This window comes from Pseudomonas taiwanensis DSM 21245, assembly GCF_000425785.1.
Taxonomy (GTDB): Bacteria; Pseudomonadota; Gammaproteobacteria; order Pseudomonadales; family Pseudomonadaceae; genus Aquipseudomonas; species Aquipseudomonas taiwanensis.
Genome location: NZ_AUEC01000021.1, coordinates 1 through 54403 on the forward strand (window position 1 = coordinate 1; position 54403 = coordinate 54403).

Annotated in this window: 60 protein-coding genes, 1 tRNA gene and 1 pseudogene (1 of these 62 cut by a window edge); 34 read left to right on the forward strand and 28 right to left on the reverse strand. The window is 62.1% G+C overall.

The annotated features are described in order from the left end of the window. From tnpB to H620_RS0109595, 6 genes are all read left to right on the forward strand, one after another. Positions 1–269 (forward strand): IS66 family insertion sequence element accessory protein TnpB (gene tnpB / locus H620_RS0109570; protein ID WP_027907233.1); only part of this gene is annotated, 269 nt, incomplete at its 5' end. Between the two features lie 466 nt (positions 270–735). After that, positions 736–1806 (forward strand): dTDP-glucose 4,6-dehydratase, encoded by a 1071-nt coding sequence (gene rfbB, locus H620_RS0109575; RefSeq protein ID WP_027907234.1) that lies wholly within the window; start codon positions 736–738, stop codon positions 1804–1806. Further along, entirely contained in the window at positions 1803–2705 is a 903-nt protein-coding gene (rfbD, locus tag H620_RS0109580; RefSeq protein WP_027907235.1) for a dTDP-4-dehydrorhamnose reductase, read from the forward strand. The genes rfbB and rfbD overlap by 4 nt, the downstream gene beginning before the upstream one ends. An 11-nt stretch (positions 2706–2716) precedes the next feature. Further along, on the forward strand, positions 2717–3598 hold the full coding sequence (gene rfbA, locus H620_RS0109585) for a glucose-1-phosphate thymidylyltransferase RfbA (RefSeq protein ID WP_027907236.1): 882 nt from the start codon (positions 2717–2719) through the stop codon (positions 3596–3598). Continuing rightward, a complete protein-coding gene (rfbC, locus tag H620_RS0109590) occupies positions 3598–4146 on the forward strand; it encodes a dTDP-4-dehydrorhamnose 3,5-epimerase (protein ID WP_027907237.1) in 549 nt (182 codons plus the stop codon). Before rfbA ends, rfbC begins: the two co-directional genes overlap by 1 nt. A 231-nt stretch (positions 4147–4377) precedes the next feature. After that, entirely contained in the window at positions 4378–4710 is a 333-nt protein-coding gene (locus H620_RS0109595) for a ComEA family DNA-binding protein (RefSeq protein ID WP_023379298.1), read from the forward strand. Positions 4711–4855: 145 nt separating this feature from the next. Here H620_RS0109595 and H620_RS26365 read toward each other — a convergent pair whose 3' ends face one another. Continuing rightward, complete coding sequence (locus tag H620_RS26365) at positions 4856–5023, reverse strand: DUF2897 family protein (RefSeq protein WP_010952850.1); 168 nt, start codon at positions 5021–5023, stop codon at positions 4856–4858. Between the two features lie 183 nt (positions 5024–5206). Here H620_RS26365 and pyrF point away from each other — a divergent pair, with 183 nt between their 5' ends. Together pyrF and H620_RS0109610 are read left to right on the forward strand one after the other, a co-directional pair. Beyond that, on the forward strand, positions 5207–5908 hold the full coding sequence (pyrF, locus tag H620_RS0109605) for an orotidine-5'-phosphate decarboxylase (protein ID WP_023379299.1): 702 nt from the start codon (positions 5207–5209) through the stop codon (positions 5906–5908). 82 nt (positions 5909–5990) lie between these two features. Then, on the forward strand, positions 5991–7187 hold the full coding sequence (locus H620_RS0109610) for an O-antigen ligase family protein (protein ID WP_027907238.1): 1197 nt from the start codon (positions 5991–5993) through the stop codon (positions 7185–7187). Here H620_RS0109610 and H620_RS0109615 read toward each other — a convergent pair. Then, the gene (locus H620_RS0109615) at positions 7184–8074 is read right to left on the reverse strand and encodes a glycosyltransferase family 2 protein (RefSeq protein ID WP_027907239.1); all 891 of its coding nucleotides are present in this window, start codon (positions 8072–8074) and stop codon (positions 7184–7186) included. The genes H620_RS0109610 and H620_RS0109615 overlap by 4 nt on opposite strands. Before the next feature lie 530 nt (positions 8075–8604). Here H620_RS0109615 and H620_RS0109625 point away from each other — a divergent pair. Beyond that, positions 8605–9159 (forward strand): serine acetyltransferase, encoded by a 555-nt coding sequence (locus H620_RS0109625; protein ID WP_027907240.1) that lies wholly within the window; start codon positions 8605–8607, stop codon positions 9157–9159. A gap of 97 nt (positions 9160–9256) precedes the next feature. After that, a complete protein-coding gene (locus tag H620_RS0109630) occupies positions 9257–10060 on the forward strand; it encodes an LPS biosynthesis protein (RefSeq protein ID WP_027907241.1) in 804 nt (267 codons plus the stop codon). A 74-nt stretch (positions 10061–10134) separates the two neighbouring features. Here H620_RS0109630 and H620_RS0109635 read toward each other — a convergent pair whose 3' ends face one another. Then, positions 10135–11136, reverse strand: coding sequence for an NADP-dependent oxidoreductase (locus tag H620_RS0109635; RefSeq protein WP_023379307.1), 1002 nt, complete (start codon positions 11134–11136; stop codon positions 10135–10137). Positions 11137–11379: 243 nt separating this feature from the next. Between H620_RS0109635 and H620_RS0109640 the strand changes: the two genes are divergently transcribed. Next, positions 11380–12141 (forward strand): SDR family oxidoreductase, encoded by a 762-nt coding sequence (locus tag H620_RS0109640; protein WP_023379308.1) that lies wholly within the window; start codon positions 11380–11382, stop codon positions 12139–12141. On the opposite strand, the gene H620_RS0109645 is transcribed toward H620_RS0109640, so the two are convergent. Continuing rightward, positions 12138–13304: an MFS transporter gene (locus tag H620_RS0109645; protein ID WP_023379310.1), complete on the reverse strand. Its 1167-nt coding sequence runs from the start codon at positions 13302–13304 to the stop codon at positions 12138–12140. The two genes, H620_RS0109640 and H620_RS0109645, sit on opposite strands and share 4 nt — an antisense overlap. A gap of 413 nt (positions 13305–13717) precedes the next feature. On the opposite strand from H620_RS0109645, the gene H620_RS0109650 reads away from it, so the two are divergent. From H620_RS0109650 to H620_RS27750, 3 genes and pseudogenes are all read left to right on the forward strand, one after another. Next, positions 13718–15115, forward strand: coding sequence for an aminotransferase-like domain-containing protein (locus H620_RS0109650; protein ID WP_027907242.1), 1398 nt, complete (start codon positions 13718–13720; stop codon positions 15113–15115). A gap of 972 nt (positions 15116–16087) precedes the next feature. Then, positions 16088–16312: pseudogene (locus H620_RS27745) on the forward strand (HAMP domain-containing protein); the annotation flags it as partial. Further along, positions 16310–17173, forward strand: a complete 864-nt coding sequence (locus tag H620_RS27750) for a methyl-accepting chemotaxis protein (RefSeq protein WP_420876031.1) — start codon at positions 16310–16312, stop codon at positions 17171–17173. The pseudogene H620_RS27745 and the gene H620_RS27750, both read left to right, overlap by 3 nt. 323 nt (positions 17174–17496) lie before the next feature. On the opposite strand, the gene H620_RS0109660 is transcribed toward H620_RS27750, so the two are convergent. Next, positions 17497–18693, reverse strand: coding sequence for a benzoate/H(+) symporter BenE family transporter (locus H620_RS0109660; protein ID WP_027907244.1), 1197 nt, complete (start codon positions 18691–18693; stop codon positions 17497–17499). A gap of 144 nt (positions 18694–18837) precedes the next feature. Here H620_RS0109660 and H620_RS0109665 point away from each other — a divergent pair, with 144 nt between their 5' ends. After that, a complete protein-coding gene (locus H620_RS0109665) occupies positions 18838–19440 on the forward strand; it encodes a glutathione S-transferase family protein (protein WP_023379317.1) in 603 nt (200 codons plus the stop codon). 60 nt (positions 19441–19500) lie between these two features. Here H620_RS0109665 and H620_RS0109670 read toward each other — a convergent pair whose 3' ends face one another. From H620_RS0109670 to H620_RS0109690, 5 genes are all read right to left on the reverse strand, one after another. After that, positions 19501–19866, reverse strand: coding sequence for a glutaredoxin family protein (locus tag H620_RS0109670; protein ID WP_023379319.1), 366 nt, complete (start codon positions 19864–19866; stop codon positions 19501–19503). Between the two features lie 59 nt (positions 19867–19925). Continuing rightward, a complete protein-coding gene (gene folE / locus H620_RS0109675; protein ID WP_023379320.1) occupies positions 19926–20471 on the reverse strand; it encodes a GTP cyclohydrolase I FolE in 546 nt (181 codons plus the stop codon). A gap of 71 nt (positions 20472–20542) precedes the next feature. Then, positions 20543–21103 carry a Smr/MutS family protein gene (locus H620_RS0109680; RefSeq protein ID WP_027907245.1) on the reverse strand — a complete coding sequence of 187 codons (561 nt, stop codon included), beginning with the start codon at positions 21101–21103 and terminating at the stop codon, positions 20543–20545. Between the two features lie 92 nt (positions 21104–21195). After that, positions 21196–21516: a hypothetical protein gene (locus H620_RS0109685; RefSeq protein WP_023379323.1), complete on the reverse strand. Its 321-nt coding sequence runs from the start codon at positions 21514–21516 to the stop codon at positions 21196–21198. A gap of 87 nt (positions 21517–21603) precedes the next feature. Then, positions 21604–22194, reverse strand: a complete 591-nt coding sequence (locus tag H620_RS0109690; protein WP_023379325.1) for a cysteine hydrolase family protein — start codon at positions 22192–22194, stop codon at positions 21604–21606. A gap of 179 nt (positions 22195–22373) precedes the next feature. On the opposite strand from H620_RS0109690, the gene prmB reads away from it, so the two are divergent. Then, positions 22374–23282, forward strand: a complete 909-nt coding sequence (prmB, locus tag H620_RS0109695; RefSeq protein ID WP_023379327.1) for a 50S ribosomal protein L3 N(5)-glutamine methyltransferase — start codon at positions 22374–22376, stop codon at positions 23280–23282. A 125-nt stretch (positions 23283–23407) separates the two neighbouring features. Here the strand turns inward: prmB and H620_RS0109700 are convergent, their stop codons facing one another. Continuing rightward, positions 23408–24196, reverse strand: coding sequence for a hypothetical protein (locus tag H620_RS0109700; protein ID WP_023379329.1), 789 nt, complete (start codon positions 24194–24196; stop codon positions 23408–23410). Between the two features lie 105 nt (positions 24197–24301). Continuing rightward, entirely contained in the window at positions 24302–25264 is a 963-nt protein-coding gene (locus tag H620_RS0109705) for an alpha/beta hydrolase (RefSeq protein ID WP_023379330.1), read from the reverse strand. Positions 25265–25404: 140 nt separating this feature from the next. Between H620_RS0109705 and aroC the strand changes: the two genes are divergently transcribed. From aroC to H620_RS0109720, 3 genes are all read left to right on the forward strand, one after another. Beyond that, entirely contained in the window at positions 25405–26496 is a 1092-nt protein-coding gene (gene aroC, locus H620_RS0109710) for a chorismate synthase (protein ID WP_023379332.1), read from the forward strand. Positions 26497–26613: 117 nt separating this feature from the next. Next, complete coding sequence (locus tag H620_RS0109715; protein WP_023379334.1) at positions 26614–27768, forward strand: MFS transporter; 1155 nt, start codon at positions 26614–26616, stop codon at positions 27766–27768. Next, positions 27768–28304 carry an oxidase gene (locus H620_RS0109720; protein WP_027907246.1) on the forward strand — a complete coding sequence of 179 codons (537 nt, stop codon included), beginning with the start codon at positions 27768–27770 and terminating at the stop codon, positions 28302–28304. The genes H620_RS0109715 and H620_RS0109720 overlap by 1 nt, the downstream gene beginning before the upstream one ends. A 75-nt stretch (positions 28305–28379) precedes the next feature. On the opposite strand, the gene H620_RS0109725 is transcribed toward H620_RS0109720, so the two are convergent. Continuing rightward, positions 28380–28652, reverse strand: coding sequence for a DUF3509 domain-containing protein (locus H620_RS0109725; RefSeq protein ID WP_023379336.1), 273 nt, complete (start codon positions 28650–28652; stop codon positions 28380–28382). Between the two features lie 247 nt (positions 28653–28899). Between H620_RS0109725 and H620_RS0109730 the strand changes: the two genes are divergently transcribed. Next, a complete protein-coding gene (locus H620_RS0109730) occupies positions 28900–29430 on the forward strand; it encodes a hypothetical protein (RefSeq protein WP_023379337.1) in 531 nt (176 codons plus the stop codon). 116 nt (positions 29431–29546) lie between these two features. Here the strand turns inward: H620_RS0109730 and H620_RS0109735 are convergent, their stop codons facing one another. Further along, positions 29547–30485, reverse strand: a complete 939-nt coding sequence (locus H620_RS0109735; RefSeq protein WP_027907247.1) for a ZIP family metal transporter — start codon at positions 30483–30485, stop codon at positions 29547–29549. 127 nt (positions 30486–30612) lie between these two features. Here H620_RS0109735 and H620_RS0109740 point away from each other — a divergent pair, with 127 nt between their 5' ends. The 4 genes from H620_RS0109740 (at position 30613) to H620_RS0109755 (ending at position 33939) form a co-directional block, all read left to right on the forward strand. Further along, positions 30613–30804, forward strand: coding sequence for a PLDc N-terminal domain-containing protein (locus tag H620_RS0109740; protein WP_023379339.1), 192 nt, complete (start codon positions 30613–30615; stop codon positions 30802–30804). A gap of 167 nt (positions 30805–30971) precedes the next feature. Further along, on the forward strand, positions 30972–33047 hold the full coding sequence (locus tag H620_RS0109745; protein WP_023379340.1) for an LTA synthase family protein: 2076 nt from the start codon (positions 30972–30974) through the stop codon (positions 33045–33047). A gap of 148 nt (positions 33048–33195) precedes the next feature. Next, entirely contained in the window at positions 33196–33432 is a 237-nt protein-coding gene (locus H620_RS0109750; RefSeq protein WP_023379341.1) for a hypothetical protein, read from the forward strand. A gap of 174 nt (positions 33433–33606) precedes the next feature. After that, positions 33607–33939 carry a ribonuclease E inhibitor RraB gene (locus tag H620_RS0109755; RefSeq protein WP_023379342.1) on the forward strand — a complete coding sequence of 111 codons (333 nt, stop codon included), beginning with the start codon at positions 33607–33609 and terminating at the stop codon, positions 33937–33939. A gap of 27 nt (positions 33940–33966) precedes the next feature. Here the strand turns inward: H620_RS0109755 and H620_RS0109760 are convergent, their stop codons facing one another. Next, entirely contained in the window at positions 33967–34767 is an 801-nt protein-coding gene (locus H620_RS0109760; RefSeq protein ID WP_023379343.1) for a cytochrome c, read from the reverse strand. Between the two features lie 527 nt (positions 34768–35294). On the opposite strand from H620_RS0109760, the gene H620_RS0109770 reads away from it, so the two are divergent. Next, complete coding sequence (locus H620_RS0109770; RefSeq protein ID WP_023379344.1) at positions 35295–36029, forward strand: amidotransferase; 735 nt, start codon at positions 35295–35297, stop codon at positions 36027–36029. 64 nt (positions 36030–36093) lie between these two features. Here the strand turns inward: H620_RS0109770 and H620_RS0109775 are convergent, their stop codons facing one another. From H620_RS0109775 to H620_RS0109785, 3 genes are all read right to left on the reverse strand, one after another. Then, positions 36094–37065 (reverse strand): magnesium and cobalt transport protein CorA, encoded by a 972-nt coding sequence (locus H620_RS0109775; protein ID WP_023379345.1) that lies wholly within the window; start codon positions 37063–37065, stop codon positions 36094–36096. Between the two features lie 81 nt (positions 37066–37146). Then, positions 37147–37866, reverse strand: a complete 720-nt coding sequence (locus H620_RS0109780) for a lysophospholipid acyltransferase family protein (RefSeq protein WP_023379346.1) — start codon at positions 37864–37866, stop codon at positions 37147–37149. A 153-nt stretch (positions 37867–38019) separates the two neighbouring features. Beyond that, positions 38020–38709, reverse strand: a complete 690-nt coding sequence (locus tag H620_RS0109785) for a crotonase/enoyl-CoA hydratase family protein (RefSeq protein ID WP_027907248.1) — start codon at positions 38707–38709, stop codon at positions 38020–38022. A gap of 290 nt (positions 38710–38999) precedes the next feature. Here H620_RS0109785 and H620_RS0109790 point away from each other — a divergent pair. Beyond that, positions 39000–39089: transfer RNA gene (locus H620_RS0109790), tRNA-Ser, on the forward strand. A gap of 241 nt (positions 39090–39330) precedes the next feature. On the opposite strand, the gene H620_RS0109795 is transcribed toward H620_RS0109790, so the two are convergent. Next, entirely contained in the window at positions 39331–39711 is a 381-nt protein-coding gene (locus H620_RS0109795; protein WP_023379348.1) for a hypothetical protein, read from the reverse strand. A gap of 123 nt (positions 39712–39834) precedes the next feature. Then, on the reverse strand, positions 39835–41022 hold the full coding sequence (locus tag H620_RS0109800) for an MFS transporter (protein WP_023379349.1): 1188 nt from the start codon (positions 41020–41022) through the stop codon (positions 39835–39837). Positions 41023–41130: 108 nt separating this feature from the next. Here H620_RS0109800 and H620_RS0109805 point away from each other — a divergent pair, with 108 nt between their 5' ends. Then, positions 41131–42015 carry a LysR family transcriptional regulator gene (locus tag H620_RS0109805; RefSeq protein WP_023379350.1) on the forward strand — a complete coding sequence of 295 codons (885 nt, stop codon included), beginning with the start codon at positions 41131–41133 and terminating at the stop codon, positions 42013–42015. A gap of 75 nt (positions 42016–42090) precedes the next feature. Here H620_RS0109805 and H620_RS0109810 read toward each other — a convergent pair whose 3' ends face one another. Continuing rightward, positions 42091–42840, reverse strand: coding sequence for a 3-oxoacyl-ACP reductase family protein (locus H620_RS0109810; protein ID WP_023379351.1), 750 nt, complete (start codon positions 42838–42840; stop codon positions 42091–42093). Between the two features lie 117 nt (positions 42841–42957). On the opposite strand from H620_RS0109810, the gene H620_RS0109815 reads away from it, so the two are divergent. Beyond that, a complete protein-coding gene (locus H620_RS0109815) occupies positions 42958–43896 on the forward strand; it encodes a LysR family transcriptional regulator (protein WP_027907249.1) in 939 nt (312 codons plus the stop codon). Positions 43897–43928: 32 nt separating this feature from the next. Here H620_RS0109815 and H620_RS0109820 read toward each other — a convergent pair whose 3' ends face one another. Together H620_RS0109820 and H620_RS0109825 are read right to left on the reverse strand one after the other, a co-directional pair. Beyond that, positions 43929–44399, reverse strand: coding sequence for a GreA/GreB family elongation factor (locus H620_RS0109820; RefSeq protein ID WP_023379353.1), 471 nt, complete (start codon positions 44397–44399; stop codon positions 43929–43931). A gap of 2 nt (positions 44400–44401) precedes the next feature. Next, positions 44402–44794, reverse strand: coding sequence for a hypothetical protein (locus H620_RS0109825; protein WP_023379354.1), 393 nt, complete (start codon positions 44792–44794; stop codon positions 44402–44404). Between the two features lie 133 nt (positions 44795–44927). Here H620_RS0109825 and earP point away from each other — a divergent pair, with 133 nt between their 5' ends. Next, on the forward strand, positions 44928–46055 hold the full coding sequence (gene earP, locus H620_RS0109830) for an elongation factor P maturation arginine rhamnosyltransferase EarP (protein ID WP_023379355.1): 1128 nt from the start codon (positions 44928–44930) through the stop codon (positions 46053–46055). A gap of 48 nt (positions 46056–46103) precedes the next feature. Then, positions 46104–46673, forward strand: a complete 570-nt coding sequence (gene efp / locus H620_RS0109835; RefSeq protein ID WP_023379356.1) for an elongation factor P — start codon at positions 46104–46106, stop codon at positions 46671–46673. Positions 46674–46806: 133 nt separating this feature from the next. Here the strand turns inward: efp and H620_RS0109840 are convergent, their stop codons facing one another. From H620_RS0109840 to H620_RS0109850, 3 genes are all read right to left on the reverse strand, one after another. Then, entirely contained in the window at positions 46807–47235 is a 429-nt protein-coding gene (locus H620_RS0109840; protein ID WP_023379357.1) for an organic hydroperoxide resistance protein, read from the reverse strand. 130 nt (positions 47236–47365) lie between these two features. After that, on the reverse strand, positions 47366–47821 hold the full coding sequence (locus tag H620_RS0109845; RefSeq protein WP_023379358.1) for a MarR family winged helix-turn-helix transcriptional regulator: 456 nt from the start codon (positions 47819–47821) through the stop codon (positions 47366–47368). A 58-nt stretch (positions 47822–47879) separates the two neighbouring features. Further along, positions 47880–48833, reverse strand: a complete 954-nt coding sequence (locus H620_RS0109850; RefSeq protein WP_027907250.1) for a LysR family transcriptional regulator — start codon at positions 48831–48833, stop codon at positions 47880–47882. A 112-nt stretch (positions 48834–48945) separates the two neighbouring features. Between H620_RS0109850 and H620_RS0109855 the strand changes: the two genes are divergently transcribed. After that, complete coding sequence (locus H620_RS0109855; RefSeq protein ID WP_027907251.1) at positions 48946–49695, forward strand: sulfite exporter TauE/SafE family protein; 750 nt, start codon at positions 48946–48948, stop codon at positions 49693–49695. Positions 49696–49715: 20 nt separating this feature from the next. Here H620_RS0109855 and H620_RS0109860 read toward each other — a convergent pair whose 3' ends face one another. Further along, positions 49716–50567, reverse strand: a complete 852-nt coding sequence (locus H620_RS0109860) for a LysR substrate-binding domain-containing protein (RefSeq protein ID WP_023379361.1) — start codon at positions 50565–50567, stop codon at positions 49716–49718. A 96-nt stretch (positions 50568–50663) separates the two neighbouring features. Here H620_RS0109860 and H620_RS0109865 point away from each other — a divergent pair, with 96 nt between their 5' ends. Beyond that, entirely contained in the window at positions 50664–50882 is a 219-nt protein-coding gene (locus tag H620_RS0109865; protein ID WP_023379362.1) for a DUF1127 domain-containing protein, read from the forward strand. Positions 50883–50997: 115 nt separating this feature from the next. Here the strand turns inward: H620_RS0109865 and H620_RS0109870 are convergent, their stop codons facing one another. Continuing rightward, positions 50998–52344 carry a class II 3-deoxy-7-phosphoheptulonate synthase gene (locus H620_RS0109870; RefSeq protein WP_023379363.1) on the reverse strand — a complete coding sequence of 449 codons (1347 nt, stop codon included), beginning with the start codon at positions 52342–52344 and terminating at the stop codon, positions 50998–51000. A gap of 116 nt (positions 52345–52460) precedes the next feature. Between H620_RS0109870 and H620_RS0109875 the strand changes: the two genes are divergently transcribed. Beyond that, positions 52461–53216, forward strand: coding sequence for a spermidine synthase (locus tag H620_RS0109875; RefSeq protein ID WP_027907252.1), 756 nt, complete (start codon positions 52461–52463; stop codon positions 53214–53216). A gap of 411 nt (positions 53217–53627) precedes the next feature. Next, a protein-coding gene (locus tag H620_RS0109880; RefSeq protein WP_023379365.1) for a DEAD/DEAH box helicase crosses the window boundary here: on the forward strand, positions 53628–54403 show its start. Its footprint extends 904 nt past the window's final position; the window shows 776 of its 1680 coding nt (coding positions 1–776); it begins with the start codon at positions 53628–53630; its stop codon lies off the right edge, out of view.

Below are 54403 nucleotides of genomic sequence, written 5' to 3' on the forward strand. Positions count from 1 at the left end.
TCGAACTCGATATCAAGGTGGCGGTGTTCGACCCAGTGCTTTTCGTCTTCCTCAACAAGCCGCGCAACCGCGTGAAGATCCTGTATTGGGAACGCAACGGCTTCTGCCTCTGGCTCAAACGCCTAGAGTCCGAACGTTTCAAAACTTCACCCGATCCGACTGACGTCGCCATTGTCCTGACCGTTCAGGAACTGAACTGGCTACTCGATGGCTTCGACCTCTGGCGCAACCGTCCGCATCAGGTTTTGACGCCTCGATTCGTGGCCTGATTCGGTATAATCCAGGGCATGAATTTCGTGCCCGACAACCTCCCTGATGATCCTTAACTTCTCAAGCAGATGCTTGCAAAGGTGCAATCCAGGATGGGTGTGCTCGAAGAAAAAGTTGCACTGCTATGGATTCTCCGAACAAGTCAGCACAGGTCGGGTGTCCTGTACTGACTTGTCCGGAGAATCCTTAGGCGTCATAACCCGGTCAGCAAGCTGCGTGGACTGTGCCCAGACAGGCGCGATAGTAAATAATGCTGCAACAGCGACCGAAGGGAAAATAGAATGCATGGACAATCCCTGTGAGCCCGGATGGTTTCCTGACAAGGGGCGAATTTTGTCCCGCAGGCAATGAGAGAACAACAGCCAAAAGCGTGAGCAGTGTCTTACTGCAACAATCCTGCAGCTTTCCGTCTAGAATTGCGCTTAGTTACCTCTACCCGACACTTACTCGAGAAGCGTTCACCCTATGACAATACTGGTAACCGGCGGCGCCGGCTTCATCGGTGCGAATTTCGTGTTGGATTGGTTAAGCCAATCAGGCGAAACCATCGTCAACCTGGACAAATTGACCTACGCCGGCAACCTGCGCAGCCTGGCTAGCCTGCAAGGTAATCCGCAACATGTCTTCGTGCACGGCGATATCGGCGATGGGCCGCTGGTGCAACGGCTGTTGGCAGAGCACCGCCCGCGCGCGGTGCTCAATTTTGCCGCCGAGTCGCACGTCGACCGCTCCATCCACGGGCCCCAGGCATTCGTTGAAACCAATGTGGTTGGTACCTTCCAGTTACTGGAAGCAGTGCGGGGCTACTGGCAAGGCCTGGACCAGGTGCAGCGGTCGGCGTTCCGCTTCCTGCATGTTTCCACCGATGAGGTTTATGGCTCGCTGAAAGCCGGTGAGCCTGCGTTCACGGAGACCCATCAATACCAGCCAAACAGCCCGTACTCGGCCAGCAAGGCGGCCAGTGACCACTTGGTGCGTTCCTATTACCACACCTATGGCCTGCCGGTGCTTACCACCAACTGTTCGAACAACTACGGGCCGCTGCATTTCCCCGAGAAGCTGATCCCGCTGATGATCGTCAATGCCTTGGCTGGCAAGCCGCTACCGGTGTATGGCGATGGGCAACAGATTCGTGACTGGCTCTACGTCAAAGACCACTGCAGCGCCATCCGCTGTGTGTTGGAAGCCGGGCAGGTGGGTGAGGTGTACAACGTCGGCGGCTGGAACGAGATGCCCAACCTGGACATCGTCCATCGCGTCTGTGCGCTGCTCGATGAACTTCGCCCGCGGGCTGACGGGCAACCTTATGCTAGCCAGATCAGCTTCGTCACCGACCGCCCCGGCCACGACCGCCGCTATGCAATCGACGCCCGTAAGATCGAGCGAGAGCTTGGCTGGAAGCCTGCCGAAACCTTCGAATCCGGTATTCGTAAAACGGTTGCCTGGTACTTGGCCAATCAGGACTGGGTGAAGGGCGTCATGGATGGCAGCTACCGTGATTGGGTTGCACAGCAATACGGGGCGAGCAAAGCGTGAAGATCCTATTGCTAGGGAAGAACGGACAAGTTGGCTGGGAGTTGCAGCGGTCACTTGCGCCTCTGGGTAATCTGATCGCGCTGGACCGTCAAGGCAGTGGTTGCCTGTGCGGGAATTTGGCCGACCTTGACGGCCTGGCGGCAACGGTACGCTCGTTGGCTCCGGATGTTATCGTCAACGCGGCTGCGTACACCGCAGTTGACAAGGCCGAAAGCGAGCAGGCGCTGGCCGCCCGGATCAACGCCGAAGCGCCAGGTGTGCTCGCGCACGAGGCGGCAAAACTGGGCGCATGGCTCATTCACTACTCGACAGACTACGTCTTTGATGGCAGCGGCCAGGCTCAATGGCAGGAAGACGCCCCCACCGGACCATTGTCCGTGTACGGTCGTACCAAGCTTGACGGTGAGCGGGCCATTCAAGGCAGCGGCGCCAGCGCCGTGGTCTTGCGCACCAGTTGGGTATATGCTGCGCGCGGTCATAACTTCGCCAAGACAATGCTGCGTCTGGCGGCTGAGCGAGATTCGCTGAACGTGGTCGCGGACCAGTTCGGCGCTCCGACTGGTGCTGAGCTGATCGCCGATGTCACCGCCCATATACTGCGACAGATTTTTCGCGAGCAGAATGCAAACCATTTGGCCGGCACATACCATCTTGCCGCCGCTGGTGAAACCAACTGGCATGCCTATGCTCAGTTCGTATTGGCACATGCCAGCCGCAACGGCGCTGTCTTGAAGGTTTGCGCCGAGCAAATTGGTGCAATCAGTACCGAGGCGTATCCGGTTCCAGCCCCGCGCCCGCGAAATTCTCGGCTGGCATTGGCTAAACTCGAAGAGACCTTCAATCTCAAAATGCCTCCTTGGCAACAAGGTGTGCAACGGATGCTGGACGAGATCCAGTAACAGGAATTCCTATGGCACGCAAAGGACTCATTCTGGCGGGTGGCTCGGGCACTCGCCTGCACCCCGCGACACTGTCGGTATCCAAGCAGTTGTTGCCTGTGTACGACAAGCCGATGATCTATTACCCGCTGAGCACGCTGTTGCTGGCGGGCATTCGTGACATCCTGATCATTTCAACACCGCAGGACACTCCGCGCTTTGAGCAGTTGCTCGGCGATGGTAGTCAGTGGGGTATCAACCTCACTTACGCCGTGCAGCCTAGTCCAGATGGTTTGGCACAGGCCTTCACCATTGGGGCTGACTTCATCGGCAACGCTTCGTCGGCTCTCGTACTAGGCGACAACATTTTCTACGGCCATGACTTCCAGTCGCTGTTACTCAGTGCCGATAAGCAAGAGAGCGGCGCATCGGTCTTTGCGTATCACGTTCAGGATCCCGAACGTTACGGTGTCGCGGAGTTCGACGAAACAGGGCGCGTATTGTCGATTGAAGAGAAGCCGAAAGTCCCGAAATCCAACTACGCCGTAACCGGGCTCTATTTCTACGATAACCAGGTGGTAGACCTGGCCAAGCAACTGAAACCGTCTGCACGGGGTGAGCTTGAGATCACGGACCTGAACAACCTGTACCTGCAACAGCAGCAACTGCAAGTCGAGATCATGGGCCGTGGTTATGCCTGGCTGGATACCGGTACCCACGACAGCCTGCTAGACGCGAGCCAATTCATCGCCACCATGGAGCGCCGCCAAGGCCTCAAGGTGGCCTGCCCGGAAGAAATTTGCTACCGCGCTGGATGGATCGACGCCGAACAGCTGACGCGCCTGGCACAGCCGCTGCTGAAGAACGGCTACGGGAAGTACTTGCAAAACCTGCTTGAAGTGAAGGTATTTTGATGCACGCTATTCCAATGGCCATCCCTGAAGTCATCCTGTTCACTCCCAAGGTATTCGGCGATGAGCGTGGCTTTTTCTACGAGAGTTTCAATGCTCGAGTGTTCAACGAAGTCACTGGCCTGCAGCCGGACTTCGTTCAAGACAACCATTCCCGCTCTGTGAAGGGCGTGCTGCGCGGCTTGCATTATCAGTTGCCGCCTCACGCCCAGGGTAAGCTGGTTCGTGTGGTTCAGGGCGAGGTGTTCGATGTGGCGGTGGATATCCGTCGCGGTTCGCCCACCTTCGGCAAGTGGGTAGGTGCCGTGCTGTCATCGCAGAATCATCACCAGCTGTGGATTCCCCCTGGGTTTGCCCATGGTTTCGTGACCTTGAGCGAGACCGCTGAGTTTGTTTACAAGACCACGGACTTCTATTCGGCCAAGAGCGAACGTTGCATTGCCTGGGATGACCCTCAGATCGCTATCGAATGGCCGATTGACTTTGCACCTACGTTGTCTGCCAAGGACCAAGTAGGTAAGGCACTGGAAGACGCTGACGTGTTTGAGTGAATCAGCACTTCGGGAGTCGCCGTGTTTGCCTGCCAGGTGTGCTCAATCTTACTGCCAGGAAGGCGTTGTACCCGCTTGATGTAGGAAGTTGTACCGCAACAAGTTGTGACGTCTAATCCAGTCACAAATCCCACTGCAATCAAGCTGGTGGTATTGCGCGTGAGTCGCTAGGTTGAAGGGGCAGCGATGGAAACAGCTGCACACCCAATCAACTCAAAGGAGTGACTACTCATGCGCAATACCGTCCTCAATTACCTGCTGCTGCCGTTGTTCGCCGGCCTGTCCTTTTCGTTGAGCGCTGCACCGGCTGAAGTCGGTGCCATGAAAGAGCCTGTGCCGCTGGTAAGCCAGATGGAGGCGCCAGCCGGGCGGCTGGACTTGAACAAGGCCGATGCGGCCACCTTGCAGAAAGCACTCAATGGTATCGGCAAGGCCAAGGCTGACGCCATTGTGGCCTATCGGGAGGCTAATGGGCCTTTCACGTCGGTGGATGAGTTGCTGGAAATCAAAGGGATTGGCAATGCGTTGCTCGAGAGGAACCGGGGCAAGTTAATGGTCGAGTAAGCCTGGAGGTAGCGCCGAACGATTGTTGGCGCTGTTCTCTCAGGGCGTGCTCTGCCGGTAATAGGGCCGTTTTGCAGCCCTGTTACCGGCAAGCCGGCGATAGGGCCTCCAGATAAGCGCCGCTTGCCGCCCGGTCGCGCGTCTTTCACCTATCCTGCGCATCCTTGGCATCTGCTTCAGCGTTGCGCTCATGCACTTTCCTAAGCTGCTCCTCCGTCAAAGGCAGCTTCTTCGCCGTATCTCGCAGCAACATCAGCCCACCGACAATCGAGCCGAGGGCTATGATGAGTATCAGCCAGGCATACCAGGGCATCTGTTGTTCTCCTGTTATCATCAATGCAATCGCTTGTACAAATTTTGAGCGATTGCTGTCTCCGTTGGTTCAATTATAGGAGCCGGCCCCCGTTGGGCCAATTCTGCTGCCCCATGGCCACCCAAGCCTGTGCCACATCGTTTACAATGCGCGCCGTTTTCGAATTGCCAAGAGACCCAGACCATGTCCGCCTGCCAGACGCCCCTGATCGTTGCCCTGGATTTCCCGACCCGCGAGGCCGCCCTGAAGCTGGCTGACCAGCTTGACCCCGCCCTGTGCCGGGTAAAGGTTGGCAAGGAACTGTTCACCAGCAGTGCCTCGGGCATCGTCGAGACCCTCTGCGCCAAGGGTTTCGAAGTGTTCCTCGACCTCAAGTTCCATGACATCCCCAACACCACGGCCATGGCAGTGAAGGCGGCAGCCGAGATGGGTGTGTGGATGGTCAACGTTCATTGCTCTGGTGGCCTGCGCATGATGTCGGCTTGCCGTGAAGAACTGGCCAAGCGCAGCGGGCCGCAGCCTCTGCTGATTGGCGTGACCGTGCTCACCAGCATGGAGCGTGAAGACTTGGCAGGCATCGGTCTGGATGTCGACCCGCAAGTGCAGGTGCTGCGCCTGGCCGCTCTGGCAGAGAAGGCCGGTATGGACGGTTTGGTGTGCTCGGCACTTGAGGCTCCGGCGCTGAAGGCGGCACATCCTTCGTTGCAACTGGTCACTCCGGGCATTCGCCCGGCGGGCAGTGCCCAGGACGACCAGCGTCGCATTCTGACCCCGCGCCAGGCACTGGATGCGGGCTCGGACTACCTCGTGATTGGACGCCCGATCAGCCAGGCAGCAGACCCGGCCAAAGCCTTGGCTGCGGTCGTGGCAGAGATTCGCGGCTGAGCCAAACGCAATCACTGAAGTTCAGAAACCGAAATCGTATAGGACATACGATTTCGATGTCCTATTTGTCAGAGAACGCTAAATGTCAGTTGATGTTGCAGTTGAATCGCCAGTTCAGCGCCTGGGTAGCCTGATCAATAGCTACGTTTTGCCGGTAGGGTGGGTGGTCATCCTCACAGGGATGTTCTGGGCTTGGGACCGTGCTGCGTTCCATAAACTGTTTTATATCTTTCTGGCGGTTCCCACGCTGCTGATGCTGGTCAAGCAGCGGGATCTGTTCAGGCCTATGGTCATGAACCCGTTGTTTCTGGCTTTCCTGGCGTTCAGTGCGTACACACTGTTGACCATTGCCTGGTCAGACACCGAAAACTCTACAGGCAGTCTGGTCAAGCGGCCCCTGTACATTGCCATGCTGCTGTTTGCTGCGGGTATCATCAGCCTGCGTTCCCCTACGCAACTGGACCAGTGCACACGGTTCGCGGCGATCTTTGCTGCGATGGCAGCGGGTTTGTCGCTGGCTTACTACCTGTACAGCACTCCAGTGCTAGCCGGTCGGCGGTTGAATGGATACGGTGCGCTCTACAATCCTCTGCTCACCGCTCACGTATTTGGGGCATTCGCGGCCTACTGGTTGGCGTCCTGGTTCCAAGCGCGCAGCCCGTTCAGCCCGCTGCCATTGCTCGCTCTCGCAGTGCTGGGGCTGGCAGTGCTGGCAACGGGTTCGCGTACACCATTGGTTGGCTTGGCTGCCGCTTTAGGCTGGCTTCTGATAGTAGGAGATCGTCGACGTGGTCTGCTGGCCATTGCGGCGGTCGCAATCGCAGCCATCTGCGTGGTACTGGCTTACCCTGAGGCTGTTATCCAGCGTGGTATGTCATACCGTCCGGCTATTTGGATGGAAGCCCTGCGTCAGATCGGTGAGCATCCCTGGCTTGGCCATGGTTTCGACGCTCCGATGACGGTGATCATTCCCGGCTTGACCAAAACCTTGGCCGACCCGCACAACATCGAATTGGGTGTGTTGTACGCGGGTGGCATCGCAGGGCTAGTGCTGTGGATGACGCTTTACGGATTGGCGATGCACTTCAGCTGGCTTTATCGCAAGCACCCCGGCGTCACAATTGCAGCCACTTGGCTGATCTTCGGCTTCGCCTCGGGCCTGACAGAAGGCAGCGCTTTCATGTCACGCCCTAAGGAGCATTGGTTCCTGATCTGGATTCCCATGGCGCTCGTCTATGGCCAATCGCTGATCCACTGGAAGCGCGGTCGGTCTGCTTAAGAACAGACCAGTCGCCACATGCCGCGCAAGGTCTTCCGGTTCCAGTACCTGACCGGGATTTCCGAAAGGATTTCCCAGCTCAGCGCCTTGTCTCGGTTGGCGTACTTCAACACCATCGAGTTACGGAAGTTCATGCACACCTGCTCATACTGTGGGTGGTCCTGGAACACCGCGTAGGTTTGCAACACATTGTCGACCATGAAGCGGCCGTTCTTGAAGGTATTGCTCGGGTGGTCGCGGTATTGCGCCAGCACCTCGCCCAGCACATCGATGTAGTAGCCGGCACGGGTAATCGCCAACTCGATGTACACATCCTCCAACCGAATGCTGTCATGGAAGCCACCGACTTTATCGAGTGCTTCACGGCGTATCATTAGAGTCGCAGCCATCGGCCCGGGCTTACGGTCCAGGAACAGGTCATCGAAGTCCAGACGGCGGAAGGGCAGGTTACGGTTGCGCTGCTCGCGTGCGCCCATCACTCGACCATTCTGGTCGATTGTTTCGATATTCGCCGAGCAGATGCCGACTTCAGGTTTCCCTTGCAGGTATGCCACTTGGGTGGCGATACGGTGGGGCAGCATGATGTCGTCAGAGCCGAACGGGACAATCAGCGAGCCTTTGGCACGTGCGATGGCGTCATTCAGGGTGCGCGCCAAGCCTTGGTTGGCCTGGAGTCGCAGGTCGAAGCCATGTTGCGCTTGCAACCGCTTTAAGAGAGTTGGGCTTTCATCTTTCGAACCGTCATCGATAATCAACAGCTCAATGTTTTTATAGGTCTGGTTTAAAACGCTGTTGATACTTTCTTCAATGTAGCGCGCGTGGTTGTAAGACGCGATGATGACTGTCACCAGAGGTGTATCAGTAGCATCGAGACATGGGGCGTGCATAGTTAAGCCTCTAACCTTGACTCTTTACTGCATTCATGGTGTGCAGTTTGTTGGCATTTTTTTACCGCTCGACTGGAAGGCCCAAGGATGGCGGTTTCGCAGCAAGGGTACGCGAAGCCCAAAGGCTTGTACACCTGGGCCGGCTCTGGGGAGCGGCTACCGCTAAGCGGGAGCTACCCAGTGCAAGGGCAGGGTCGAGGACCGTAGCTGTTGTAGTTAGGAACCTACTGATTCCTCCAATCCCCTGTTGATTTTCAACCATTCTTTGGTGAATTCTCCTACTTTCATTTCAATTTCTTGGGCTATTGATTTTGTAACAATGATTAACATATTGCAGGATGTAGTAGCTCAATAGGCTACTTGTCTTTAGCGGTCGCCATTGTGGGTATGGGCTGACTAAGGAGAATGCAAATCCAGACGAAGGTTTCCTTTGGCGTCCGCTGAAAGGAGTGGGCGCGGAGTGCAGCAACCTGCTGCATCTCCGTCGCCATTTGGGCATCATGGCGGGTCGATCCCATTGGTACCCGCGTGTGAACCTCGAAAACCTACTCGAATGCTGGCGGCAGGAAGTCTCCAACAAGAAAAAGCCAGGACGCCGAATCAGCCTGTTGTTCAACATCCTCCGACGCATACGGCGGCACAATAAGCTGCGTTTTCTCTTCAAGTACCGGCTTGCTCAGTACCTAAACGCCCGAGGCGGCCTGGCCAGGAGCTACGCTCGGGGAATGCAGCAGAGGCTCAACCTCAAGTACGGGGTAGACATTGACATCGGCGCGCAAATCGGCCCCGGCCTACGCATCGCCCATTTGCCCGGCGTAGTGATCACTGGCTACGTGACTATCGGTCGCAATTTCTTCATCCGTCAGAACTGCACGATCGGCATCAAGACCCTCGGCCTGGAGCAATACTCACTAACCATCGGCGACAACGTCAGCCTCGGTGCCAACAGCTGCATCATCGCCGACTGCATCAGTATTGGCGACAATGTCGTCATAGGCGCCATGTCGCTGGTGACCCGGGACATCCCGGCGAACACCACCTTTTACAATCCTCGGCAGACGATTCTTCTTCCAATATCGGAATAGTCTGATGGTGGACTGGAGCTGTGCGTGGTTGATCTTGGATGGTTCTTGGTAAACGTTTTGTGTATAGTCCGCCGCGCACGATTTCAGTGGAGGCACGGTGGAAGTACTCAGCGTCAAGAGGCAATCTCTTTGGGGGCCTGTAAGAGATTTCGCGACATGCCGTGGTATCGCCAAAGGGCCGGTGTTTATTGTCGCCTCTGGCTCCTCAGCCAAGGATTTTCCCCTCCAGCGTTTTGCCGACATTCCGATGATCACGCTCAACGGCGCGATCTCGATGTTCGAGGGTAGCGGTATCCGTCCGTTCTTCTATGTATGCACGGACACCGGATTCCCTTTGCAGCAACCTGACCTTTACGCCAGTGCTCTTTCGCTGAGCCGCCGGCTCGCTCTTTGGCCGGACGAGATTGAAGCGGCCCAGACTTCGACCAGTGCTGAAATCTACCCACTAACCAAGGCAAGCCGCTCGACCCTTTACGAATCGGCGTTCAATCCACAGCCGGACCTGGTACGCAGCCGTGAATTCTGGCGTTCGCGCTCACGGACATTGGGCTTCAGCAAGGACCTATCCGCTGGCTATTTCGACGCCCGGACCGTTGCCTATGCCGCATTGCAGATTGCCTACCACGTAGGGTTCACGCAGGTGTTCCTGGTGGGCGTTGATCTGACGCAGGCCGCTGGACGTTTCTACGAAACGGCGGGACGAGCTATTTCGCCTTGTGGCCTGGACGATTACTTCGAAAGCCGCATCTTGCCATCGATGAAGTTGATGGCTGACCGTGTCGTGGACGAACGCTTCTCCGTCTACAACCTGTCGCAAACCTCCAGGATTCCGGATGCAGTGATCCCAAAGGTGTCCGTCGAGCAGGCTGAAGACATCATCTTCTCCGGGCTCAGCTTCTAACCGACAAGCCAAGCCAACGGGCGCAGCGTTCATGCAAGCGTTGCGCCCACCGGGTCATCGGAGAGGGGAAGCTATCAAACCTTCAACACCAACTTCCCAAAATTCTCCCCACTGAACAGCTTCAACAACGTCTCCGGAAACGTCTCCAACCCTTCCACCACATCCTCTTTGCTCTTCACCTTCCCGCTGGCCAGCCACCCGGCAATCTCCTGAGCGGCCTTGCCATACTCCTTGGCATGGTCCATCACCACGAAGCCTTCCATGCGCGCCCGGTTCACCAGTAGCGCCAGGTAATTGGCCGGCCCTTTGACCGCTTCCTTGTTGTTGTACTGGCTGATGGCGCCACAAATGACGATGCGTGCCTTGAAGTTGATGCGGGTCAGCACGGCATCGAGGATCTCGCCGCCAACGTTGTCGAAGTACACGTCCACGCCTTTCGGGCACTCACGCTTGAGGCCGGCGAGCACGTCTTCGGCCTTGTAGTCGATCACGCCATCAAAGCCCAGTTCGTCCTTCAGGTACTGGCACTTCTGCGCGCCGCCGGCAATACCGACCACACGGCAACCTTTGATCTTGGCGATCTGCCCGACGAGGCTGCCCACCGCGCCCGCAGCGCCAGAGATCACCACCGTCTCCCCAGCCTTGGGTTGACCGACGTCGAGCAGGGCGAAGTAGGCGGTCATGCCGGTCATGCCCAGTGCAGAAAGGTAACGGGGCAGGGGGGCGAGGCGTGGGTCGATCTTGTGCAGGCCCTGGGGCTCTCCGGTGAAATAGTCCTGTACGCCGAGGGCACCGCTGACGTGGTCGCCCGGCTTGTAGTCGGGGTGGCGGGAGCTGATCACTTCGCCCACGCCCAAGGCCCGCATCACCTCGCCCAGGCCAACGGGCGGGATGTAGGACTTGCCTTCGTTCATCCAGCCGCGCATGGCCGGGTCCAGCGATAGGTAGAGGTTGCGCACCAGAACCTGGCCGTCGCCCGGCTCTGCGGCAGGCACCGCCTCGAAGGTGAAGTCGTCGCGGCGCACGGCACCGACCGGGCGTTTGGCAAGCAGGAAGCGGCGATTGGTGTGGGTCATGACAGGTCCTTTAGGCAGGTGGATGGCTCAATTTACCTTGCTGATGCAGGTGGGTCAGTAACATCACTGACAAGCATGTTAGCCCAACTGCTGCCTTGATGATGCTGCCCAGCCTAAAGGCGGTCTGACTAGACTCTGCTCGATATCCGATGAGCCTTCATCGCCGGCCAGCCGGCTCCTGCAACGGCCTCGGAACCCTGTAGGCGCCGGTGAGGCCGGAGCATCCAACCCAAGGAGCGAGCTATGAGCATGACCTTTTCCGGCCAGGTAGCCCTGATCACCGGCGGCGCGGCGGGCATTGGCCGGGCGACGGCGCTGGCCTTCGCCCGGGAAGGCCTCAAGGTGGTGGTGGCCGACCTGGACGAGGCGGGTGGCGAGGTGACCGCCATGCGGATTCGCGAGGCGGGTGGCGAAGCATTGTTCGTGGCCTGTGACGTGACCCAGGACGCGCAGGTGCGCCACCTGCATGCAAGGACTATCGAGGCCTTCGGGCGACTGGACTACGCCTACAACAATGCCGGCATCGAGATCGAGCAGGGGCGCCTGGCCGAGGGTAGCGAGGCAGAGTTCGACGCCATCATGGGCGTCAACGTCAAGGGTGTCTGGCTGTGCATGAAGTACCAACTGCCGCTGCTGCTGGCCCAGGGCGGCGGGGCGATCGTCAACACGGCGTCGGTGGCGGGCTTGGGGGCAGCGCCGAAGATGAGCATCTACAGCGCATCCAAGCATGCGGTGATCGGCCTGACCAAGTCGGCGGCCATCGAGTATGCGAAGAAGGGCATTCGGGTGAATGCGGTGTGCCCCGCCGTGATCGACACCGATATGTTCCGCCGCGCCTACGAGGCCGACCCGCGCAAGGCGGAGTTTGCAGCGGCGATGCACCCGGTTGGGCGCATCGGCAAGGTAGAGGAAATCGCCAGTGCGGTGTTGTACCTGTGCAGTGATGGCGCGGCGTTTACCACTGGGCACTGCCTGACGGTCGACGGCGGCGCGACGGCCATCTAGGACGACGCCTGGGCTGCCAGCTGTGCCGGGCGTGCGCCGCGTACCAGGGCCACGGCCACACTTGCGCAGCCCAGTAGCAATGCCAGCCCGAACACCACCAGTGCCAGCCGCGGCCCGAGCCGGTCGCTCAGCAACCCGGTGAAGATCACCGGCAGGCTGAAGCCGAAGTAGGCCAGCAGAAAGAACCCGGCGCTGGCGCGGGTCTTTTCTGTGCCGGCCAGGTGGTTCACTGCAGCTAATCCACCCAGGTAGATGAACCCGTAACACGCACTGCTGGCGGCGACTGCACCCAACAGCACTGCCGCCAACTGCCCGTGGTCGGCTCCCCAGGCCAGCAAGGCGTAGCTGCACGGTAAAATCGCCAGTCCCAGCAGAGTCGCTTTGCTGCTGGCCATGCGGCGTGCCATGGGCTGGAACGCCAACCCGCAAGTGATCACGCAAAACGTCGAGACCCCCGACCATTCACTCAGGCCATGCTGGCGCAAAATGCCTGGCAACAGCGCAATCACCAGGCCCGAGCAGGCCCAGGCCAGCAGAATTGCAAAGCCATAGGCAACGCTGCCTCGGGGGTAGAAGGGCAGGCGCAGCATGGCGCCACGTTGCGCCTGGCGTGGGTCGGGCAGGCGCCACACCAGCAGCACGGCCAAGGCGGCGAGCAGCAGTTGCAAGTGGAAACTGCCGGGTGTGAGGCTGGCTTCGTGCAACAGGAACAGGCTGGTCAGCGCCGCCCCCAGGCCAAAGCCCAGGGAGGTGCTGGCGGTCACCCAGGTGGCGGCGCGTGCGCTGTGGTCGGCGCCCATCAGTTCGCCCATGTAGGCGGTCGCCGTGGCGGTGGCGAGGCCAGTGCCAAGGCCCAGGCACAGGCGCGCCAAGGCGAGGGTGTGCAAGCCGGGGGCCAGCAGCATGAGTGAGGTCGCGATCATCGACAGCAACAGCGCGGCAATGATCAGTGGTCGTCGCCCGATGCGGTCGGCGAGGCCGCCCAGGGCCAGCAGCACGGGAATGACGCCCACCACGTAGGCGGAGAACGCCACGGCAGTGGCGGCGGCGCCTTGGCCGGAGAGGTCGGCGTAGGCGATGTACAGTGGGGCTGGCAGGTTCACCGCAAGGGTGATCAGGCACAGGGCGAAGGCCAGCAGGGCGGGGGTGGGGTGCGGGGGCATGGTGTTCAGGTCCTGAGTTTATTGGGTTTGCCACAACTTTTTTGGGTGCCTAGCAGATCGAGCGCCGCCCGCGCGGCGCATCGCGAGCAAGGCTCGCTCCTACGTTTGTTTCGGGCCAGTTATGCCTGTGGGATATGCGCGCGACCGCTTTGGCGCATCGTTCGATATCGAGTCGTACCAACAAGTCGGTCGCGCGCGCCTGTCACAGGCGTTATTGGCCCGAAACAAACGTAGGAGCGAGCCTTGCTCGCGATGCGCCGCGCGGCGCTCGATTTTCGTGGCACCTCAAAGCTCAAGTCAGGCCTCTTCTCCAGAATTCCGGTTAGGGTGTCAGTGCGCCCATGCCCCTCACAAGACACACCCCGCATCGATTTATGCTTAACTGTTCGCCAAAAAACAGCGAACACTTGCCGATGCACATCCCCCTGGACCGCGACAGCGCCACCCCTCTGGTGCAGCAACTCACCCAGCACCTCCAAACCTGGATCACCCAGCAGCGCCTGCGCCCAGGCGCGCGCTTGCCGTCGATCCGCACCCTGGCCCGCGACCAGCGTGTCAGTGCTTCTTGCGTGATCGAGGCCTACGACCGTCTGGTCGCCAGCGGCTGGCTCGAAGCGCGCCACGGTACCGGCTTTTTCGTCGCCGAGCGCAAGCCGGGCCTGGTCCTGGATGACGAGCCGACCTGGGGCGAGGGGGGCGACGGCAGCTGGCGCCAGTTCCGTGAAGGTCATGACGAGCTGGTGAAGCTGGGCTGTGGCTGGTTGCCCGCCGCCTGGCGCGCCCACGAAGCACTGACCCATGCCATACGCCAGGTCAGCCGCGCCAGTGCGCAGGACCTGTTCGACTATTGCCCGCCCCTGGGCCTGGCCAGTCTGCGCCAGCATTTGCACAAGCGTCTGGCGCGCCAGGATATCAACGCCGGCCCCGAGCGCATCCTCACCACCCAGGGGGCCAGCCATGGCCTCGACTTGCTGGTGCGCACGCTGCTGCGCCCAGGTGACACGGTGTTGGTGGAAAACCCTGGCTACTTCAATCTGTTCAACCTGCTGCGCCAGCACCAAGTGCGCATGTTGCCGGTCCCTCGTACCGTCGACGGCCCATGTGTGGCCACGGTCGAGCGTTTGCTGGCCGAGCACCGCCCACGCTGCCTGTTCGTCAACAGCTTGTACCACAACCCCACCGGCACCAGCCTTACACCCAAGGTCGCCTACCGTTTGCTGGAACTGGCCCGCGAACACGACCTGCGCATCGTCGAGGACGATATCTACGCCGACTTCCAGGAAGGGCCGGCCACGCGGTTGGCGACCCTCGACAGCGAACAGCGGGTGATCTACCTGGCCAGCTTCTCCAAGACCCTGAGCAGTTCGCTGCGGGTGGGCTACATGGTGGCCGATGCACCGCTGCTGGCGCGCCTGGCCGAGTTGAAGATGGTCACCGGCATCGGTACTTCGCGTTTTGCCGAGCAGGTGGTCGGGCAGATGCTCGCCAATGGCAGCTATCGCAAGAGCACCCAGCGCCTGCGGGTGCGCCTGGGGCAGCACATGGCCAGGCTGCTGGGGCAGCTGGAGCAGTTCGGCTGGGAGGTGTTGTGCGAGCCCTGTGGCGGCATGTTCGTTTGGGCACGGGTGCCGGGACTGGAATTCGCGCGCCTGGAGCAACTGGCGCGCGAGCACGACGTGCTGCTCACCCCCGGCAGTGCGTTCGACTACCAGGGCGCTCCCAGCCCATGGCTGCGCATCAATGTCGCTTACGGGCAGGACTCTCGCGCCCAGGCCTTCTTCCAGCACGCAGGACGACCTTCAGCACGCTGAAAACGACACGTTCATAGCTATTTGACACTATTCTGACGTCAAGCCCTTGTGAGCAGGCCAGCGGCATTGCCACTCTTGGCTTTCGGCAAAACCTGACAGGGTGAGGGGAGATCGGCAATGGGCGCGACCAGGCACGGTATTCTGGCCAATCTGGGCATGGCCCGCAAAATGGGCCTTGGTTTTGCCTTGGTGCTGTCGTTGACAGTCGCGGTGGCGGGCATCGGTGTCGTGGCGTTGCACGGTGTCGGCCAACGGTTCGATGGCCTGCGCCAACTGGCCCAGTTCAACACCGATTTATTGCGCTTGCGCCAGCATGAACAAGCTTTTGCGCTGCGTTCCGATATCAAGGAGGCCGAAGCCTTGCGTGCAGGCCTGAAGGACCTCACCGAGCGTGCGCGCAGTTTGCCGGCATTGAGCGGTGCACCCGCTGAGCTCGACGCCTACGGCCAGTCCTTCGAGGCTTTCGTCGAAGTGGTGCAGGCCAAGGAGCTTGCGTTGGACATGGCCAGTTGGGCGGTGTCCAGCGTGGCCAACAACCTCGACGTGCTGCAGTCAGGCCTGGCCGACGATGGTACCTATACCCTGAAGCAATCCCAGGGCCAGCAGGGCGGCGAATTCCTTGAGCAGGCGACCCAGGTGGCGCAGGTGTCGCGATTGATGCTGCAGGCCATGGACGAAGCCCGGGTGCGCCTGGATAAAAGCCGCAAGGGCGAGGAGCAAGGCAGCCAGGAGCGTATCGCCCAGACCGTCGAGGCTGCCAGCTTGGTCGATCAGCTCAAGGGTACCATTAGCGATGCCGGCTATCAGAGCGTGCTGGGTGAAGTGGCCGGGCACATCGGCAGTTTCTCCGACAAGCTCAACGAATACACCGACCTGCTGGGCAAGGAGCAGGGCATCAAGGCCCAGTTGCAGGCGCGGGCGGCCCATGTCACTGACTTGGTCGACCAGGCCTACGTAGGCCAGGAAAAGGCCATGCAGGGTGAACTCTCCCGAAACGCCCTGGCCATCGCCCTGGCCACAGGCCTGGCCTTGCTGGTCGGGATAGTGGCAGGCTGGCTGATTACCCGTGCCGTGGTCGGCCCGCTCAAGCGCGTGATTGGCCGCGCCCAGCGCATCGCCGCGGGCGAGCTGAGCCTGGAGGAGGAAGCACCTCGTCGTGATGAGGTGGGGCAACTGATGCAGGCCATGCAGCAGATGGCTGCCGGTTTGTCAGGCGTGGTCAGCGGCCTGCAGCAGGGGATCGAGCAATTGGCCGGCAGCGCCCAGGCGTTGTCGGCGGTCACCGAGCAGACCAACCGCGAGGTGGGTAGCCAGAAAGAAGAAACCGAGCAGGTGGCCACTGCCATGCAGCAGATGACCGCCACCGTGCACGATGTGGCGCGCAACGCCGAAGAGGCGGCTCAGGCGGCGCAGTCGGCCGACGACAAGGTTGGCTCCGGGCAGCAGGTGGTGCGCCAGAGCATGCAGCGTATCGAGCAGTTGGCCGCTGCGGCGGAGACCGCCAGCGCCGGTATCGACAGCCTCAGCGCAGAGATCCACACCATCGGTGATGTGCTGGCGGTGATCAAGAGCGTGGCCGAGCAGACCAACCTGCTGGCGCTAAATGCCGCCATCGAGGCGGCGCGGGCAGGGGAGCAGGGGCGTGGCTTCGCGGTGGTGGCCGACGAAGTGCGGGCCTTGGCCCGGCGTACCCGGCAATCCACCGATGAGATCGAACGCCTTGTCGCCAGCCTGCGCGGCAATGCCCAGCAATCGGTCGAGCAGATCCGTGGCAGTACCGAGCTGGTGCGCCTGGCGGTGGCCGATGCACTGCAGACCGAAAGCGCCTTGGGCAGCATTGCGGTGGCGGTGTCATTGATCCAGCAGATGAATCAGCAGATTGCCGCGGCGGCCGAGGAGCAGAGTTCGGTGGCCGAGGAGATCAGCCGCAGCGTCACGCAGATTCGTGGGAGTGCCGATCAGGCGGCATTGGCCATGCAGGACAATGCCCGGTCCAGTATCGAGTTGGCGCAGTTGGGCAGTGACCTGAAGGGGATGGTGGGGCATTTCAGGTTGTAGGGGATGGGGGGTGGTGGGATTGGCGGGGTTGGCGGGGTTGGCGCGGTTGGCGCGGTTGGCGGAAGATTTTTGGTGTTTTTGAGATCGAGCGCCGCCCGCGCGGCGCATCGCGAGCAAGGCTCGCTCCTACGTCTGTTTCGGGCCGGTAACGTCAGTGACAGGCGCGCGCGACCGCCTTGTTTGTACGACCCCAATATTGCGCCGTGCACCAAAGCGTTCGCGCCCAAATCTCACAGGCATAACTGGCCCGAAACAGACGTAGGAGCGAGCCTTGCTCGCGATGCGCCGCGCGGGCGGCGCTCGATCTCAACCGCGACCAATCCCTACCGCCGTACCTCCCGCGGATTCAGGATCATCAACGTAATCACCCCCGCCACGATCCCCCAGAACGCCGAACCGATCGAGAACAACGTCAGCCCCGACGCGGTCACCATGAAGGTGATCAACGCCGCCTCACGCTCCCGCGCCTCGCTCATGGCCACGTTCAACCCGTTCATGATCGAGCCGAACAACGCCAAGGCCGCAATCGACAACACCAGCTCTTTCGGCAACGCCGCGAACAGCGCCGCCAGGGTCGCGCCGAACACCCCCGCAATCCCGTAGAAAATCCCGCACCATACAGCTGCGGTGTAGCGCTTGCTGGGGTCTTCATGGGCATGCGGCCCGGTGCAGATAGCGGCGCTGATCGCCGCCAGGTTCACCCCGTGGGAACCAAACGGCGCCAGCAGCAACGAGGCGAAGCCGGTGGCCGAGATCAACGGCGAGGCCGGCACCTGGTAGCCATCGGCACGCAGTACCGCCACGCCAGGCATGTTCTGCGACGTCATCGCCACCACGAACAGCGGGATACCGATGCTGATGGTCGCCGCCAGCGAGAAGCTCGGGGTGGTCCACACCGGTATGGCGACCTCCAGCGTGAAGCCGCTGAAGTCCAGCAAGCCCAGGGCCCCGGACAACGCTGTGCCCACCAGTAATGCCGCCAGCACGCAGTAACGCGGCGACAGACGCTTGACCAGCAGATAACTGAAGAACATCCCCAGCACCAGTAGGGTGCGATGTTGGGCTGCGACGAAAATTTCACTGCCGATCTTGAACAGAATGCCCGCCAGCAGGGCCGAGGCCAGGGACGCCGGGATGCGTTTGACCAGGCGCTCGAAGCTGCCGGTCAGGCCGCAGACCAGCACCAGCACCGCGCAAGTGATGTAGGCGCCGATGGCTTCGCTGTAGCTCACCCCGCCAAGGCTGGTGATCAGCAGCGCCGCGCCTGGCGTGGACCAGGCCACGGTAATGGGCGTGCGGTAACGCAGCGATAGGCCGATGCTGCAGATCGCCATGCCGATCGACAGCGCCCAGATCCACGACGAGATCTGCGCGCTGGTCAGTCCGGCTGCCTGGCCGGCCTGGAACATCAGCACCAGCGAGCTGGTATAGCCGGTGAGCATGGCGATGAAGCCGGCGACCACCGCCGAAGGGGAGCTGTCTGCCAGGGGCCGCAGGCGTGCGGATGTGGCGTGGGGCATGGGTAAGTCCTTGTACGTGGATTAGCCGTTTTTTGCAGACTAACGCGAGCGCGACCGATGCTTGCGATACAGCAGGCATTGCAATTAGCCGTACAGTCGCGAACTATTGGGCACAATTGCGCAATTGCACGGGAGAAATGGGCGATGTACAAGGTTTACGGGGATTACCAGTCGGGTAACTGCTACAAGATCAAGCTGATGCTGAGCCTGCTCGACCTGCCGTATGAATGGCACTCGGTGGATATCCTCAAAGGAGAGACCCAAACGCCCGAATTCCTGGCGATGAACCCCAACGGCAAGGTCCCGGTGCTCGAGCTCGAGGATGGCACCTGCCTGTGGGAATCGAACGCCATCCTCAACTACCTGGCCGATGGCACTGAGTTCCTGCCCAGCGAGCCACGTTTGCGTACCCAGGCGCTGCAATGGCAGTTCTTCGAGCAGTACAGCCATGAGCCGTACATTGCCGTGGCGCGTTTCATCCAGTTTTACCTGGGCCTGCCGGATGAGCGTGTGGAGGAGTACCGCAAGCTGCACAAGGGCGGCTACAAGGCGCTCAAGGTGATGGAGCGCCAATTGCAGATGACGCCGTACCTGGTGGGGGATCAATATTCGATCGCCGATGTGGCGCTGTATGCCTACACCCACGTGGCGCATCAGGGCGGCTTCGATCTGGCCGATTACCCGGCAGTGCGTGACTGGTTGGCCAGGGTGGCCAGCCATCCGCGTCATGTGCCGATGAGCGAGTGAACCTGGCCTCGCCTCTTCGCCGGTTTACCTCCGCGAAGAGGCGAGCGGTCGCTATCAGGCTTACGCGAACCGCTTGTCCAGGTAGGCAATGATGTCCTTGGACTCGTACATCCAGGTCACCTTGCCCGCTTCTTCGATACGCAGGCATGGCACCTTCACCCGGCCCCCGCCTTCCAGCAGTGCCTGACGGTGCACAGGGTCGTTCTTCGCGTCGCGCAGCGCCACCGGCACGTTCAAGCGGTGCAGGGTGCGGCGTGTCTTGACGCAGAACGGGCAGGCATGGAACTGATACAGCGCAAGGCCACTGGCCTGCTGCTCGACAAGCGTCTGGGCGGCGGCATCGCGTTTGCGCTTGGCCGGGCGGCTGATCCAGTCGCCGAACACGATAAGTTGGCCGAGGCCGACCCGCAGGGCTTTGACGATCATGGGCAACTCCTGAAAATGCAAAAGCCGACCCATGGGGTCGGCTCGAGGTTACGTGCCGATCACTTGATCAGGCTGAGGAACTCGCTACGGGTGGAGGCGTTTTCGCGGAATTCGCCCAGCATCACCGACGTGAGCATGGTCGAGTTCTGCTTTTCCACACCGCGCATCATCATGCACATGTGCTTGGCTTCGATCACCACCGCCACGCCAGCAGCGCCGGTCACCTGCTGCACGGCCTCGGCGATCTGGCGGCTGAGGTTTTCCTGGATCTGCAGGCGACGGGCGAACATGTCGACGATACGGGCAACCTTCGACAGGCCCAGCACCTTGCCCTTGGGCAGGTAGGCCACATGGGCCTTGCCGATGAACGGCAGCATGTGGTGTTCGCACATCGAATACAGCTCGATGTCGCGTACCAGCACCATCTCGCTGTTGTCGGAGCTGAACAGCGCGCCGTTGGTGACTTCTTCCAGCGTCTGCTCGTAACCGCGGCAAAGGTATTTCATCGCCTTTGCAGCCCGCTTGGGCGTGTCGAGCAGGCCCTCACGGGAGACGTCCTCGCCGAGTTGGCTGAGGATCTCGGTGTAGTTCTGTTCCAGGGACATGGATCTACCTGTGGGTAAAAAATCGCAAAAACGAAGGGTACGGCGGCAAAGGCGGCGCTGCAAGCGCGGCGTTATTCGTCGCGGCCTTCCATCATGGTTCGCTTGAGCATTACATACACGGCACCAGTACCGCCGTGGCGGGCCTGGCAGGAGGTGAAGCCGAGCACTTGCGGGTGCTGGCGCAACCAGGTGTTGACGTGGCTCTTGATCATCGGGCGCTTGCCATCGAGGCGCGCGGCCTTGCCGTGGGTGACGCGCACGCAGCGCACTTCCAGCTTCGTGGCTTCGGCGATGAAGGCCCACAAGGTTTCACGGGCTTTTTCCACGGTCATGCCATGCAGGTCGAGGCTGCCCTCGAAGGCGATCTGGCCAAGCTTGAGCTTGCGGATCTGGCTTTCCTGAACGCCGTCACGGCGCCACATCAACTCATCCTCGGCACCCACGTCGATCACGAACTGGTCGGACAAACCGTCGATGACCAGCGCCTGATCGCTGCGCACGGTCGCCGCTTGGCGCAGGCCAGCCAGTTGCTTGCGATCGGCCTTGGGCTTGCCGACGTCGGCGCGGTCGTGCTTGATCGGCTTGACGCCGCGGACCTCGGCGTGGAACAGGGAAAAGTCGTCGTCTTGCATGATGCCTCCACGTGGGCGGCGTAGTTTACGCGACTGCGGGCCGCTGTGCAGCCTTGTGTCGCCAGTGCTGGCCTGTCGCCGGCGCAGCTCACTCAGTCATGCTTCTTCATCAGGTGCGGTGCCAGGTTCAACTCGCGCCCGCGACGCAAGCGAATGCGGCTGCGCCGCCAGAAGCGCACGCCCAGGTACAGCATGGACAGCCCGACCACGGTCAGGATGGCGGACAGCGGGCGGTTGGCGTTGAGCTCGGCCAGGGCAGGGTAGTTGCCCAGCAGGCCGGCGACGCCAGCCATGGCCAGCAGCACGCCAAGTGTCGCCAGCAGGGCCGAAAGGCCAGCAGCCAGGCGAGCGCCCCAGTTACGCGGCTCTCGCGTACGCAGGTGTTTGGCATCGAAACTGCCTTTGAGCTTCATTCCGAGTTCCTCTGTAGGTAGCCGGAATTGGACCTGGCGCCCGCCCTTGGGTTCCGCCCGTGTGCCGGGCGGTCATGCCGGCCGGGGTCAGATCAGGCTGGCGGTCGGAGCGACACAAGCGAAGTTGTCGGCCATCACGGCCATTTCGCACTGGTGGATCTGTGCAGCCGGAATCACGCTGTCCTTGAACGCCAGGTCGCGTGTCGCCGAGGCGTCTTCCACCAGCGTGCAACGGTAACCATAGTCCTTGGCGCGGCGCACGGTGGTGCTGACGCTGGAATGGCTCATGAACCCGCAGACGATCAGGTCCAGGTGCCCCAGCTCCTGCAGGGTCTCGTGCAGTTTGGTGTTCTTGAAGGCGTTGGGCATGCGTTTTTCGATGACGATTTCACCCTCGCGCGGCTCCAGGCCCGGAATGAACTGGCCGGCAGGCCCCTGCGGGTCGAAGCGGCCGCCGACGGTACCGAGGTGGCGGACGTGGATGATCGGACGGCCAGCCTTGCGGGCGGCGTCGAGCAACCTGGCGATGTTGGCCACGGCCTCGTCCATGCCCGACAGCATGAGAGGACCGCTCAGGTACTCTTTTTGTGCATCGATGACGATCAGGCTGGCTTGGCTCAGCTTGGCCGGCGGATAGTCGCGGCCAGTGAGGCGGAACATCGTGGTTGGAACGGACATCAAGGGCTCCTTGGGTAGGGCTTTTGTATACCTATTCTCCCTTGCCTTGGCGCCAATGGGAATGGTTGACATCGCAGGCAGCATGGTTACTGGCCTGTGGCGGATCGCCGGTGACGCGCAAGGAACATTTGTGGCGGTTGGGCTGTTAGACTTTTGTCATGTCTGAATAGGAGTACCCCGTGATCACATCCCGTCTGCGCACGCTGCGCGACCATATCCGCTGGGCGGTCAGCCGCTTCCATGAGCACGAGCTGTTCTTCGGCCACGGTGCCGACAATGCCTGGGACGAAGCCCGCCTGCTGGTGCTGGGCGCCGTGCACCTGCCCTGGGAGGTGGCCGACAGCTACCTGGATTGCCAGCTCGAGGACGATGAGCGGGTTCGCCTGCAGCACCTGCTCAAGCGCCGTATCGAAGAACGCGTACCCACCGCTTACCTGCTTGGCGAGGCCTGGTTCTGCGGCATGTCGTTCCTGGTCGACGAGCGCGTGCTGGTGCCGCGTTCGCCCATCGGCGAACTGATCGAAAAACGCTTCGAGCCTTGGCTGGCTGCCGAACCTGCGCGCATCCTCGACCTGTGCACCGGCTCGGGCTGCATCGGCATCGTGGCCGCCGATGTGTTCCCCGATGCCGAGGTCGTGCTGGCCGACCTGTCATTCCAGGCCCTCGAAGTGGCCAACCAGAACATCGAGCGCCATGGCCTGGACGGGCGGGTGTACACGGTTCAGGGCGATGGTTTCGACGGTCTGCCGGGGCAGCGTTTCGACCTGATCCTGTCCAATCCGCCGTATGTCGATGCCGAGGACTTCGGCGACATGCCGGCCGAGTATCACCATGAACCAGAAATGGGCCTGGCCTGTGGCAACGACGGACTCGACCTGGTGCGGCGGATGCTCGCCGAAGCGGCTGATCACCTGACCGAAAAGGGCCTGATGATCGTGGAGGTGGGCAACAGCCAGGTGCATGTCGAGGCGTTGTACCCCGAGGTCGATTTCGCCTGGCTGGAGTTCGAGCGGGGCGGGCATGGCGTGTTCATGCTGACGGCCGAGCAGTGCCGCCAGCATCAGGAGTTGTTCAAGGCCAGGGCTTGAGGTGATCCCCTCGCAAGCGAGGCTCGCTCCTACGGTCACCCTGCTGTGTAGGAGCGCGCCTTGCTCGCGATGCGCCGCGCGGGCGGCGCTCGGTCTCACAGGCGCCAGAAAGCTCTAGCCAGCCCTCAGCGTGTAGCAATCCAGATCAACAACCCCGCCTGGAACACTGCAAACGCCACCAGGCAAGTGATGGTAAAGCGCAATCCGCTGTCTTCGCGACGGTACTTGGCCACCCGCTCATCACGCTCGCGCAGCTGCGCTTCCTTTTCCTGCAACTGCTGCTCGGCACTCTGCAGCATGTTCGCTGCATCGAGGATCTCGACCCGCTGCACCTTCTCGCTGTTCCAGCCCACCTTCAGCTGGCCCACCGTGGCTTCGACGGTGCGACCTTTCATGTGCTGAGGGTCGGCGTACTCCACCTCAAGGCCAGTGGCGCGCAGGAACTGGTCGCGGCGCAGGCGTGAATCTTCGTTCAGCGCATCCTTGCTGGGCAGGGTGAAGCCTTCGACCCGGTAGTGCGACCACTTGCGCTGCAGCCATTGCACCGCCTGGGACAACATGAAGCGGCCGAGGCCACGGTTGAGCGGTTCCAGTTGCAAACCGTTGCTGTCACCGATCGTCACCCGGCGCTCGGCGTGGTCCACACGCACATCCAGCTGGTTCTGTTCCTTGCGCACTTTCTGCCCTGGCAGGCGGATTTCCATGCGCAGCAGGCTGTGGTCCTTGTCGTGGCGTTCGGCATAGCCGAACTGCACGAAACGCTGCGGCCGTGCACCGCTGTTGCGGTCAGTGGGCAAGGCAGCCAGGCGCAGCAACTGGAAGTGCTCGACGGCCAGGTCGGTCCAGGGCAGCGGGGCGCTTTCCGGGGCTTGCGGCTCTTCGGTCGCGTCTACGGAGGCGGGGGCATCGGTCATTACGGCAGTCCTCATCAGTGCAGCCAGGCTGGGCGCAATGGCGACGCCAGCATCCGGTTATCGGCCGATCCGCCCAGGACGTGAGCGCAATCTATGCCGATACCTTCAGGCCGACGGCAGATGATGGATGAACGTGACGACCCGCTCGCCCAGTTCGCGGGCCAGCGGCAGTTCAGGGTTGAGGTAGCTGTCGCGCTGCTCGCTCATGGCCTTGGGGCTGATGCGCAGCATGTGGTTCATGCCGTCGATCAGCACCAGTTGCGCGTCCGGTTTGGCTGCCTTCAGGCGCTCGGCGTCGGCCACGTCGACCTGCACATCGTTGCGGCCCTGGACGATCAGGGCTGGCATGGGCAGTTGAGCGAAGGCGGCGGCCGGATTCTGCCGCAGCAGCGTGATCAGGTAAGGCTGCACGCTGGGGCGGAATACCTGGCGCAGGGGGGCGGGTACATCCAGGCTGGTCTGTCCTGCCTGCAAGCGGTCGAGCAGCGCGCTGCCGCGGGCGAGTTGGGCAGGCGGCAGGCGCTTGGCCAGTTGCTCGCGCAGCACTTCGGCCAGGGGGCGACCGCTGCCGGCCAGGGTGATCACGGCGCTTGCGCCGGCCTGTTCGGCGGCCAGGCTGGCGATCAGCGCACCTTCGCTATGGCCGATCAGGATCAGTGGGCCAAAACGCGGGTCGGCCTTGAGCTTGCGGCTCCAGGCCACGACATCGGCGACGTAGCGCTCGACGCTGAGGTCGCGCTCGTCCGGTGTGGCCGGTTGGCTGGCGGCGACGCCGCGCTTGTCGTAGCGCACACTGGCGATGTGTTCGTTGGCCAACAGCAGGGCGAGGCGCTTGAGGTTGTCGACCCGTCCGGCGGCAGGGTTGTTGCCGTCACGGTCGGTAGGGCCGGAGCCGGCGATGATCAGCACCACCGGTGGCGGTGTGTCCTGTTGCGGCAGCAGCAGGCTGCCATGCAGCACGCCCTGGCCGGTGTCCAGGTCGATGGGGCGTTGCAGCACAGTAGGGGCGGCGGCCTGGGCCAGGCCGGAGCACAGCAGCAAGAACAAAGCGACCAGGCGCGACATCATGCGGTACTACATAGGGAGGTGTCGGTTGGACCCCTCATTCACGGGAAGGTTCGGCGGGTTGGCGATAGCCCCCTCACACATAGCCAATCCTCTGTATACTGCCCGCTTTCGATCACCTCAGGCAGACTCGCGGAGCGTCCATGTCCGGTAATACCTACGGCAAGCTGTTCACTGTCACCACCGCTGGCGAAAGCCATGGCCCGGCGTTGGTCGCCATTGTCGATGGATGCCCACCGGGCCTTGAGATCTCCCTGGCCGACCTGCAGCACGATCTCGATCGTCGCAAGCCTGGCACCAGCCGTCACACCACCCAGCGCCAGGAGCCCGATGAAGTCGAGATTCTCTCGGGTGTGTTCGAAGGCCGCACCACCGGTTGCTCGATCGGCTTGCTGATTCGCAACACCGACCAGAAGTCCAAGGACTACTCGGCGATCAAGGACCTGTTCCGCCCGGCCCATGCCGACTACACCTACCACCACAAGTACGGCATCCGCGACTACCGCGGCGGTGGCCGCAGCTCGGCCCGCGAAACTGCGATGCGCGTGGCTGCCGGCGCCATCGCCAAGAAGTACCTGGCCACCCAGGGCATCCGTGTGCGTGGCTACATGAGCCAGCTGGGCCCGATCGAAATTCCGTTTCAGACCTGGGACTCGGTGGAAGAGAATGCCTTCTTCAGCCCCAACCCGGCCAAGGTGCCTGAGCTGGAGGCCTACATGGACCAGCTGCGCCGCGACCAAGACTCGGTCGGTGCCAAGATCACCGTGGTCGCAGAGGGCGTGATGCCTGGCTTGGGCGAGCCGATTTTCGACCGCCTCGACGCGGAACTGGCCCACGCCCTGATGAGCATCAACGCGGTCAAGGGCGTGGAAATCGGCGCAGGCTTCGCCAGCGTTGCCCAACGGGGCACCGAGCACCGCGACGAGCTGACCCCGGAAGGTTTCCTCAGCAACAACGCTGGCGGCATCCTGGGCGGTATCTCGTCGGGTCAGCCGATCGTCGCGCACCTGGCGCTGAAGCCGACGTCGAGCATCACCACTCCTGGCCGCTCCATCGATGTGGACGGTAACCCGGTAGAGGTGGTGACCAAGGGCCGTCACGACCCGTGCGTCGGCATCCGCGCCACACCGATCGCCGAAGCGATGATGGCCATTGTGCTGATGGATCACCTGCTGCGCCACCGCGCGCAGAACGCCGACGTCAAGGTCGCCACACCGGTGCTGGGCCAGCGCTGATGCTTCAGTTGGCTCGGTGTTGATCGTACCGAACCTATCGCCGTCCAGTCGGCTCCCGCAAGCACACGGCTGTGGGGGCTGGCTTGCCAGGTATTAATGCACTACCGGCCTGCCCCCATGCCCCCGATTCCCTACTGGCGCCTGTCCAGCTTCTACCTGTTCTACTTCGCCCTGCTCGGTTCCACCGCCCCGTTCCTGGCGCTGTACTTCGACCACCTGGGTTTCTCCCCGGCGCGCATCGGCGAGCTGGTCGCCATCCCCATGCTGATGCGCTGCATCGCTCCGAACCTGTGGGGCTGGCTGGGTGACCGCAGTGGCCAGCGCCTGCTGATCGTGCGCCTGGGGGCGTTGTCGACGCTGGCGACCTTCTCGTTGATCTTCTTCGGCAAGAGCTACGCCTGGCTGGCGCTGGTCATGGCCTTGCACGCGTTCTTCTGGCACGCAGTACTGCCCCAGTTCGAAGTCATCACGTTGGCCCACCTGCATGGCCAGACCTCGCGTTACAGCCAAGTGAGGCTGTGGGGCTCGATCGGTTTCATCCTAACGGTGGTCGGGCTGGGTCGGTTGTTCGAGTGGTTGAGCCTGGATATCTACCCGGTCGCCCTGGTGACCATCATGGCCGGTATCGTCCTGGCCAGCCTGTGGGTACCCAACGCCCAGCCGGTGGAGCAGGGCGAGCGCAGCACGGCCGGGGGCTTTGTGCGCCAGTTGATGGCGCCAGGCGTGATGGCGTTCTATCTCTGCGTGGCGTTGATGCAGCTCAGCCATGGGCCTTACTACACCTTCCTGACCCTGCACCTGGAGCATCTGGGTTACAGCCGTGGGGCCATTGGCCTGCTGTGGGCGCTGGGCGTGGTCGCCGAAGTGCTGGTGTTCATGTTCATGAGCCGGATCTTTGCGCGGTTCTGCGTGCAGCGGGTGCTGCTGGCCAGTTTCCTGTTGGCGGCGTTGCGCTGGCTGCTCTTGGGCAACCTGGCGGGTGAGCCTGCAGTGCTGGTTTTCGCCCAGGTGCTGCACGCGGCCACCTTCGGCTGCTTCCACGCCGCCGCCATCGCGTTCGTGCAATCGAGCTTCGGCGCGCGCCAGCAAGGCCAGGGGCAGGCGCTGTATGCGGCGCTCTCGGGAACCGGTGGTGCGCTGGGCGCTCTCTACTCAGGCTACAGCTGGAAATTGCTGGGGCCGACCTTCACCTTTGGTATGGCCAGCGCCGCAGCCCTGGCGGCAGCCGTTATCATTGCCCTACGTTCGAAACCGACCAGGACACGTCACTGATGAGCATCCTCAGCGTTTTTCACCCGTCCAGCCCGGACCTGCCGAACAAGGTGCTGACCCACCACGATGACATCGCCGCCACCTTGGCCGAGCAGGGCGTGCGCATCGTTCATCGCCCCCATGCCCTTCGTGTGCGGCCCGGCAGTCATCCGGACGAAGTGCTGGAGGCTTGCCGCGAGCACCTCGACCAATTGATGACCGCCCATGGCTGCCAGGCCTTCGCCGTGCTCAACCGCGACGGTGCCGACCTGGCCCAGACCGATCTGCGTGACGAGCATGTGCAGGATGCCGATGAGGTGTTCGCCGTGGTGTCCGGACGTGCCCAGGTTGGCATGCGTTTGGGGGACTACGTCTATGCGGTGCTGTGCGAGAAGGGGGACGAGCTGATGATCCCGGCAGGCGTCCGGCGTTGGATCGACCTGGGTGACAACCCGTTCTGCGTGGCATTGCGATTGTTCGCCAATGAGCAGGGGCGACAGGCGCGGTTCACTGGCGATGAGACGGCGCGACAGTTCGCCGGGTTTGACGAGCTGTGAATCAGTGCTTCATCGCTGGCAAGCCGGCTTACCACAGGTAGGTGCAGGCTTGCCGGCGATGAGGCCCGTCAACGTTCAACGGTAGGTTGGCAGTGCGAACCGCTGTTGGCTCTGCAGCATCGAAATCACTGGCAATTCACTGGCTTGTTCCGCCAGATCGCGACGGATGGCACTGATCGCCCAGGACAGCTGCTCAGCGCTGTGCAACTGCGCGTAGCTCAGCACGCGTCGAGTCACCTTGCCGTCGGCAGCCCGCAAGGTCAGCAGGACGCCGCCGTCGGGTCGAGGCTGGGTGGTGACCTGATAGGCCGAAAACACCGAGACGAACTTTTCCTGGATGAGGTCCATATCAACTCCTGACTGTAGGTGGCAGACGTGAGTGGATATTTGCAGTGACCGTGCCAGTCGCAGTCTTGAATAAAATCCTTTTAAATCAATAAGTTAAATCGTTTCTGTAGTGTGAATATCGTGCAGGATGCAAGGTCGTGCATTTTGCACAGTGCATTTTGCACGGTCGCCGCCATGGCGGGCGGTTAACGGTCAACCGGCGTTTGCGGCTATCCTTGGCGACTTTTCACCCGTTGCAGGCTCCCCCATGAAAAACCAGTTGCTCGAACTCATCAGCCTCATCAGCGCCGGATGCATGCGCGAGGAAGACATCGAGCGCATCGCCGACGAGGCTGCCCAAGCCTACGCCGACCCTGCCGCCTTCCTGGCCGCCAACCCGGACATCAACTACGACGACACTTTTCCCATTCCGCTCGGCGAGTGGGTGGTGCTCGGCAGCTTGCCGGATACCGTGGTGTTCCAGGCAGACACCTATCAGGACCTGTTCCAGCAAATCAGCGACTCGTTCGACAAGAGCGTGCCGTTCACCCTCAAACCCAAGCAATTGGCGCGTGCCGAACCGCTGACCGCACTCAATCGCATCCAGGTGCAGATGGGGGCGCTGAACAAGGAAGCCGGCGGCTACGTGCTGTTGAATTTCAGTCAGTTGCTCGATGATGAGTTGCAGATGGTGATGGTGGGCCAGAACGATCTGGCGCGGGTACTGGAACTGGGCGAGGCGGTTGGCATCAAGGTCGAGCCAGCGCTGGAAGCCCTGAAAGTGGCGGTGCACGTCTGACGTCATCGGCGACTGGCTGATGACAGGGCCCTCACAGGGCAGGTTCCTCCAGCCGTCCAGCACCTGTGGTGCAGCCTTGCCTTGGGACAGGGGCGCACAGCGCCCCTCCTTCAGCGTCAACCCAGCGCCGTGTCCAGGAACATCATGACCCCAAAGCCACCCATCAACCCCAGGGTTGCCGCCGTCTGGTGGCCATTGCGGTGGGTTTCGGGAATCACCTCGTGGGAGACCACGAAAATCATCGCCCCTGCCGCCAGCCCCATGCTGATGGGGTAGGCCAGGGCAAAGCCGGTGGAAATCCCCAGCCCGATCACCGCACCCAAGGGCTCCATCAGCCCTGAACCGATCGCCACCAGAGCCGCCTTGAAGTTCGACAACCCCGTGGCGCGCAACGCCAGGGCGACCGCCAGGCCTTCGGGAATATCCTGAATGGCGATGGCGCTGGTCAGCGGCAAGCCGATGGCCATGTCACCGTTCGCGAAGCTCACGCCAATGGCCATGCCCTCTGGCAGGTTGTGCAAGGTGATCGCCAGTACGAACAGCCACACGCGGCTGACCCGCTCGGCGTCCGGCCCGCATGGGCCAGTGCTTTCATGTTCGTGCGGGGTGAAGCGGTCCAGGCCCAGCATCAGCAGCACGCCAAGGCCCATGCCCAGCACCACGGTGAAAGCGGCAGCAGGGCCATTGCCGGTGATCTCGCGGGCTGCATCCAAGCCCGGCAGAATCAGAGAGAAGGAACTGGCCGCAAGCATCATGCCGGCGGCAAAGCCGAGCATCACATCCTGGCTGCGAGCGCTCACATCGCGCATCACCACCGCCAGCACCGCCCCCAACGCGGTAGCGCCGAAACCGGACAACCCGCCCAGCAGCGCCAGGTGCAGGTTGTTGGCATGGTCGCCATTCACCGCGTTCCATAGGCTCGCCGCCAGCAGTATCAGGATCGCCAGCAGGCTTAGCCCCAGGCCTGCGCTCAGCCAGGGCGTGTTCAGGGCTTGTTGCCGCCAGGCGTTCAACCAAGAATGCGCCGTGGCTGTCGGGGAGTGGGCTGGGGGCATGTGAACCTCGATTCAGTCGATACAGGCAGTCTAACCAGTGACCCGCGCGCCAGGCCAAGGATTCCCTTCTATCAGGGCGATAGCCTGACTATGCTCACCCCGACAGTCTTTCAACAGGAGCGTATACATGGGTTCCACATTCAACAGCCTGGTGGGCCTGATCATTCTGGCCCTGGATATCTGGGCGATTCTCAACGTGATCAAAAGTGGCCGCGAAGTCGGCGTCAAGGTCCTGTGGATCCTGCTGATCGCCTTGCTGCCGGTGGTCGGCCTGATCATCTGGGCGATCGCCGGGCCCCGGGGCAACATCCGCTTCTGATCGCCAGCCAAGGGCTGCACCGGTAGCGGGCCGGTGCAGACACCGTTGCAAATGACCCGTGACAAAATTTTCACATTGGTTTAAACACAATCCGCAGCCGCACTTGCTGCGTTGGACTATGCTCAGCACCCTCTTCGCAAACCTGCATTTCTAGGACCTCCCCATTCATGGCTAACCTGGACGCCTTGAAGCAACGAGGCGCGCAAGCGTCATTCGCGCCCACATTGAAATCTCACCTGGCCTATACGCTGCTTAGCGGGCTGGTGATCATGTTGATGCTCAGCCTGGTGCGCGTTGCGCTGTTGGCCTATAACAGCGACATGGTGGGCGATACGCCTGCTGCGACGGTCGCCGAAGGCTTCCTCAATGGCTTGCGCTTCGACCTTCGGGTGGTGGTGTACATCAGCATTCCGTTGCTGTTGGCCATCCTCAGCCCATGGGCCATGGCACGCCGTGGCGTGTTCCGCTTCTGGCTGACGATCGCCTCCAGTGTGGTGATGTTCCTCGGCCTGATGGAGATGGACTTCTACCGCGAATTCCACCAGCGCTTGAACGGCCTGGTCTTCCAGTACATCCAGGAAGACCCCAAGACCGTCCTGAGCATGCTCTGGTACGGTTTCCCGGTGGTGCGCTACCTGCTGGCCTGGCTGTTCGGCACCTGGCTGCTGAGCCTGCTGTTCAAAGGTATCGACCGTCTGACCCGCAGCAGCGCGGCCGTGACGCTCGCCAGCCCCCGCCGTGGTACGCCGTGGTACAACCGCCTGGCGGTGTTCATGGTGGTCCTGCTGGTGGCCGTGGTCGCTGCCCGTGGCACTCTGCGCCAAGGTCCGCCCATGCGCTGGGGCGATGCCTTCACCACCGATTCCAACTTCGTCAACCAGCTGGGCCTGAACGGCACCCTGACGCTGATCGACGCCGCCAAGAGCCGCTACGGTGAAGACCGCGCCAACATCTGGAAGCCGGTGCTCGAGCAGGGCATGGCCACCCAGAGCGTGCGGGAGCAGCTGCTGACCCCGCACGACACCCTGGTGGACGCCGACGAGGCGGCCATCCGCCGTGACTTCGTGCCGCCGGCCGAGCGTACCTTGCCGGTCAAGAACGTCGTGGTGATCCTCATGGAAAGCTTCGCCGGCCATTCGGTTGGCGCGCTGGGCAGCCCGAACAACATCACCCCGAACTTCGACAAGCTGGCCAAGGAGGGTCTGCTGTTCGACCGCTTCTTCTCCAACGGCACCCATACCCACCAGGGTATGTTCGCCACCATGGCCTGCTTCCCCAACCTGCCAGGCTTCGAATACCTGATGCAGACCCCGGAAGGCGGTCACAAGCTGTCGGGCCTGCCCGCGCTGCTCAGTGCTCGTGACTATGACGATGTCTACGTCTATAACGGCGACTTCGCCTGGGACAACCAGTCCGGGTTCTTCGGCAACCAGGGCATGACCACCTTCATTGGCCGTAACGACTTCGTCAATCCGGTGTTCTCCGACCCGACCTGGGGCGTGTCCGACCAGGACATGTTCGACCGTGGCGCCGAAGAGCTGGCCAAGCATGATGGCAAGAAGCCGATCTACGCACTGCTGCAGACGCTGTCCAACCACACCCCTTATGCGCTGCCGAAGGACTTGCCGGTGGAGCCGGTGACCGGCCAGGGCCGACTGGACGAGCACCTGACCGCGATGCGCTACTCCGACTGGGCCTTGGGCCAGTTCTTCGAGAAGGCGCGCAAGGAGCCGTACTTCAAGGACACCCTGTTCGTCATCGTCGGCGACCACGGTTTTGGCAACAGCCAGCAGGTGACCGAGCTCGACCTGGGGCGCTTCAACGTACCGCTGCTGTTGATCGCCCCGGGTATCCAGGAAAAGTTCGGCGCGGTCAATCACACCGTGGGTACCCAGGTCGACATCGTGCCGACCATCATGGGCCGCCTGGGTGGCCAGACCCGTCACCAGTGCTGGGGGCGCGACCTGCTCAACCTGCCTGAGGGTGACCAGGGCATGGGCATGATCAAGCCGTCGGGCAGCGAGCAGATCGTCGGCCTGGTGCAGGGTGATCGTATCCTCATCGAGTCCAAGGACATGAGCCCACGCATGTACCGCTACCAGCTGGGCCGTGAGTTCAAGGCCGAACTGATCGAGAGCCCGGACCAGCCAGACATGGTCAAGCGCCTGGAAGCCTACATCCAGACCGCGACCAAGAGCCTGATGGACAATACCGCCGGCGTCGTGCACGGCGTACCGAAGTAAGTCCCGCATCACCGGCGAGCCGTCTCCATCAGGGGTCGGCTTGCCGCTGATCGCCGCGCTGCACATCCCCCCTGACTGAACAAATCTCCCCGCCGACGGTCAAGCAATTACAGGTTGCACATCCCCTGTATTCCTTGAGGGCATTTCAATGAAAGAGTGGGAAGTCATTTTTGCCGACCAGAAAGGTGAGCCGACCTCGCTGCTACTGCACAGCGACCAATGCCCCAGTGAGGAGGACGCTGCGCGGGCCATTCGTTCGCATCTGTTCCCGGTCATGGACGAACTGGACCTCAACGACTTCCAGGATCGCACCCATTCCCCTACTGCCCGCTGGCTCAAGGAGCATAGCGGCGTGACCATCACCCGAATCTGTCCCGCCCCCTGAAGCCGCCTGGCTGGCGCGCTGCCGTGGCAGGCACTACGCTGGTGTGAGGTGCCGGCCGTTCAGCAGGTCGGCACCCCCTTGGTTCGCGTCTCGCATCAGCTCGATCTGACCGGTTCTGCCGGCAGGTGCGTAGTGCACGGAAAGTCTATCCATTGCTTTGCAGGAGGACGTTTCATGAGCAGCCAGAACGACGATATCAGCAGCAATGTCCTGCGCCAGATGAAAGCAGGCGGTTTCGACTTCACCCGCATCCATCCCATTGAGTTCTATGCCGTATTCCCCGACGAAGCCGGTGCGCGACGAGCCGCCGGACAGTTTCGCGGCGAGTCCATCAACGCCCAGGTGCGTGAGCTGGACGATGGCGTCTGGCACCTGGAACTCAGCAAGGTCATGTACGCCACTTACTGCGGCATTGGTGCATTCGAGGAAGCCTTCGAGGCCGTGATCTCGCCCTTGGGCGGAGAGCTCGAAGGGTGGGGCGTCAAACAGGAACGGCCCATCGCCTAGCGATGGGCGCGGCCTTGCCTCAGGCCCTCAGGGCTTGCGCAAGGCCATATGCCCCAAGTAAGCCAGCAACGCGTCCAGCGCCTGATCACTCAACACATTTTCGGCAAAACCCGGCATCCTGGCCTGTGGCCAGTGCCGCAGGCTTTGCGGGTCGCGAATGTACTGGCGCAGGAACGCCGGCTGGAAATACTCGGTGGGGTTGTGCGGCAGGTTCAGGTCCGGACCGAACTGCGCATCGCCAGCGCCATTGAGCCGGTGGCACGCCAGGCAGTTCTGTTGGAACAGCGCAAAACCCTCGCGTACCGGGTCATTGGCCGGTAAGCGCGGGTCGGGCAGCAGGGCTGGGAAACGCTGTTCCACGGGCGCCAGGCGGCGCAGGGTGGTGATCTGGAACGGCCATTGTTCCGGGCGAATCCCGCTCGCCTGCGGTTGGGTCCAGACCAGGTAGAACGGCCCGGCACTGGGCTTGCCGTCACCCAGCGCCGGCCAAGGGGCAGCCGGGTCCTCGACCGCCAGCCAGGCTTGTGCCGGGCCATGCTGCAGCAGTGGCCCTGCTGGCATTTCGGCGGCAAAGCCATCCAGCGCCACGGCTTGCAGATGGTCGTTGTCGCTCACCCCGTCCAGCAGTGCGGCCAGAGGCACCGCGCGGTAATGCATGGGGCGCTTGTACGAGACATCCTGCTCGATGCTGATGTCTTGCGCCTTGGGGTGGTCGAGCAGGTCGCGGCTGCTTAACTGACGCGGCGTATCGCCCAGTTCAAGGTGCAGTTGCGCCGCCTTGAGGGGCAGGCTGAGAAGGAGGGCTAGCAGAGCAAGGCAGACGCGCATGGGAGGTCTCCAACCATCAAGGTTGGCAGGTTACCTGTGCATTGCCTGAAAAGGCCACAGCCACCATCATCCGAACAAGCGGGTAAGGTTCGGGAGAATCAGCAGCAAAGTCGTGGCGAAGAGAATGAGCCCAGCTTGGCGAATTTTCGATTGTCTGAACATGGCTGACCGCCTTCTTGTTGTTATTCCTGAATACCCGTTGGCTTCCTTGTCGCGCTTCGGGTCGATCACAGTGGCGCGCCTGGCGCCCACTCTGTTTGCCTCTTGTTACTGCATATACAACCAAAGGTAGGGGTTACGTCATCCATACCAGAGAACCCTTTGTTCTAAAAGATGAGCAAATTGCTGAAATACGGTTATGAGGCCAAAGGCCAGCTTGCTGGCATCCTCTGGCTAGACCGCTGCGTACCCGGGACCAGGACGCCGACGAAATGTGACCGTTCGTCAGTGCAGCCTACTTGCTTGTACGTGCCTTTCGCGTCAGTCTCTACAGCAGATTCCCACCCATGTCGTTCAGGACTATCCCTATGTCGTTACGCATCTGCATCCTTGAAACCGATGTCCTGCGACCTGAGCTGGTCGCGCAGTACCAGGGCTACGGAAGGATGTTCGAGCAGCTGTTCTCGCGTCAGCCCATTGCCGCCGAATTCGACGTGTACAACGTCATGAACGGTGACTACCCACCCGATGGCGATAAGTTCGATGCCTACCTGGTCACAGGCAGCAAGGCTGACTCGTTCGGTGATGACCCCTGGATCCAGACCCTCAAGGCCTACCTGCTCAAGCTTTATGAGCGTGGCGAGAAGCTTCTGGGCGTGTGCTTCGGCCACCAGCTCCTGGCGTTGACCCTCGGTGGCAAGGCTGAACGTGCCGACAAGGGTTGGGGGGTGGGCATCCACCGTTATTCGCTGGCAGCCCATGCGCCATGGATGGACCCGGAAGTGTCAGAACTGACCCTGCTGATCAGCCACCAGGACCAGGTGACCGAGTTGCCCGAAGGCGCCACGGTGATCGCCTCCAGCGATTTCTGCCCGAATGCTGCCTATCACATTCGTGACCAGGTGCTGTGCTTCCAGGGCCACCCAGAGTTCGTTCACGACTACTCCCGGGCACTGCTCGACGCGCGCAAGGACTTCCTGGGGCATGAGGTGTACCAGAAGGCCGTTGCCAGCCTGGCCTCGGAGCACCAGGGCGACCTGGTCGGGGAATGGATGATGCGCTTCGTTGGGCAGACGGCGAAGGCCGGCGATAACGCCGCGTGATCGCCAGCCAGCCGGGTCCTGAGGTAGGAGCCGGCTGGCCGTCGACGGGGCTGCGCGACAGCCTCTACAACCACCCCGACCGCTTGAAACTGGCATACAGCGCCGTACACCCCACGCCAATCAACCCCAGCACGCCAAAGTAGCCATAGTGCCAGCCCAGTTCCGGCATGTTCTGGAAGTTCATCCCGTAGATGCCGGCAATCGCCGTGGGGAAGGCGAGAATCGCCGCCCAGGCGGCGAACTTGCGCTGCACGATGCTCTGCCGTGACGACTCCAGCAGCATGCCGATCTCGATGGTCTGGCTGGCGATGTCACGAATGCCGGCCAAATCCTCCATCTGCCGGGTGACATGGATCTGCACGTCGCGAAAGTACGGGCGCATGTTCTTGTCGATGAACGGGAAACTCAGGCGCTGCAGTTCCTCGCTCACTTCCACCATCGGTGCCACGTAGCGGCGCAGGCGCAGGATGTCGCGGCGCAGGCTGTGCAGGCGCTGGATGTCTTCTTCCTTCAGCGAGCCGCTGAGCACGCTTTGCTCCAGCTCCTCGATTTCGCCATGAATGGCTTCGCTGACGGGCTGGTAGTTCTCGGTGACGAAGTCGAGCAGCGCGTACAGCACGAAGTCTTCGCCATGTTCCAGCAGCAGGGGGCGCGCCTCGCAGCGTTGACGCACCAGGGCGTAGGATTTCGAGTGGCCGTTACGGCACGTGATGATGTACCCGTTGCCAGCGAAGATATGGGTTTCGATGAATTCCAGCTTGCCTTCATGTCGGACGGGGGAGTAGGTGACGATGAACAGGGCGTCGCCGAAGGTTTCCAGCTTGGGGCGGCTGTGCTTTTCCAGGGCATCTTCGATAGCCAGTTCGTGCAGGTTGAACTGGCACTGCAGGTTGGCCAGCTCCTCGGCGTTGGGCTCTTCCAGGCCGATCCAGACGAAGTGCCCTGGCTTGCGTGCCCACTCGCTGCCTTCGTCGATGCTGATGTTGGTGACTTTTCTGCCGGCGCTGTACACCGCCGATGCCACGACTCGCCCCATGGTTGTCCGCTTTTGTCGGTTGAACACGTCCTACAGCTTGGGCCGTGAAGGGCGCGAGAGCAACCTGTCGGTTAGGCGAAGTCAGGCATGGGGCAGTTCGTTTTCCATGTGGTCGATGCACTGCTGCATTTGCGTGCGGCAGTGTTCGATCAGGGCCGGCAGGTCTTGCTGGGTCATGCCGGTGGTGGCGATGGGTGGCAGCGACCGCACGATCACCGTGCGCTGGCGCCAGCTGTTGAGACTCAGGCGTCGGGCGTAGCGGCTGACGCACACCGGCACGATTGGCACACCGGCTTCGACGGCCATGTGAAAGGCGCCTTTCTTGAACGCCAGCAACTTCGCTTCGGGGTTGCGCGTGCCCTCCGGGAAAATCCAGATCGAGGTGTCGTTGCGCAGGGTACGGGTGGTCTGCTGCATGGCTTTGCGCGCCTGGTAGGCGTTCTGGCGGTCGACCAGCACGTTGCCGCCAAGCCAGAACAACTGGCCGAACAGCGGAATCCAGCCCAGGCTTTTCTTGCCGATGGCCACGGTCCGCTGCGGTACCACATGGCCAAGGATGAACAGGTCGAAGTTGGACTGGTGGTTGGCGACGATCACGCAACCGGGGGGCTGGTCCCACAGCGGGCCCACTTCGGACTTGACCTTGATGCGCATCATCCAGGTGGCCGGCAGGCTGTATAGTCGGGCAAAGATACGGCTGTTGTCGGGGTTGAAAGGGCGGCACAGGCCAATGACCAGGCCGACGGCACCCACCAGCAGAAAGTGCAGCCCCAGCAGGAGCATGCGAAGGGAATAAAGCATGGTACGACTCACACCAGACAGTCGCGGCGCAGTGTACGGCTGTGCACTGTTTGGGGCAAACCTTGGGTGAGCGCCTGTGAAGGTCTCATTGTCGTGGGAGCAGCCTTGCGTCGCGACAGGGCGCTCCCACAGGGGCGGCATCCTTGGTGGGGCTCAACCCATAGGGTTCTGGTCCGCCAGGATTGCTTCATCCAGGGCATCCAACAGCCCTTTGCGCACTTTCAGCTTGGTGTTCTTGTGGGCCAGCATGTTGAGTTTCTTCAGCTCACGCGCCGCCGCCAGGGCGGCTTCCTGCAGCTGCTCGGCAGGCACTACCTTGTCGAGGAAGCCAGCGTCCACGGCCGCCTGCGGGGGGAATACCTCGGCATTGTTGACCGCACGCTGGAACGCGGCGCGGCTCAACCGGTCCCGTGCCAGCTCGATGCCGGCATGGTGCATGGTCATGCCGATCTGCACTTCGTTCAGGCAAATCTTGTAAGGCCCTTCGACGCCGATGCGGTAGTCGGCCGACAGCAACAGGAAGGCACCCTTGGCCACGGCATTGCCCGGGCAGGCGACGATGATCGGGAACGGGTGCGAGAGCAAACGGCGGGTCAGGGTCGAGCCTGCGGTCACCAGGCCGATGGCTTCCTTGGGGCCCGCGGTCATCACCTTGAGGTCGTAGCCCCCGGAAAGAATGCCCGGCTGGCCGGTGATGATCACCACTGCCCGTTCCTGTGCTGCGCGATCCAGGGCTGCGTTGAAGGCCACGATGACATCCGGCGAGATGGCGTTGACCTTGCCGTTGTTCAGGGTCAGGGTGACGATGCCGTCTTCGGCGTGGTAGGTAATCAGCTCGCTCATGGCAGAGTCCTTTGGGTAACGTGGCAACGACGTTACCCAGCACCGCCAGCCAGGTAAAGCAGTAAGGCTGACCAGTCAGTCAGCGTTTGCGCGCCATGCCTTGCCGTGTCGGGGGAGGGCGTCAGGAGAGGGTAAAAGCGCAAGCGAGATTGGCAGCATTGCCCTGCCAAGCGAGGTTTTTCGGAGAATTTGCTTAAGCGCATGAAAATTCTGAAAAAAATGCTTGCCAAAGGAAAAGCCTTCTACTAAATTAGCGCGCCTCGACAGGCTGAATAGCTTGAAGAGAAAACGGTGAAGTGTCCGAGTGGTCGAAGGAGCACGCCTGGAAAGTGTGTATACGAGAAATCGTATCAAGGGTTCAAATCCCTTCTTCACCGCCACATTCTGCGAAAAGCCCCCGAACTGAAAGGTTCGGGGGCTTTTTGTTTTGGGGCTCACAGGGGTTCATCGGGAGATCTTTTCGGCTGTGAGATCGAGCGCCGCCCGCGCGGCGCATCGCGAGCAAGGCTCGCTCCTACGTTTTTTCGGACCACTGAGTCCTGCGGGATTTGCGCGCGACCGTTTTGGGTGACCGGCGCGTAGGAGCGAGCCTTGCTCGCGATAGCGGCATCACCGCAATACTCAGTCGTTAGAGGCCGGATGCCGATGGCGACGCCAACTGTCATCGATCTTCGACCAGGTCTTGCCGTCGGTGATGGCCATCAACTTGCGACCATCCTTGAAGGTGGCGAGGAAGGTCGCTTCCTCTTCCTTGCCGCCGAGCCACAGCCCGGCCAGCAAGCCGACCGGGCCTGCCACCAAGGCACCCGCCACGCCCCAGCCGATCGCGGTACCCAGGCTGCGGCTGGACTCAAGGCTGGCGAGCCTGAGGTCGGTGATTCGTGTGAGAGAAATCCGCTCGCCGGGCGAGGGGCTGCGCGGGGTCTTGAGAGTGAGCGCTCCATTGCGGTACTCGCCTTCACCTTGCAAGAAATCGCCGGATTGAACCGTGAGCCTTGTCATTGAGTCGTCCTGTCGGGAAAGGGTCTTGACCAACACCTACTGAGCCCCTCCTTGGCCGGCAAGTCAACGATCGGGCGACGGAGGGACGTGGCGGTTGGTCGCGGTCCTGCCGGCAGGCGTGGCTCAGGTAAGTTGTAGCGCACGCTTGCGTTTGCGCTCGGCCATTGCCCAGACCAACAGTGCCAGCGCCCCAATGGCAAGGCCGGCCGTGACGATGCCCATCCAGCCGTGGTGCTGGAACAATTGCGTTCCCAGCAGCGAGCCCAAAGCGCCGCCAATGAAGTAGCACGTGATGTACCCGGCATTGAGCCGTGTGCGGGCTTCTGGACGAAGGGCAATCACCGCGTTCTGGTTGCTCACATGCACCAGCTGCACCGCCAGGTCGAGTACCAGCACGCCCAGTAGCAGCGCCAGCAGGGACTGCTCGGCAAAGCCCAGAGGCACCCACGACAGCATCAGTGCGACCAGGCCGACGGTGGTGCCCAGTGAGCCCTTGCCGCGGTCGGCCAAACGACCTGCCCAGTTCGCCGACAGCGCTCCCGCCGCGCCAGCCAGGCCGAACAGCCCGATCACGGCATCCGAATAGTGGTAGGGCTCACTGGCCAGGAGGAAGGCCAGTGGCGTCCAGAACAGCGCGAACAGGCTGAATGCCAGCAGGCCAAGCAAAGAACGCAGGCGCAGCACCGGTTCTTGCACGAACAGGCGGAACACCGAACCGATCAGTGCCGGGTACTTCAGCCCGGCATGGCTGTTGTGCTGCGGCAAACTGCGATAGAGGGCGATGGCGGATACCGCCATGAGGACGGCCGCGAGCACGTAGATACTGCGCCACCCGCCGAGTTCTGCCATGAATCCTGCAGCCGTGCGGGCCAGCAGAATACCCAGCAACAGGCCGCTCATCAGCGTACCCACCGCACGGCCCCGCTGGTCTGGCGCGCTCAGGGCCGCGGCCATGGGCACCAGAATCTGCGCCACCACCGAGAACAGCCCGGTCAGTGCCGTGCCCAGCAGCAACCAGGGCAGGCTCGGCGCGCAAGCGCTGATTACCAGGCCCAAGGTCGAGATGGCCGTCATCACCACGATCAGTCGGCGCTGTTCGAACAGGTCGCCCAGCGGTGCCAGCAGCAGCAGGCCCGCGCCATAACTGAGCTGGGCGGCAATGACGATGCTACCGGCACTGGCGGTGCTCAGGCCGAACTGTTCGGCGATGCTGTGCAGCAGTGGCTGGGCGTAGTAGTTGCTGGCCACGGCCAGGCCAGTGGCGGTGGCCATCAGCAGGATGAGGGCGCGACTGAGGGTAGGGGTGTTCATGAGCATCTCGTAGCGGGCAGAAATCAGTGGGCGTCAGTATCGGGAAGTCTTGAGAATGACACCAATGTATAGTTTTCAGCTTGTCCATCTAAAAAGCAGATTGATTCGATGAACCTCAAGCAGCTTGAGTACGCCCTGGCCGTCGCCGACACCGGCAGTTTCACCCGTGCCGCCGAGCGCTGCCACGTGGTGCAATCGGCGCTCAGTCATCAGGTTGCGCGCCTGGAGGCGCAGTTGGGCGTGAGCCTGTTCGAGCGCAGTTCGCGGCGGGTGCGCCTGACCCACGCAGGCGAAGCATTCGTTCTCAGTGCGCGTCCGGCCGTGCAAGCTGCCCGACGGATTGCCGATGACGTCGCGGCGGCCTGTGGCCAGGTGAGGGGGCGTCTGTCGATTGGCGAGATCAGTTCGCTCACGGCGTTGGACCTGGTTGATCTGCTGGCGGTGTTCCACAGGCGCCATCCGGATGTGGACGTACGCTGGTTGACCGCCAAGAGCGAGCTGCTGGTGGCCGATGTGTGCGAGCGGCGCCTGGACGTTGGGTTCATCGGTCTGTGGCAGGGCGAGGAGCCGCAAGGGGTGCGCCACCGTCTGTTGGCACGGGAGGAGTTGGTGGCGTTGTTGCCACCCACGCACATCCTGGCTGGCCGTGGTCAACTGGCGCTGGCTGACCTGGCGAACGAGGTCTTGGTGGACTTCCCCGAAGGCACGGGGGCGCGGCGCCAGACCGACGAGGCGTTCCTGGCGGTGGGCGTGCAGCGGCGGGTGCAGTTCGAGATCGGCCATATTCGTCTGGTCGAGAAGTTCGTGCAACGCGGTATGGCTGTGGGGCTGGTGCCGGAGCGACTGGCCGAAGGCATGCCGGGTGTGGCGGTGGCGCGCCTGGGAGATGCGCCGGTGCGTCATTTGTACGCGGTGTGGTCGCAGAGCCCGACGCCGGCGGCGCGGGCGTTTCTCGAAGTCATGGAGCAGCACCTGCTGGCGGATCGGGCCTGATCGCTGGCTAGCCAGCTCCCACGGTGGGGCTATCTGTAGGAGCCAGCTTGCCGGTGATAAAGCCCCAGCCGAATCTCAGGCCGCAAACCCACCATCTGCCGTCAGGCTGGCCCCGGTGATGTAGCCAGCCTCCGGTCCTGCCAGGTAGGCGACGAAGCTGGCGATTTCATCCGCCTGCCCGTAACGCCCGATGGCCATCAATGGAATGAGGCTTTCCGCAAACTCCCCGCTGGCCGGGTTCATGTCGGTGTCCACCGGGCCAGGTTGCACGTTGTTCACCGTGATGCCCCTTGGCCCCAGGTCGCGAGCCATGCCGCGGGTCAGGCCGACCAGGGCGGATTTGCTCATGGCATAGGGGGCACCACCGGCGAAGGGCATGCGTTCGGCGTTGGTACTGCCGATGGTGATGATCCGCCCACCTTCGCTCATGTAGCGTGCTGCCGCCTGGCTGGCGACGAACACGCTGCGCACGTTGACTGCCAGCATGCGGTCGAATTCGGCGAGGTCGAACTCGGTGATTGGCGCCACCGCCAGCACGCCGGCGTTATTGACCAGGATATCGAGGCGGCCGAGCTGTTTTACCGTGTCATCCACAGCCATTTGCACGGCGGCTGCATCGGCACTGTCGGCGCGCAGCGCCAGTGCCTGGCCGCCTTGCGCGTTGATTTCCCGGGCCAGCTCTTCGGCGGGGCCGGCGGAGCTGACATAGGTGAAGGCGACCTTGGCGCCCTCACGGGCCAGACGCCGCACGATCGCTGCGCCGATACCGCGCGAGCCGCCCTGGACCAGGGCGACCTTGCCTTCGAGTGTGAGTTGCTTGGACATAGTGATCTCCAGTGGAAAGCCAGGCCGTATGCCGTGGATGGACGCAGTATCAGTCGTCGATTAGGTGCTGATAAGATGGCAATCACTATCAGCTGAGTAAACTTTTGGTTGCCAATCATGGCCATGGAATCGTTCAGCGCCATCGAGTGTTTTATCCGTAGCGCCGAGGTGGGTAGCTTCGCCGAGGCGGCCCGCCGGTTGAGCCTCACGCCTGCCGCAGTGGGCAAGCATGTCGCCCAGTTGGAGGCGCGCCTGGGTGTGCGTCTGTTCCAGCGTAGTACGCGCAAGCTGACCCTGACCGAAGCCGGCCAGCGCTTTCTGGGCGAGGTCAGCGACAGTTTTCGCACCATCCAGCACGCCATAGCCAACCTGGCCAGTGCCGAGGGCCAGCCTGCCGGGCTGCTGAGGGTGAGCATGGGCACGGTGTTCGGGCGCTTGTACGTGGTGCCGCTGTTGGGCGAATTTCTGCGGCAATACCCAGCGATCACTCCGGACTGGCATTTCGATAACCGTCAGGTCGACCTGATCGGCCAGGGTTTCGATGCGGCCATTGGTGGCGGCTTCGATCTGCCCCTGGGCGTGGTGGCGCGCAAGCTCACCCCGGCCCATCGGGTTCTGGTGGCGGCACCTGAGTACCTGCTGCGCCATGCGCCGATAGACGGTCCGCCGTCATTGCAGCGTCACGATGGCATTTTCATCCGTTCGCCGCAGACCGGTCGGGTGCGTTCCTGGCCGTTGACCAGCCGCTGGCAAGACCAGCAGCCGTTGCTGATGCGACAGGCCATGACCATGAGCGACTCAGATGCCGCTTGCGCCGTGGCGCAGCAGGGGCTGGGGGTTGCCCTGGTCAGCCTGCCGTTCGCCGTGCCCTACCTGGAGGCCGGAAGGCTGCAGCGGGTGCTGCCGGATTGGTACGTGGACGACGGGCACATCTGCCTGTACTACGCCGGGCACAAATTGCTGCCGGGCAAAACGCGGGCGTTCATCGATTTCGTGGCGCAGCAGTTCGCCGCGCAGGGGTTGGCGACGCGGTTCGATGCCTTGCAGGCGACGTGAAGGAATCGCTGCTTGCCGGCGGTAAAGTACTGTCAGTCGACCTCGACGATAAACAGCGCCTGGTTGCCCAGGATGATTTCATCCTCGACCCGCTTGCCAACCAGTTGCTGGCCCAAAGGCGACCGAGGGGTAATGACGGTTACCCGTTCATCCCCCTCGCCGATCTTCAGCCCGGCGGCTTCCGGCCCGAGGAACAGCACCCGACGTGCGCCATCTTCATCCTCCAGCGTCACCAGGTTGCTCACCTGTACCCCGCGCGACGGGTCGTAGTCGCGCAGCACCAACTGCTGGTAGGTCAGCAATGCCTGACGAATCTCGGCCGTGCGCCGGGCCTGGCCGGTGGCCAGGTACGAGGCCTCGAGGCCCAGGGTGTCGTACTTGTTCTCGGCGATATTCTCTTCAGCCGTGGCGGTTTCGTAGGCGCTTTGGGCAGCGCGACGCAACACGTCCATGTCGTGTTCCAGGGTGGCGACGATCTGGGCAAGGAGGGCGGCTTTGTTCATGGTCAGTAGCAGAACTCCAGGACATTGGCCTGGCTCTTGTCGGTTGGCGCGGTGCGGTTCTGTTGCAGCCAGAACTGGCACTTGGGGCTGTTGAGATTGCGTGGGTTGCCTTGGGCAGCTTCGGCGGCCTGTTGCATTTCCTGCTTTTGCAGGATGTCTTTGTAGCGTTCGAACATCTCGCTTTGCGCATCGGCTGGTTGCACAGGTGGTGCAGCGGGGTGCGCGTAGGTGGGGGCGACGGCCTGGGCCACCGGCTGCACCTGGTCGGGCCAATACTGCAAGGCCAGCCATAGGCTCAGGGCGATGGCCACGGCGCCCAGCCACAGGCCGAAAGCCACGCACAGGATCAATTGCAGTGGCTTCAGGGTGATTTTCAGTTCACGGTGGCGGGGCATGGTGGCCTCCTGGCAAGGCGGGACGAGCGGGTATTGTCGCATGGCACCGAGGGTTTTTTCAGCGTCGGTGCTTTTGTCGGCGACAATTTATGCGCAGAATCCGCTGCTTTTCCGTACGACGAGGGTAGGGCACATGAAGGCCACCTGGGACATTTTCTGCACCGTCGTCGACAACTATGGCGACATCGGCGTTACCTGGCGCCTGGCCCGGCAACTGGTGGCCGAGCACGGCCTGGCGGTGCGCCTGTGGGTGGATGACCTGCAGGCCTTCGTGCGCCTGTGCCCTGGCGCCGACCCTGCGGCCGACCAGCAGTGGCAGCAAGGCGTCGACGTGCGCCGCTGGCCGACCGACTGGCAGCCAGTGAACGCCCCTGAGGTCGTGATCGGTGCCTTTGGCTGCCGCTTGCCGCCGGCCTACATCGACGGGTTGAAGCCCACTTCGACGTTATGGCTGAACCTGGAATACCTCAGCGCCGAGGACTGGGTGGAAGGTTGCCATGGCTTGCCTTCGCCGCAGCCCAGCGGCCTGCGCACGGTGTTTTTCTTTCCCGGTTTCAGCGACAAGACCGGCGGCTTGCTGCGCGAAGCCTCCTTGCTTGTGCAACGAGAGGCCTTCGAGGCCAGCCCCGGGCTACGCGAGGCGTTCCTTAACCGGCTGGGAGTGCACCCCCAGGCCGATGCCCGCTTGGTTTCGCTGTTCGCCTACGAGAACTCGCAGCTGAGTGGTTGGCTCGATGCCATGGCCGAGGCAGAGCGGCCCACCCACTTGCTGGTGCCGGAGGGGCGTATCCTGGGTGACCTGCAAGGTTGGCTGGGGGAGGCATCGTTGGCCCCGGGCGACCTGCGCCGCAAAGGCGCGTTGACAGTGCAGGTGCTGCCTTTCGTCAGCCAGGACGACTACGACCGCGTGCTCTGGTGCTGTGACTTCAATGCCGTGCGGGGCGAAGACTCCTTCGTCCGCGCCCAGTGGGCAGGGCGGCCGCTGCTGTGGCACATCTATGTGCAGGACGAGAACGCTCACTGGGAAAAACTTGAAGCGTTCTTGGCGATTTATCGACATGGGTTGTCGGAAGAAGCCGGTGAAGCACTGGTCGAGCTCTGGCGTGCCTGGAACATGCATCGCGACATGGGCGCCCCGTGGCGCGGGGTGCTGGCCCACTGGGACGAGCTGCAGGCGCATGCCCGCCATTGGTGCACCAAACAGGCCGCTCAGCCGGACCTTGCCATGACGCTGGTACAGTTTTACCGAAATTGGCTATGATACGCGGCCTCGATTTTTATAAATCCATCCAGATTCGGATACTTTGTAATGAAAACTGGTAAAGAACTGAAACCCGGTACCGTACTGCGGATCGACAACGACCCGTGGCTGGTACAGAAAGCCGAATTCACCAAGTCCGGTCGCAACAGCGCGATCATGAAGACCAAGCTGAAGAACCTGCTGACCGGCTACAAGACTGAAACCGTCTACTTCGCCGACGACAAGCTGGACGACGTGATCCTCGATCGCAAGGAAGTGACTCTGTCGTTCATCAGCGGTGACGCCTACACCTTCATGGACACCACCGACTACACCATGTACGAACTGAACGCCGAAGACATCGACGCCGTTCTGCCGTACATCGAAGAAGGCATGCAGGACATCTGCGCCCTGACCATGTACGAAGAGAAAGTGGTATCGGTTGAACTGCCGACCACCATCAGCCGTCAGGTCGTCTACACCGAGAACGCTGCCCGCGGCGACACCTCGGGCAAGGTCATGAAGCCTGCCAAGCTGGCCAACGGTACCGAAGTACAGGTTGCCGACTTCATCGAAATCGACGAGTGGATCGATATCGATACCCGCGACGGCAGCTTCAAGGGCCGTTCCAAGAAGTAAGACTTCTTGCGATACGCAGAAAACCCGGCCTTGGCCGGGTTTTTTTTGCTTGCGAGAATCTCGCCCGCTGGCGGATCTTCGCTTTTGCAGGGACCGCGCAAGCCTCTGTTGTGTCAGAGGCTGCGCGCATCCATCACACCGTCACATGCAGCCGCACATCCACGTTACCGCGAGTGGCGTTGGAATACGGGCAAACCTTGTGCGCCTTCTCGACCAAACCTTCGGCATCGGCCTGCGCCAGACCTGGCAGGTTGATGTGCAGGTCGATGTCCAGGCCAAAGCCACCTGGGATCTGGCCGATGCCCACGTTCGCGGTGATCGAGGCATCGGCTGGCAGGGCTTTCTTTTCCTGACCTGCGACGAATTTCAGGGCGCCGATGAAGCAGGCCGAATAACCGGCAGCGAACAGTTGCTCGGGGTTGGTGCCGTCACCGCCCGCGCCGCCCAGCTCCTTCGGGGTGCTCAGCTTGACTTCCAGCTTGCCGTCGCTGGAGCGGGATTTACCGTCGCGCCCGCCAGTGGAGGTGGCTTCGGCGATGTACAGCGGAGTGACCTTTTGCATGTTGAGCCTCGCTTGAGTGATGTGCGCCGGGGCGCTGAGTGGGTACGGGATTTAAATTAGCGCGCAATTAGTTAGTGCGCAAGATAAATCTTTGACCATTCATCCGAACGGCCACCTCAGAGCATAGTCCTCAGAGGTTCTTCTGCAGGTTGTCGCGTAGTTCCAGCAGTTCGGCTTGCAGCTGCTGCAAGCGTTCCAGGCTATGGCCGCTGGCCTTGAGGATGCACTGGGGCACGCTGCGCGCTTGCTGGTGGAGGGCACGGCCCTTGTCGGTCAGTTGCACCAGGACGACGCGTTCGTCTTCGCGACTGCGGGTGCGCTTGAGCAAACCTTCGCTTTCCAGGCGTTTGAGCAGGGGGGTAAGCGAGCCGGGGTCGGTGAGCAGGCGTTGGCTGATTTCGCCCACGGTCAGGCCGTCCTGCTCCCAGAGCACGAGCATGGCCAGGTACTGCGGGTAGGTCAGCCCCAACGCCTGCAGCAGCGGCTTGTAGACCTTGGTCATCAGCAACGAGGTGGAGTGCAGGGCGAAGCAGACCTGGTTATCCAACAGCAGCTCGTCACAGGGGGCTTTGGGGTCGGCGTTCATGCAGATCCTTGAAATTGATCAATGTGAAAATCTAGCACGCTGATGATTGGCGCGCTCATTACCAGCGCAATTCGCTTCGCAAGGCCAAGTCCCAAGGTGGAACCGGGCTGAAGCGGCTCTTGAGAAATTCGAGCAGTAAACGGCTGCGAGAGTTCGTTTCATGTTCAAGGCGCAGTGCGTAGATGCCGCTGGACTCAGGCTCGGGCAGGCCGCCTTCGCAGAACAGCGGTATCAGTTCACCGCGCAGCAGGTAGTCGCTGATCAGCCAGGTGGGCAGGTGCGCGACACCCAAGCCTGCCAGTGCGCCGAACAGCAGCGTTTCGGCGTTGTTGGCGGCCATGCGCATGCGCTGCGGGCGATACAGGCGGGTTTGTCCCGCGACCGTGAAGCGCCAGGCGAACGGCGGCGCGAGCCCGTCCCAGTCCAGGCCGTCGTGGTCAGGTAGCTCGCTGGGGCAAGCCGGTACGCCACGGTTGGCCAGGTAGGCGGGGCTGGCGCAGGCGATACGCACCATGTAGGCCAGCGGTGTGGCGACCAGTCGGGTGTCGGCCAGGGGGCCGGCGCGCAGCACCAAATCCACCTCGCCCAAGTGGCTGCCATGCAGGTCGACGAAACTGTCGATCAGGCGCAGTTGTACATCCAGGCCAGGGTAGGCCACCAGGAAATCGGCGATGGCCGGCGCCAGGTGACGACGGCCGAATGCCGCCGGGGCGTCGATGCGAATCAAGCCTTCCGGGGCATTGCTCAACGACACTGCCTCGGCACGGGCCAGGCGCAGCTCTTCGATGATGCGCCGGGCGCGCTCGGCGAAGGCATTGCCAGCGGGGGTGGCACGCACGGCATGGGTGCTGCGCACGAACAGTCGGCTACCGACGGCCGCTTCCAGGTTGTCGATGCGCCGCGCCACCGCCGAGGGCGTCAGCGGGTGACGGCGGGCGGCGGCCGAGAAGCTGCTGGTTTCCAGCACATCGAGAAACAGGCTCAGTTGTTCGGTCAGGGTGTCGGGGCTCATGGCGACTCTGCTTTGCGAAACACGCATAGCCATTGTGCGTTGCTGTGCGTTTCCCCGCCAGCCCTGACTGGGTAGCATGCTTGAATTCCAAATACAGGCGGATGAGGCCCTGATGATCGAGTGGTTGATGTATGTCGCGCTGGGCGCAGCCCTGGGTACCCTGGGTGGGCTGTTCGGCATTGGTGGAGGGTTGATCGCGATCCCGGCGTTGGGTGTGTTGTTCAGCCTCGATCAGCAATTGGCGCAGGGCACCGCGCTGGTGATGGTGGTCCCTAACGTGTTGCTGGCGCTGTGGCGTTATCACCAGCGCAATCGCATCGAGCTGCGCCATGCATTGCCGCTGTCACTGTGCAGCCTGCTGTTCGCCTGGTTAGGGTCGATCTGGGCAGTGGGGATCGACGCGCAGTCGATGCGCCTGGGCTTCGTCGGCTTCCTGGTGGCCCTGGCCATCTGGAACGTGGCGCGGATGTTCCTCAAGGTGGCGCCACCCTCCGCCGAGCTGCGCTACCCCTGGCCGTGGCTGGGTGTGCTGGGCAGCTTCTCGGGCGCCATGGGGGGATTGTTCGGGGTAGGCGGGGCCGTGGTCGCAACGCCGATCCTCACCAGTGTGTTCGGTACCACCCAGGTGGTAGCCCAAGGGCTGTCCCTGGCCTTGGCGGCGCCAAGCACGGCGGTGACCTTGCTGACCTACGGTGTGCACCACAGCGTGAGCTGGAGCGTGGGCATACCACTGGCGGTGGGGGGCTTGCTCAGCATCAGTTGGGGTGTGCGGCTGGCCCATGCACTGCCCGAGAAAGTGCTACGGGCGTTGTTCTGCGTGTTTCTGGTGGTGTGCGCGGCGATGCTTGGGTTCGAGCTATAGCCGACAGTGGTGGCCCGCGGTCATTTGAACCCTTCCACGATGTAGTCGGCCATGCAGTCGGTAATCGGTGACTGGCTCTGCGAATTGCGCAGCAGCATCACATTGGCCAGCGGCAACTGCGGCAAACCGCTCTGTTCGCCAAGAATGCGCACATTACCGCCAATCAGGCTCTGCAGCTGCGCTGTCACCGCCAACCCAGCGGTGACGATGGCGAAGATCGCCGCCAGGCTGGGGCTTGTGTAGGCAATGCGGTAGTCGATGCCCTGGGCCTCCAGGGCATTGCAGGTCCAGGCGCGGCAGAAGCAATCGGTGTTGAACAACGCCAATGGCACGGGCCGCTGCTCGTGTGGGCAGAAGCCTTCGGCAGCGGCCCAGACCAGCCGCTCCTGGCGCAGCAGCTGGCCGACTTCGTTACCCGGCTCGCGGGTGACGATGGTCAGGTCCAAGTCCTGGCGCAGCATCAGTTGCTTGGACGAGTCGCAGTGCACTTCCACCTGCACCAGCGGGTAAGCCTGGGCGAAACTCGACAGGATTGTCGGCAGAAAACGCATCGCATAATCGTCCGGCGTGCCGATACGCACCACGCCGACCATGTGTGGCATGCGCAGGGTGTTGAACACCTCGCCGTGCAGCTTGAGGATGCGCCGGGCATAACCCAGCAACACTTGCCCTTCGGCGGTCAGGCGCACCTGGCGGCCGTCGCGCTCGAAAAGCTGGCGTTGGAGGATGTCTTCTTCCAGGCGCTTCATCTGCATGCTGACTGCCGACTGCGTGCGGTTGACCACCTCGCCGGCGCGGGTGAAGCCGCCTTGTTCGGCAATGGCGACGAAGGTGCGCAGCACATCGGCATCGAGACTCTGATAGTGGGACATTGCATCAATCTCCGAGATGCATGGCATCAGAAACATTCGTTGGATTGATCTTAAGCCTGGGATGAGACTGGAGCCATCAACACGGAGGGCCTCACGATGAAAGGTCATGTCAGCAGCATCGAGCACACCACCTTTTCCCTGAACCACCTGTGGCATGTGGCGATCGAGCGTTTGGCGCGCTGGCTGCAGTTGTATCGCCAGCGTCAGGAGTTGGCTCGCCTCAGTGACGCGACATTGCAGGACTTGGGGTTGAGCCGGGCCGATATCCAGCAAGAGGCGGATCGGCATTTCTGGGACGATCCGCTGCGTAAATGAGGGTAAGAGCCTGTGCTGGCCGGAAACAAACGTAGGAGCGAGCCTTGCTCGCGATGCACCGCGCGGGCGGCGCTCGCTCTCACGAACGCCCCCGCTTTCAGCCAACCGCTCCCGCTCAGCGCCGCACTTGCTTGAGCGTCTCGGCGATCAGGAACGCCAGCTCCAGTGACTGGTCGGCATTCATGCGTGGGTCGCAATGGGTGTGATAGCGGTCTGAGAGCGCGTCTTCGGTGATCGGCCGGGCGCCGCCGATGCATTCGGTGACGTTCTGTCCGGTCATCTCGATATGAATCCCGCCCGCATGGCTGCCTTCGGCCTGGTGCACCTGGAAGAACTGTTTCACCTCGTCCAGGATCTGCGCAAAGTCACGGGTCTTGTAGCCGCTGCTGGCCTTGATGGTGTTGCCGTGCATCGGGTCGGAGCTCCACAGCACCTTGCGCCCCTCGCGCTCGACGGTGCGGATCAACCCCGGCAGGTGGTCACCCACCTTGCCGGCGCCCATGCGCACGATCAGGTTCAGCCGGCCCGGGTCGTTGTCCGGGTTGAGGATGTCGATCAGGCGGATCAGTTCTTCAGGGTTCATGCTCGGCCCGACCTTCACCCCGATCGGATTGTGCACGCCGCGCAGGAACTCGACATGGGCACCATCCAACTGGCGGGTACGGTCGCCGATCCACAGCATGTGCGCCGAACAATCGTAGTGGTCACCGGTCAGGCTGTCCTGACGCACGAAGGCCTCTTCGTAGTTGAGCAGCAGCGCTTCATGGGCGGTGAAGAAACTGGTTTCGCGCAGTTGTGGGGCGCTGTCCAGGCCGCAGGCGCGCATGAAGGCCAGGGTCTCGTCGATGCGGTTGGCCAACTGGTGGTACTTGTCGGCCAGCGCCGAGTTGGCGATGAAGTCCAGGTTCCACTTGTGCACCTGATGCAGGTCGGCGAAACCGCCCTGGGCGAAGGCGCGCAGCAGGTTGAGGGTGGCGGTGGCCTGGTGGTACGCCTGCAGCAGGCGCTCCGGGTCCGGCACGCGGCTTTTCTCGTCGAACCCGATGCCGTTGACGATGTCGCCGCGGTAGGCGGGCAGGGTGACGTTGCCGATGGTTTCATCGCCTGCGGAGCGAGGCTTGGCGAACTGCCCGGCCATGCGCCCGACCTTGACCACCGGGCAGCCGGCGGCGAAGGTCATGACAATGGCCATCTGTAGCAGCACCTTGAAGGTGTCGCGGATCTTCGCGGCCGAAAACTCGGCGAAGCTTTCGGCGCAGTCGCCACCTTGCAACAGGAAGGCCCGGCCTTCGGTGACCTCGGCGAACTGTCGACGCAGCTCGCGCGCTTCGCCTGCGAACACCAGCGGCGGGTAGCTGGCCAGGGTCTGCTCGACCTTCAGCAGGTGCGCGGCGTCGGGGTAGGTCGGTTGCTGCTGGATCGGCAGGGCACGCCAGCTGTCAGGGCTCCACGGTTGGTTCATCACAGGCTCGGTCTTGTCGGTTGTAGGCTGTTCGTCATGGTAACAGTTGGCGGTGCGCTTGTTGCGTTGCAGGTGTTGACGGACAATGCGCGTTTTTGTGTGGGCAGGTGGCAGTGATGGCGACGGAGCGGGAAGAGCGGCTACTGGCCCGGGTCGAAGATGCCTTTGGCGTGATCAGCGTGTACGAGGTGGACGACTACCGTTTTCTCGAGTTCGGCGATGCGATCGAGCAAAGCTGCGTGTTCACCGCCGACCCCAGCTGGCTGGAGTACGACTACACCCGTGCCATGCTGGTGGGGGCGCTGTGCCACGCACAGCCAGAGAGTGCGCTGTTCCTGGGGTTGGGGGCCGGTACCCTGACCCAGGCCTGCATGAAATTCCTGCCGCTGGAGGACATCGAAGCCATCGAACTGCGCCCGGATGTGCCGCGCCTGGCCATGGAGTACCTCGGGCTGGACGATGATCCGCGGCTTTACGTGCGTATCGGCGATGCCCTCGAGTTGCTGCCGAGCGCGGAAAAAGCCGACCTGATCTTCGTTGACCTGTACACCGATCACGGGCCGGGTGTCGGGCACCTGGCCTGGCGGTTCCTGGAAAACTGTCAGCAGCAACTCAACCCCGGCGGTTGGCTGGTGATCAACCAGTGGGCCAACGACGATGGCCGGCCGCTGGGTGCGGCGTTGCTGCGCGGCCTCTACCATCGGCATTACTGGGAGTTGCCGGTGAAGGAGGGCAACGTCATCCTGCTGGTGCCGTCGGACCTCGAGCAGGCGTTGGACCTGGACGAGGTGCGGGCACGCGCCGAAGCGCTGGCGCCACGCCTGGGGTATAGCCTGGAGAGCCTGATCCAGGAGATTCGGCCAGCGACCTGAAACCGTGTTGCGCTCTTCGCGGGTAAACCCGCTCCTACGGGGACTGCGCCGTGCTCCAGGGCAGTGGGCTCTTCGGAAGCGGGGCAGGAAGGGGGCTGCTGGAGAAAAACGTTTCAGCCGGTATCGATTGATGGCCTGATACTGGCTACCCAAACTGAAAAATTTCCTCACTGTCCCCTTCAATTCGGGTATAGTACGCGCCGGTCTTTTAGCGGACCTCAAAATCAGGTGGTGCAAATCCTCCGAGTCCAGCTTCGGCTGCGCGTCCGCTAGGCGGACCTTCCCACGTATTCATTTTCAATCGTTTTCGCAAATCCCCGCCGCCAAAGCTGCCTGGGTGACCGTTTGGTCTTTCAAGGCATGTGCAGCTTTGGAGCATGGGTCTTTGCGGATGCACCTAGAGGCAGACCCATGACCCAGGAAACCGGCGGATTCGCCGCTCTCGAACTCAATCCGAACATTGTTGCTGCCGTACTGGCTACCGGCTACGAAGAGCCGTCCGCCATTCAGCAACAGTCGATCCCGATCATCCTCGCCGGTCACGACATGATCGGCCAGGCGCAGACTGGCACCGGCAAGACCGCTGCCTTCGCCCTGCCGATCCTCAACAAGATCGACGTGAGCAAGCGCGAACCGCAAGCCCTGATCCTTGCGCCAACCCGTGAGTTGGCGCTGCAAGTAGCTACCGCATTCGAAACCTACGCCAAGCAGATGCCGGGCGTTAACGTCGTGGCCGTGTACGGTGGTGCCCCGATGGGCCCACAACTGCGTGCCATCCGTAACGGCGCGCAAATCGTCGTCGCTACCCCTGGCCGCCTGTGCGACCACCTGCGCCGCGACGAGAAAGTCCTGTCCACCGTTCAGTACCTGGTACTGGACGAAGCGGACGAGATGCTCAAGCTGGGCTTCATGGACGACCTCGAAGTGATCTTCGACGCCATCCCTGAATCGCGCCAGACCGTGCTGTTCTCCGCCACCCTGCCGTCTTCGATCCGCAGCATCGCCGAGCGCCACCTGCGCGAGCCGAAGCACGTCAAGATCCAGAGCAAGACCCAGACCGTCACCGCGATCGATCAGGCCCACCTGATGGTCCACGCCGACCAGAAGATCCCGGCTGTGCTGCGTCTGCTGGAAGTGGAAGAATTCGATGCGCTGATCGCCTTCGTACGCACCAAGCAAGCCACCCT

Bases quoted from the DNA above. Each gene is read 5' to 3' on its own strand.
- rfbB (WP_027907234.1), top strand. From the start codon at position 736: ATGACAATACTGGTAACCGGCGGCGCCGGCTTCATCGGTGCGAATTTC.
- rfbA (WP_027907236.1), top strand. From the start codon at position 2,717: ATGGCACGCAAAGGACTCATTCTGGCGGGTGGCTCGGGCACTCGCCTG.
- rfbC (WP_027907237.1), top strand. From the start codon at position 3,598: ATGCACGCTATTCCAATGGCCATCCCTGAAGTCATCCTGTTCACTCCC.
- H620_RS0109595 (WP_023379298.1), top strand. From the start codon at position 4,378: ATGCGCAATACCGTCCTCAATTACCTGCTGCTGCCGTTGTTCGCCGGC.
- H620_RS26365 (WP_010952850.1), bottom strand. From the start codon at position 5,023: ATGCCCTGGTATGCCTGGCTGATACTCATCATAGCCCTCGGCTCGATT.
- pyrF (WP_023379299.1), top strand. From the start codon at position 5,207: ATGTCCGCCTGCCAGACGCCCCTGATCGTTGCCCTGGATTTCCCGACC.
- H620_RS0109610 (WP_027907238.1), top strand. From the start codon at position 5,991: ATGTCAGTTGATGTTGCAGTTGAATCGCCAGTTCAGCGCCTGGGTAGC.
- H620_RS0109615 (WP_027907239.1), bottom strand. From the start codon at position 8,074: ATGCACGCCCCATGTCTCGATGCTACTGATACACCTCTGGTGACAGTC.
- H620_RS0109635 (WP_023379307.1), bottom strand. From the start codon at position 11,136: ATGACCCACACCAATCGCCGCTTCCTGCTTGCCAAACGCCCGGTCGGT.
- H620_RS0109640 (WP_023379308.1), top strand. From the start codon at position 11,380: ATGAGCATGACCTTTTCCGGCCAGGTAGCCCTGATCACCGGCGGCGCG.
- H620_RS0109645 (WP_023379310.1), bottom strand. From the start codon at position 13,304: ATGCCCCCGCACCCCACCCCCGCCCTGCTGGCCTTCGCCCTGTGCCTG.
- H620_RS0109650 (WP_027907242.1), top strand. From the start codon at position 13,718: ATGCACATCCCCCTGGACCGCGACAGCGCCACCCCTCTGGTGCAGCAA.
- H620_RS27750 (WP_420876031.1), top strand. From the start codon at position 16,310: ATGGCTGCCGGTTTGTCAGGCGTGGTCAGCGGCCTGCAGCAGGGGATC.
- H620_RS0109660 (WP_027907244.1), bottom strand. From the start codon at position 18,693: ATGCCCCACGCCACATCCGCACGCCTGCGGCCCCTGGCAGACAGCTCC.
- H620_RS0109665 (WP_023379317.1), top strand. From the start codon at position 18,838: ATGTACAAGGTTTACGGGGATTACCAGTCGGGTAACTGCTACAAGATC.
- H620_RS0109670 (WP_023379319.1), bottom strand. From the start codon at position 19,866: ATGATCGTCAAAGCCCTGCGGGTCGGCCTCGGCCAACTTATCGTGTTC.
- folE (WP_023379320.1), bottom strand. From the start codon at position 20,471: ATGTCCCTGGAACAGAACTACACCGAGATCCTCAGCCAACTCGGCGAG.
- H620_RS0109680 (WP_027907245.1), bottom strand. From the start codon at position 21,103: ATGCAAGACGACGACTTTTCCCTGTTCCACGCCGAGGTCCGCGGCGTC.
- H620_RS0109685 (WP_023379323.1), bottom strand. From the start codon at position 21,516: ATGAAGCTCAAAGGCAGTTTCGATGCCAAACACCTGCGTACGCGAGAG.
- H620_RS0109690 (WP_023379325.1), bottom strand. From the start codon at position 22,194: ATGTCCGTTCCAACCACGATGTTCCGCCTCACTGGCCGCGACTATCCG.
- H620_RS0109700 (WP_023379329.1), bottom strand. From the start codon at position 24,196: ATGACCGATGCCCCCGCCTCCGTAGACGCGACCGAAGAGCCGCAAGCC.
- H620_RS0109705 (WP_023379330.1), bottom strand. From the start codon at position 25,264: ATGATGTCGCGCCTGGTCGCTTTGTTCTTGCTGCTGTGCTCCGGCCTG.
- aroC (WP_023379332.1), top strand. From the start codon at position 25,405: ATGTCCGGTAATACCTACGGCAAGCTGTTCACTGTCACCACCGCTGGC.
- H620_RS0109715 (WP_023379334.1), top strand. From the start codon at position 26,614: ATGCCCCCGATTCCCTACTGGCGCCTGTCCAGCTTCTACCTGTTCTAC.
- H620_RS0109720 (WP_027907246.1), top strand. From the start codon at position 27,768: ATGAGCATCCTCAGCGTTTTTCACCCGTCCAGCCCGGACCTGCCGAAC.
- H620_RS0109725 (WP_023379336.1), bottom strand. From the start codon at position 28,652: ATGGACCTCATCCAGGAAAAGTTCGTCTCGGTGTTTTCGGCCTATCAG.
- H620_RS0109730 (WP_023379337.1), top strand. From the start codon at position 28,900: ATGAAAAACCAGTTGCTCGAACTCATCAGCCTCATCAGCGCCGGATGC.
- H620_RS0109735 (WP_027907247.1), bottom strand. From the start codon at position 30,485: ATGCCCCCAGCCCACTCCCCGACAGCCACGGCGCATTCTTGGTTGAAC.
- H620_RS0109740 (WP_023379339.1), top strand. From the start codon at position 30,613: ATGGGTTCCACATTCAACAGCCTGGTGGGCCTGATCATTCTGGCCCTG.
- H620_RS0109745 (WP_023379340.1), top strand. From the start codon at position 30,972: ATGGCTAACCTGGACGCCTTGAAGCAACGAGGCGCGCAAGCGTCATTC.
- H620_RS0109750 (WP_023379341.1), top strand. From the start codon at position 33,196: ATGAAAGAGTGGGAAGTCATTTTTGCCGACCAGAAAGGTGAGCCGACC.
- H620_RS0109755 (WP_023379342.1), top strand. From the start codon at position 33,607: ATGAGCAGCCAGAACGACGATATCAGCAGCAATGTCCTGCGCCAGATG.
- H620_RS0109760 (WP_023379343.1), bottom strand. From the start codon at position 34,767: ATGCGCGTCTGCCTTGCTCTGCTAGCCCTCCTTCTCAGCCTGCCCCTC.
- H620_RS0109770 (WP_023379344.1), top strand. From the start codon at position 35,295: ATGTCGTTACGCATCTGCATCCTTGAAACCGATGTCCTGCGACCTGAG.
- H620_RS0109775 (WP_023379345.1), bottom strand. From the start codon at position 37,065: ATGGGGCGAGTCGTGGCATCGGCGGTGTACAGCGCCGGCAGAAAAGTC.
- H620_RS0109780 (WP_023379346.1), bottom strand. From the start codon at position 37,866: ATGCTTTATTCCCTTCGCATGCTCCTGCTGGGGCTGCACTTTCTGCTG.
- H620_RS0109785 (WP_027907248.1), bottom strand. From the start codon at position 38,709: ATGAGCGAGCTGATTACCTACCACGCCGAAGACGGCATCGTCACCCTG.
- H620_RS0109795 (WP_023379348.1), bottom strand. From the start codon at position 39,711: ATGACAAGGCTCACGGTTCAATCCGGCGATTTCTTGCAAGGTGAAGGC.
- H620_RS0109800 (WP_023379349.1), bottom strand. From the start codon at position 41,022: ATGAACACCCCTACCCTCAGTCGCGCCCTCATCCTGCTGATGGCCACC.
- H620_RS0109805 (WP_023379350.1), top strand. From the start codon at position 41,131: ATGAACCTCAAGCAGCTTGAGTACGCCCTGGCCGTCGCCGACACCGGC.
- H620_RS0109810 (WP_023379351.1), bottom strand. From the start codon at position 42,840: ATGTCCAAGCAACTCACACTCGAAGGCAAGGTCGCCCTGGTCCAGGGC.
- H620_RS0109815 (WP_027907249.1), top strand. From the start codon at position 42,958: ATGGCCATGGAATCGTTCAGCGCCATCGAGTGTTTTATCCGTAGCGCC.
- H620_RS0109820 (WP_023379353.1), bottom strand. From the start codon at position 44,399: ATGAACAAAGCCGCCCTCCTTGCCCAGATCGTCGCCACCCTGGAACAC.
- H620_RS0109825 (WP_023379354.1), bottom strand. From the start codon at position 44,794: ATGCCCCGCCACCGTGAACTGAAAATCACCCTGAAGCCACTGCAATTG.
- earP (WP_023379355.1), top strand. From the start codon at position 44,928: ATGAAGGCCACCTGGGACATTTTCTGCACCGTCGTCGACAACTATGGC.
- efp (WP_023379356.1), top strand. From the start codon at position 46,104: ATGAAAACTGGTAAAGAACTGAAACCCGGTACCGTACTGCGGATCGAC.
- H620_RS0109840 (WP_023379357.1), bottom strand. From the start codon at position 47,235: ATGCAAAAGGTCACTCCGCTGTACATCGCCGAAGCCACCTCCACTGGC.
- H620_RS0109845 (WP_023379358.1), bottom strand. From the start codon at position 47,821: ATGAACGCCGACCCCAAAGCCCCCTGTGACGAGCTGCTGTTGGATAAC.
- H620_RS0109850 (WP_027907250.1), bottom strand. From the start codon at position 48,833: ATGAGCCCCGACACCCTGACCGAACAACTGAGCCTGTTTCTCGATGTG.
- H620_RS0109855 (WP_027907251.1), top strand. From the start codon at position 48,946: ATGATCGAGTGGTTGATGTATGTCGCGCTGGGCGCAGCCCTGGGTACC.
- H620_RS0109860 (WP_023379361.1), bottom strand. From the start codon at position 50,567: ATGTCCCACTATCAGAGTCTCGATGCCGATGTGCTGCGCACCTTCGTC.
- H620_RS0109865 (WP_023379362.1), top strand. From the start codon at position 50,664: ATGAAAGGTCATGTCAGCAGCATCGAGCACACCACCTTTTCCCTGAAC.
- H620_RS0109870 (WP_023379363.1), bottom strand. From the start codon at position 52,344: ATGAACCAACCGTGGAGCCCTGACAGCTGGCGTGCCCTGCCGATCCAG.
- H620_RS0109875 (WP_027907252.1), top strand. From the start codon at position 52,461: ATGGCGACGGAGCGGGAAGAGCGGCTACTGGCCCGGGTCGAAGATGCC.